The organism is Kineococcus sp. AC630, from assembly GCF_979255925.1.
The window spans coordinates 111,148-167,807 of sequence record NZ_CEEDMJ010000002.1; the positions used below are offsets into that span (position 1 = coordinate 111,148).

Annotated in this window: 57 protein-coding genes (2 of these 57 only partly in view); 31 read left to right on the forward strand and 26 right to left on the reverse strand. The window is 72.4% G+C overall.

Annotated elements, in window-relative coordinates:
- The 5 genes from shbA to AC0I8G_RS02490 all read left to right on the forward strand — a co-directional run.
- Window positions 1–572: the 3' portion of an RNA polymerase sigma factor ShbA gene (shbA, locus tag AC0I8G_RS02470; protein ID WP_380158378.1), read on the forward strand. Its footprint begins 13 nt before the window's first position; the window shows 572 of its 585 coding nt (coding positions 14–585); its start codon lies off the left edge, out of view; it ends in the stop codon at window positions 570–572.
- Window positions 569–2,065, forward strand: coding sequence for a hypothetical protein (locus AC0I8G_RS02475; RefSeq protein WP_471728513.1), 1,497 nt, complete (start codon window positions 569–571; stop codon window positions 2,063–2,065). Before shbA ends, AC0I8G_RS02475 begins: the two co-directional genes overlap by 4 nt.
- Window positions 2,066–2,143: 78 nt before the next feature.
- Window positions 2,144–3,613: an IMP dehydrogenase gene (guaB, locus tag AC0I8G_RS02480; RefSeq protein ID WP_471728701.1), complete on the forward strand. Its 1,470-nt coding sequence runs from the start codon at window positions 2,144–2,146 to the stop codon at window positions 3,611–3,613.
- Window positions 3,614–3,681: 68 nt separating this feature from the next.
- Entirely contained in the window at window positions 3,682–4,803 is a 1,122-nt protein-coding gene (locus tag AC0I8G_RS02485) for a GuaB3 family IMP dehydrogenase-related protein (protein ID WP_471728514.1), read from the forward strand.
- Between the two features lie 29 nt (window positions 4,804–4,832).
- Entirely contained in the window at window positions 4,833–5,792 is a 960-nt protein-coding gene (locus tag AC0I8G_RS02490; protein WP_380158373.1) for an oxidoreductase, read from the forward strand.
- Between the two features lie 83 nt (window positions 5,793–5,875).
- Here AC0I8G_RS02490 and AC0I8G_RS02495 read toward each other — a convergent pair whose 3' ends face one another.
- The 3 genes from AC0I8G_RS02495 to AC0I8G_RS02505 form a co-directional block, all read right to left on the reverse strand.
- Window positions 5,876–7,063: an MFS transporter gene (locus AC0I8G_RS02495; protein ID WP_471728515.1), complete on the reverse strand. Its 1,188-nt coding sequence runs from the start codon at window positions 7,061–7,063 to the stop codon at window positions 5,876–5,878.
- Window positions 7,064–7,153: 90 nt separating this feature from the next.
- Entirely contained in the window at window positions 7,154–8,938 is a 1,785-nt protein-coding gene (locus AC0I8G_RS02500; protein WP_471728516.1) for an ABC transporter ATP-binding protein, read from the reverse strand.
- Complete coding sequence (locus tag AC0I8G_RS02505) at window positions 8,935–10,677, reverse strand: ABC transporter transmembrane domain-containing protein (RefSeq protein WP_471728517.1); 1,743 nt, start codon at window positions 10,675–10,677, stop codon at window positions 8,935–8,937. Before AC0I8G_RS02505 ends, AC0I8G_RS02500 begins: the two co-directional genes overlap by 4 nt.
- Window positions 10,678–10,826: 149 nt before the next feature.
- Between AC0I8G_RS02505 and guaA the strand changes: the two genes are divergently transcribed.
- A complete protein-coding gene (guaA, locus tag AC0I8G_RS02510; protein WP_471728702.1) occupies window positions 10,827–12,422 on the forward strand; it encodes a glutamine-hydrolyzing GMP synthase in 1,596 nt (531 codons plus the stop codon).
- Between the two features lie 69 nt (window positions 12,423–12,491).
- Here the strand turns inward: guaA and AC0I8G_RS02515 are convergent, their stop codons facing one another.
- The 3 genes from AC0I8G_RS02515 to AC0I8G_RS02525 all read right to left on the reverse strand — a co-directional run bounded on the left by AC0I8G_RS02515 (window position 12,492) and on the right by AC0I8G_RS02525 (window position 14,101).
- Window positions 12,492–12,668 (reverse strand): CsbD family protein, encoded by a 177-nt coding sequence (locus tag AC0I8G_RS02515; protein ID WP_471728518.1) that lies wholly within the window; start codon window positions 12,666–12,668, stop codon window positions 12,492–12,494.
- Window positions 12,669–12,765: 97 nt separating this feature from the next.
- The gene (locus AC0I8G_RS02520) at window positions 12,766–13,560 is read right to left on the reverse strand and encodes an alpha/beta fold hydrolase (protein WP_471728519.1); all 795 of its coding nucleotides are present in this window, start codon (window positions 13,558–13,560) and stop codon (window positions 12,766–12,768) included.
- A gap of 1 nt (window position 13,561) precedes the next feature.
- Window positions 13,562–14,101 carry a phenolic acid decarboxylase gene (locus AC0I8G_RS02525; protein WP_471728520.1) on the reverse strand — a complete coding sequence of 180 codons (540 nt, stop codon included), beginning with the start codon at window positions 14,099–14,101 and terminating at the stop codon, window positions 13,562–13,564.
- Between the two features lie 61 nt (window positions 14,102–14,162).
- On the opposite strand from AC0I8G_RS02525, the gene AC0I8G_RS02530 reads away from it, so the two are divergent.
- The gene (locus AC0I8G_RS02530; protein WP_471728521.1) at window positions 14,163–14,657 is read left to right on the forward strand and encodes a MarR family winged helix-turn-helix transcriptional regulator; all 495 of its coding nucleotides are present in this window, start codon (window positions 14,163–14,165) and stop codon (window positions 14,655–14,657) included.
- On the opposite strand, the gene AC0I8G_RS02535 is transcribed toward AC0I8G_RS02530, so the two are convergent.
- A complete protein-coding gene (locus tag AC0I8G_RS02535) occupies window positions 14,654–16,264 on the reverse strand; it encodes a methyl-accepting chemotaxis protein (protein ID WP_471728522.1) in 1,611 nt (536 codons plus the stop codon). The two genes, AC0I8G_RS02530 and AC0I8G_RS02535, sit on opposite strands and share 4 nt — an antisense overlap.
- 83 nt (window positions 16,265–16,347) lie before the next feature.
- Here AC0I8G_RS02535 and AC0I8G_RS02540 point away from each other — a divergent pair, with 83 nt between their 5' ends.
- On the forward strand, window positions 16,348–17,199 hold the full coding sequence (locus tag AC0I8G_RS02540) for a transglutaminase domain-containing protein (protein ID WP_471728523.1): 852 nt from the start codon (window positions 16,348–16,350) through the stop codon (window positions 17,197–17,199).
- A 107-nt stretch (window positions 17,200–17,306) separates the two neighbouring features.
- Here AC0I8G_RS02540 and AC0I8G_RS02545 read toward each other — a convergent pair whose 3' ends face one another.
- The 4 genes from AC0I8G_RS02545 to AC0I8G_RS02560 all read right to left on the reverse strand — a co-directional run bounded on the left by AC0I8G_RS02545 (window position 17,307) and on the right by AC0I8G_RS02560 (window position 19,932).
- The gene (locus AC0I8G_RS02545) at window positions 17,307–17,714 is read right to left on the reverse strand and encodes a GNAT family N-acetyltransferase (protein ID WP_471728703.1); all 408 of its coding nucleotides are present in this window, start codon (window positions 17,712–17,714) and stop codon (window positions 17,307–17,309) included.
- Between the two features lie 80 nt (window positions 17,715–17,794).
- Window positions 17,795–18,298, reverse strand: coding sequence for a hypothetical protein (locus AC0I8G_RS02550; RefSeq protein ID WP_471728524.1), 504 nt, complete (start codon window positions 18,296–18,298; stop codon window positions 17,795–17,797).
- On the reverse strand, window positions 18,295–18,522 hold the full coding sequence (locus tag AC0I8G_RS02555) for a helix-turn-helix transcriptional regulator (RefSeq protein ID WP_380259883.1): 228 nt from the start codon (window positions 18,520–18,522) through the stop codon (window positions 18,295–18,297). The genes AC0I8G_RS02550 and AC0I8G_RS02555 overlap by 4 nt, the downstream gene beginning before the upstream one ends.
- A 54-nt stretch (window positions 18,523–18,576) precedes the next feature.
- The gene (locus tag AC0I8G_RS02560) at window positions 18,577–19,932 is read right to left on the reverse strand and encodes an aminotransferase-like domain-containing protein (protein WP_471728525.1); all 1,356 of its coding nucleotides are present in this window, start codon (window positions 19,930–19,932) and stop codon (window positions 18,577–18,579) included.
- 108 nt (window positions 19,933–20,040) lie between these two features.
- On the opposite strand from AC0I8G_RS02560, the gene AC0I8G_RS02565 reads away from it, so the two are divergent.
- From AC0I8G_RS02565 to AC0I8G_RS02585, 5 genes are all read left to right on the forward strand, one after another.
- Window positions 20,041–20,208 (forward strand): hypothetical protein, encoded by a 168-nt coding sequence (locus tag AC0I8G_RS02565; protein WP_471728526.1) that lies wholly within the window; start codon window positions 20,041–20,043, stop codon window positions 20,206–20,208.
- A gap of 34 nt (window positions 20,209–20,242) precedes the next feature.
- Window positions 20,243–21,043, forward strand: a complete 801-nt coding sequence (locus tag AC0I8G_RS02570) for an SURF1 family protein (RefSeq protein WP_471728527.1) — start codon at window positions 20,243–20,245, stop codon at window positions 21,041–21,043.
- A complete protein-coding gene (locus tag AC0I8G_RS02575) occupies window positions 21,040–21,432 on the forward strand; it encodes a DUF3817 domain-containing protein (protein WP_471728528.1) in 393 nt (130 codons plus the stop codon). Before AC0I8G_RS02570 ends, AC0I8G_RS02575 begins: the two co-directional genes overlap by 4 nt.
- Window positions 21,429–22,268 carry an NUDIX hydrolase gene (locus tag AC0I8G_RS02580; RefSeq protein WP_471728529.1) on the forward strand — a complete coding sequence of 280 codons (840 nt, stop codon included), beginning with the start codon at window positions 21,429–21,431 and terminating at the stop codon, window positions 22,266–22,268. The genes AC0I8G_RS02575 and AC0I8G_RS02580 overlap by 4 nt, the downstream gene beginning before the upstream one ends.
- Before the next feature lie 91 nt (window positions 22,269–22,359).
- Window positions 22,360–24,321 (forward strand): bifunctional metallophosphatase/5'-nucleotidase, encoded by a 1,962-nt coding sequence (locus AC0I8G_RS02585; protein WP_471728530.1) that lies wholly within the window; start codon window positions 22,360–22,362, stop codon window positions 24,319–24,321.
- A 67-nt stretch (window positions 24,322–24,388) separates the two neighbouring features.
- Here the strand turns inward: AC0I8G_RS02585 and AC0I8G_RS02590 are convergent, their stop codons facing one another.
- Together AC0I8G_RS02590 and AC0I8G_RS02595 are read right to left on the reverse strand one after the other, a co-directional pair.
- Window positions 24,389–26,428 (reverse strand): S53 family peptidase, encoded by a 2,040-nt coding sequence (locus AC0I8G_RS02590; RefSeq protein ID WP_471728531.1) that lies wholly within the window; start codon window positions 26,426–26,428, stop codon window positions 24,389–24,391.
- Window positions 26,429–26,762: 334 nt separating this feature from the next.
- Window positions 26,763–27,332: a TetR/AcrR family transcriptional regulator gene (locus AC0I8G_RS02595; RefSeq protein WP_471728532.1), complete on the reverse strand. Its 570-nt coding sequence runs from the start codon at window positions 27,330–27,332 to the stop codon at window positions 26,763–26,765.
- Window positions 27,333–27,455: 123 nt separating this feature from the next.
- On the opposite strand from AC0I8G_RS02595, the gene AC0I8G_RS02600 reads away from it, so the two are divergent.
- The gene (locus AC0I8G_RS02600) at window positions 27,456–28,460 is read left to right on the forward strand and encodes an amidohydrolase family protein (protein WP_471728533.1); all 1,005 of its coding nucleotides are present in this window, start codon (window positions 27,456–27,458) and stop codon (window positions 28,458–28,460) included.
- 358 nt (window positions 28,461–28,818) lie between these two features.
- Here the strand turns inward: AC0I8G_RS02600 and AC0I8G_RS02605 are convergent, their stop codons facing one another.
- Complete coding sequence (locus tag AC0I8G_RS02605; RefSeq protein WP_471728534.1) at window positions 28,819–29,265, reverse strand: hypothetical protein; 447 nt, start codon at window positions 29,263–29,265, stop codon at window positions 28,819–28,821.
- A 150-nt stretch (window positions 29,266–29,415) separates the two neighbouring features.
- Between AC0I8G_RS02605 and AC0I8G_RS02610 the strand changes: the two genes are divergently transcribed.
- Both AC0I8G_RS02610 and AC0I8G_RS02615 read left to right on the forward strand, forming a co-directional pair.
- Entirely contained in the window at window positions 29,416–29,679 is a 264-nt protein-coding gene (locus tag AC0I8G_RS02610; RefSeq protein WP_380158346.1) for a hypothetical protein, read from the forward strand.
- Window positions 29,680–29,696: 17 nt separating this feature from the next.
- The gene (locus AC0I8G_RS02615) at window positions 29,697–30,377 is read left to right on the forward strand and encodes a hypothetical protein (RefSeq protein WP_471728535.1); all 681 of its coding nucleotides are present in this window, start codon (window positions 29,697–29,699) and stop codon (window positions 30,375–30,377) included.
- Window positions 30,378–30,461: 84 nt separating this feature from the next.
- Here AC0I8G_RS02615 and AC0I8G_RS02620 read toward each other — a convergent pair whose 3' ends face one another.
- Window positions 30,462–30,854: a hypothetical protein gene (locus AC0I8G_RS02620; protein WP_471728536.1), complete on the reverse strand. Its 393-nt coding sequence runs from the start codon at window positions 30,852–30,854 to the stop codon at window positions 30,462–30,464.
- A 234-nt stretch (window positions 30,855–31,088) separates the two neighbouring features.
- Here AC0I8G_RS02620 and AC0I8G_RS02625 point away from each other — a divergent pair, with 234 nt between their 5' ends.
- From AC0I8G_RS02625 to AC0I8G_RS02635, 3 genes are all read left to right on the forward strand, one after another.
- Window positions 31,089–31,337, forward strand: coding sequence for a type II toxin-antitoxin system Phd/YefM family antitoxin (locus AC0I8G_RS02625; protein WP_328293773.1), 249 nt, complete (start codon window positions 31,089–31,091; stop codon window positions 31,335–31,337).
- Window positions 31,338–31,345: 8 nt separating this feature from the next.
- Window positions 31,346–31,714, forward strand: coding sequence for a PIN domain-containing protein (locus AC0I8G_RS02630; protein WP_380159735.1), 369 nt, complete (start codon window positions 31,346–31,348; stop codon window positions 31,712–31,714).
- A gap of 232 nt (window positions 31,715–31,946) precedes the next feature.
- The gene (locus AC0I8G_RS02635) at window positions 31,947–32,405 is read left to right on the forward strand and encodes a VOC family protein (protein WP_471728704.1); all 459 of its coding nucleotides are present in this window, start codon (window positions 31,947–31,949) and stop codon (window positions 32,403–32,405) included.
- Between the two features lie 204 nt (window positions 32,406–32,609).
- Here the strand turns inward: AC0I8G_RS02635 and AC0I8G_RS02640 are convergent, their stop codons facing one another.
- Window positions 32,610–33,119: a hypothetical protein gene (locus AC0I8G_RS02640; protein WP_471728537.1), complete on the reverse strand. Its 510-nt coding sequence runs from the start codon at window positions 33,117–33,119 to the stop codon at window positions 32,610–32,612.
- A gap of 695 nt (window positions 33,120–33,814) precedes the next feature.
- Window positions 33,815–34,447: a TetR/AcrR family transcriptional regulator gene (locus AC0I8G_RS02645; RefSeq protein ID WP_471728705.1), complete on the reverse strand. Its 633-nt coding sequence runs from the start codon at window positions 34,445–34,447 to the stop codon at window positions 33,815–33,817.
- 159 nt (window positions 34,448–34,606) lie between these two features.
- On the opposite strand from AC0I8G_RS02645, the gene AC0I8G_RS02650 reads away from it, so the two are divergent.
- The 4 genes from AC0I8G_RS02650 (at window position 34,607) to AC0I8G_RS02665 (ending at window position 39,790) form a co-directional block, all read left to right on the forward strand.
- On the forward strand, window positions 34,607–36,016 hold the full coding sequence (locus AC0I8G_RS02650; RefSeq protein ID WP_471728706.1) for an MFS transporter: 1,410 nt from the start codon (window positions 34,607–34,609) through the stop codon (window positions 36,014–36,016).
- Window positions 36,013–36,981, forward strand: a complete 969-nt coding sequence (locus AC0I8G_RS02655) for an alpha/beta hydrolase (RefSeq protein WP_471728538.1) — start codon at window positions 36,013–36,015, stop codon at window positions 36,979–36,981. The genes AC0I8G_RS02650 and AC0I8G_RS02655 overlap by 4 nt, the downstream gene beginning before the upstream one ends.
- A 165-nt stretch (window positions 36,982–37,146) precedes the next feature.
- Complete coding sequence (locus AC0I8G_RS02660; RefSeq protein WP_471728539.1) at window positions 37,147–38,268, forward strand: hypothetical protein; 1,122 nt, start codon at window positions 37,147–37,149, stop codon at window positions 38,266–38,268.
- Window positions 38,269–38,833: 565 nt separating this feature from the next.
- Entirely contained in the window at window positions 38,834–39,790 is a 957-nt protein-coding gene (locus AC0I8G_RS02665; protein WP_471728540.1) for an aminoglycoside phosphotransferase family protein, read from the forward strand.
- A 92-nt stretch (window positions 39,791–39,882) separates the two neighbouring features.
- On the opposite strand, the gene AC0I8G_RS02670 is transcribed toward AC0I8G_RS02665, so the two are convergent.
- On the reverse strand, window positions 39,883–42,075 hold the full coding sequence (locus AC0I8G_RS02670; protein ID WP_471728541.1) for an MMPL family transporter: 2,193 nt from the start codon (window positions 42,073–42,075) through the stop codon (window positions 39,883–39,885).
- 1 nt (window position 42,076) lies between these two features.
- Complete coding sequence (locus AC0I8G_RS02675) at window positions 42,077–42,658, reverse strand: TetR/AcrR family transcriptional regulator (protein ID WP_471728542.1); 582 nt, start codon at window positions 42,656–42,658, stop codon at window positions 42,077–42,079.
- A 105-nt stretch (window positions 42,659–42,763) separates the two neighbouring features.
- Here AC0I8G_RS02675 and pcrA point away from each other — a divergent pair, with 105 nt between their 5' ends.
- A complete protein-coding gene (gene pcrA, locus AC0I8G_RS02680) occupies window positions 42,764–45,094 on the forward strand; it encodes a DNA helicase PcrA (RefSeq protein WP_471728543.1) in 2,331 nt (776 codons plus the stop codon).
- Here pcrA and AC0I8G_RS02685 read toward each other — a convergent pair.
- The 3 genes from AC0I8G_RS02685 to AC0I8G_RS02695 are packed head-to-tail and all read right to left on the reverse strand — an operon-like array spanning window position 45,066 to window position 47,140.
- A complete protein-coding gene (locus AC0I8G_RS02685) occupies window positions 45,066–45,809 on the reverse strand; it encodes an alpha/beta fold hydrolase (RefSeq protein WP_471728544.1) in 744 nt (247 codons plus the stop codon). The genes pcrA and AC0I8G_RS02685 overlap by 29 nt on opposite strands.
- A 55-nt stretch (window positions 45,810–45,864) precedes the next feature.
- Complete coding sequence (locus AC0I8G_RS02690) at window positions 45,865–46,227, reverse strand: hypothetical protein (RefSeq protein ID WP_471728545.1); 363 nt, start codon at window positions 46,225–46,227, stop codon at window positions 45,865–45,867.
- A 4-nt stretch (window positions 46,228–46,231) separates the two neighbouring features.
- A complete protein-coding gene (locus tag AC0I8G_RS02695) occupies window positions 46,232–47,140 on the reverse strand; it encodes an acetamidase/formamidase family protein (protein WP_471728546.1) in 909 nt (302 codons plus the stop codon).
- A 2-nt stretch (window positions 47,141–47,142) separates the two neighbouring features.
- Here AC0I8G_RS02695 and AC0I8G_RS02700 point away from each other — a divergent pair, with 2 nt between their 5' ends.
- Complete coding sequence (locus AC0I8G_RS02700; RefSeq protein ID WP_471728547.1) at window positions 47,143–47,535, forward strand: PPOX class F420-dependent oxidoreductase; 393 nt, start codon at window positions 47,143–47,145, stop codon at window positions 47,533–47,535.
- A 9-nt stretch (window positions 47,536–47,544) separates the two neighbouring features.
- On the opposite strand, the gene AC0I8G_RS02705 is transcribed toward AC0I8G_RS02700, so the two are convergent.
- The 3 genes from AC0I8G_RS02705 to AC0I8G_RS02715 form a co-directional block, all read right to left on the reverse strand.
- Window positions 47,545–47,763: a hypothetical protein gene (locus AC0I8G_RS02705; protein ID WP_471728548.1), complete on the reverse strand. Its 219-nt coding sequence runs from the start codon at window positions 47,761–47,763 to the stop codon at window positions 47,545–47,547.
- 599 nt (window positions 47,764–48,362) lie between these two features.
- Entirely contained in the window at window positions 48,363–49,715 is a 1,353-nt protein-coding gene (locus AC0I8G_RS02710) for an alpha-L-fucosidase (RefSeq protein WP_471728549.1), read from the reverse strand.
- Complete coding sequence (locus AC0I8G_RS02715; protein WP_471728550.1) at window positions 49,712–50,623, reverse strand: MurR/RpiR family transcriptional regulator; 912 nt, start codon at window positions 50,621–50,623, stop codon at window positions 49,712–49,714. Before AC0I8G_RS02715 ends, AC0I8G_RS02710 begins: the two co-directional genes overlap by 4 nt.
- 226 nt (window positions 50,624–50,849) lie before the next feature.
- Here AC0I8G_RS02715 and AC0I8G_RS02720 point away from each other — a divergent pair, with 226 nt between their 5' ends.
- From AC0I8G_RS02720 to AC0I8G_RS02740, 5 genes are read left to right on the forward strand one after another with little or no spacing between them, the layout of a single operon-like run.
- On the forward strand, window positions 50,850–51,617 hold the full coding sequence (locus tag AC0I8G_RS02720; protein ID WP_471728551.1) for a sugar isomerase domain-containing protein: 768 nt from the start codon (window positions 50,850–50,852) through the stop codon (window positions 51,615–51,617).
- Window positions 51,618–51,648: 31 nt separating this feature from the next.
- Complete coding sequence (gene ngcE / locus AC0I8G_RS02725) at window positions 51,649–53,055, forward strand: N-acetylglucosamine/diacetylchitobiose ABC transporter substrate-binding protein (protein WP_471728552.1); 1,407 nt, start codon at window positions 51,649–51,651, stop codon at window positions 53,053–53,055.
- Window positions 53,052–53,981: a carbohydrate ABC transporter permease gene (locus AC0I8G_RS02730; RefSeq protein WP_471728553.1), complete on the forward strand. Its 930-nt coding sequence runs from the start codon at window positions 53,052–53,054 to the stop codon at window positions 53,979–53,981. Before ngcE ends, AC0I8G_RS02730 begins: the two co-directional genes overlap by 4 nt.
- Before the next feature lie 5 nt (window positions 53,982–53,986).
- A complete protein-coding gene (locus tag AC0I8G_RS02735; protein WP_471728707.1) occupies window positions 53,987–54,874 on the forward strand; it encodes a carbohydrate ABC transporter permease in 888 nt (295 codons plus the stop codon).
- Window positions 54,871–55,833: an N-acetylglucosamine kinase gene (locus AC0I8G_RS02740; protein WP_471728554.1), complete on the forward strand. Its 963-nt coding sequence runs from the start codon at window positions 54,871–54,873 to the stop codon at window positions 55,831–55,833. The genes AC0I8G_RS02735 and AC0I8G_RS02740 overlap by 4 nt, the downstream gene beginning before the upstream one ends.
- Here AC0I8G_RS02740 and AC0I8G_RS02745 read toward each other — a convergent pair.
- Window positions 55,811–56,413: a LysE/ArgO family amino acid transporter gene (locus AC0I8G_RS02745; protein WP_471728555.1), complete on the reverse strand. Its 603-nt coding sequence runs from the start codon at window positions 56,411–56,413 to the stop codon at window positions 55,811–55,813. The genes AC0I8G_RS02740 and AC0I8G_RS02745 overlap by 23 nt on opposite strands.
- A 71-nt stretch (window positions 56,414–56,484) precedes the next feature.
- Here AC0I8G_RS02745 and AC0I8G_RS02750 point away from each other — a divergent pair, with 71 nt between their 5' ends.
- Window positions 56,485–56,660 carry the 5' portion of a LysR family transcriptional regulator ArgP gene (locus tag AC0I8G_RS02750; RefSeq protein ID WP_471728556.1) on the forward strand. It continues 679 nt past the right edge of the window, so 176 of the gene's 855 nt are visible here — the first part of the coding sequence; the start codon lies at window positions 56,485–56,487; the stop codon falls past the right edge of the window.

A 56,660-nucleotide genomic window follows, 5' to 3' on the forward strand; every position in this document is an offset into this window, starting at 1 on the left:
ATGCCGGGGGGCTCCAGGAACTGGCGACGCGCGCGTTGACGGGGGAGCAGGGCGCCGTCGCCGATCTCCTGGCAGCGGTGCGCCGCCTCGTCCACCGTTACTGCCGGGCCAAGCTCGGGCGACTGCCCGGAGCTGATCACGCCGCAGAAGATGCGGCACAGGAGGTCTGCATCGCCGTGTTGACGGCCCTGCCCCGCTACAAGGACACCGGACGTCCCTTCGAGGCGTTCGTGTACCGGATCGCGGCCAACAAGGTTGCGGACGCCCAGCGGGCCTCCTACCGCTCCCCGGTCCCGACCGAGGACGTCCCGGACGGCGCCAGCGCCGAACCGGGTCCCGAGCAACTCGCTCTCGACGCCTTCGACGCCGAGACCGTCGGCAAGCTGCTCGACACCCTGCCGCCCAAGCTGCGCGAGATCATCACGCTGCGCGTGGGGGCCGGGATGTCGGCCGAGGAGACCGGACGTGCGTTGGACATGACCGCCGGCGCCGTGCGCGTCGCCCAGCACCGCGCGATGCAGAAGCTGCGCAAGATCGCCAGCGAGGACCTCACGCTGCGGGTCGCCCCGTGAGCGACGACGACCGCCCGGGCCACGGGCCCGACGACGAGACCACCGCCGGCACCGGCGGACGGGGACACCTGCGCGACGGCCACCTGCGGGCCGGACACCTCCGCGGCGTCCGCGGCTCCGCCACGAACGACACGAACGACGCGAACGACACGAACGACGTGGACGACCCGGTCGGCCGGGGAGGGGGGGACGTGGACGACGCCTTCGTCTCCGTGCCCGACCTGCTGGCCACGGACGCCCTGCTGGACCGCCTCGGCAGCCACGACACCACCGACGCCGACCTGCGCGACGCCGTCGCGCGGCTGCTGGACTCCTACGCGCTGCACGCCGACCCCCTGACCGCCGGGGTGCGGCCGGTGCAGGTGCCCGACCTCGCCCTCGAGGTCGAGGGCCTCCCGGCCCCGGTGCCCGCCCCACGGGTGCTGCTCGCCTCCCGTCGCACGCTGCGCCGGATCGGTCACGGCGGTGCCGCCGCGGCCGCCGTCCTCGCCCTGCTCGGCGGTACCGCCGCCGCCGCGGCGACCGGCGCGGGCTCGATCGCGGGCCAGGACGGCCGGACCGGCAGCTCCGCGGCCGTGCAGCTGCCGGGCTGGTTCCCCGACACGGTGTTCCGTGCCTTCGGCGGCACCCCGACGGACCGGGTCAAGCGCGAACTGGCGCAGGCGGACATCGAGGTGCAGGCCGGCGACAGCGAGTCGGCCCTGGCCCGGGTCCGGAACCTGTCCCGGCAGATCGACGCCTCCGACGACATCGACGCCACGCTGGCCGCGACGGTCACCGCGAAGCTCGACGACCTGCAGTCCGACGTCGACGGCACCGCGGTGGGTCCGACGAGCGCACCCACGCCCTCGTCCGCCGCGCCCACGCCGACGCCGTCGGGGACGTCCCTGACGGACGTCGTGAACGCCGCGTCGCCGACGGCGTCGCCGAGCTCCACGCCCTGGGTCCCGACCCAGACCCCGGTGCCCACCACCGCGCCCACCGGCGCCACCGGGACGGCGACGGGGACCTCGGGCGGCGCTCCCGGGGGCTCCACGTCCTCGCCGGGCCGGGGTTCCGGTTCGTCGTCGTCGTCGTCCTCGTCGTCCTCGAACCCCGTGGTCCCGCCCTACGTCCCACCCGTGGTCACCGAGGTGCCGTCGGGCAGCGTCACCACGCCGCCGACGGTCACGCAGCCCCCGACGGACACCCCGACGCAGAGCCCGAGCGATCCCTCGACGGGCTCGCCGAGCGACCCGGGGACGTCGACGGCCCCCACGGAGACCACCACCAGCCCGGAGGCACCGCCGTCCACGACGACGGACCCGGTGGTCCCGCCGCCCTCGGCCCCGGTGACCGACACCGCCCCGCCGGTGGTGCCCGATCCGGTCGAGGTCGTGACCCCGACGCTGCCCGTCGTGGTGGAGCCCTCGCCCAGCGCGGGAGCCGAGCCGAGCCCCGACGTCGTCGATCCGTCCGAGACGGCGTCCGGGACGGCGTCCGCCGGGTCGTAGCATCGGGGGGTGAGCGTGCGGTCCGAGGACAAACCTTCCGTCGAATCCCCTGCCGAGCACCACGACCCCTTCGGGTTCGTGGGCCTGACCTACGACGACGTCCTGCTGCTGCCGGGCGAGTCGGACGTCATCCCGTCCGAGGTCGAGACCTCGACCAAGGTGTCCAAGCGCGTCAGCCTGCGGATCCCGCTGCTGAGTTCCGCCATGGACACCGTCACCGAGTCCCGGATGGCCATCGCGATGGCCCGTCAGGGTGGTCTCGGCGTCCTGCACCGCAACCTCTCCGCCGAGGAGCAGGCCGCCCAGGTCGACCTCGTGAAGCGGTCGGAGTCGGGCATGGTCACCCAGCCCGTCACGACCACCCCGGACGCGACCCTCGCCGACGTGGACGCCCTCTGCGGGCGCTACCGCATCTCCGGCGTGCCGGTCGTGGACGCCGACGGCCGCCTCGTCGGCATCGTCACCAACCGCGACCTGCGCTTCGAGAGCGACTTCTCGCGCCCCGTGCACGAGGTCATGACGAAGCCCCCGCTGGTCACCGCGCCCGTCGGCATCTCCACCGACGACGCGATGCAGCTGCTGCGTCAGCACAAGATCGAGAAGCTCCCGATCGTCGACTCCCGCAACCGCCTGACCGGCCTGATCACGGTCAAGGACTACGTGAAGTCGGAGCAGTACCCGCTGGCCACGAAGGACGACGACGGCCGGCTGCGGGTCGCCGCCGCGATCGGCATCTTCGAGGACGCCTGGAAGCGCGCGATGGGCCTCGTCGACGCGGGCGTGGACGTGCTCGTGGTCGACATGGCGCACGGGCACTCCAAGGCCGTGCTCGAGATGATCTCCCGGCTCAAGAACGACAGCGCCGCCGCGCACGTCGACGTCGTCGGCGGCAACGTCGCGACCCGCACGGCCGCGCAGGCGCTCGTGGACGCCGGGGTCGACGGCATCAAGGTCGGTGTCGGGCCCGGGTCGATCTGCACCACCCGCGTCGTCGCCGGGGTCGGCGTTCCGCAGGTGACCGCGATCTACGAGGCCTCGCGCGCCGCGAAGCCCGTCGGGGTGCCGGTCATCGGCGACGGTGGCCTGCAGTACTCCGGCGACATCGCCAAGGCCCTCGTCGCCGGCGCCGACACCGTCATGCTCGGCTCGCTGCTCGCCGGGTGCGACGAGAGCCCGGGCGACCTGGTGTTCATCAACGGCAAGCAGTTCAAGAGCTACCGCGGCATGGGCTCCCTCGGGGCCCAGCAGACCCGGCAGGGCGGGCGTTCCTTCTCCAAGGACCGCTACTTCCAGAACGACGTCGCCTCCGACAGCCTCTTCGTCCCCGAGGGTGTCGAGGGCCAGGTCCCCTACCGCGGCCCGCTCTCGGCCGTGGCGCACCAGCTCGTCGGCGGGCTGCGCCAGTCGATGTTCTACGCCGGTGCGCGCACCGTCCCGGAGCTCCAGCAGGTCGGGACCTTCGTCCGGATCACCCCGGCCGGGTTGAAGGAGTCGCACCCGCACGACATCCAGATGACCGTCGAGGCACCGAACTACGGCGGTCGCTGACCCGCCCGCCCGGCAGGGGGCCCCGCGGCGCGGATCGTCGCGGGGTCTCCAGCGGGTAGCCTTGCCGGGTGTCTGAGATCGAGATCGGCCGCGGTAAGCGGGGGCGTCGCGCCTACAGCTTCGACGACATCGCTGTCGTCCCCAGCCGCCGTACCCGCGACCCCGAAGACGTCTCCACGACGTGGCAGATCGACGCGTACCACTTCGACATCCCCGTGATGAGCGCGCCGATGGACTCCGTGGCCTCGCCGGCGACGGCCGTCGCCCTCGGCAAGCTCGGGGGCCTCGGCGTCCTCGACCTCGAGGGCCTCTGGACCCGCTACGAGGATCCGGAACCGCTGCTCGCCGAGATCGCCGCCCTCGACCCCGCCGTCGCGACCCCGCGCATGCAGGAGATCTACGCGGAACCGGTGAAGCCGGAACTCATCACCAGCCGCCTCGCCGAGATCCGCGCCGCCGGGGTCACCGTCGCCGGCGCGCTCTCCCCGCAGCGGACGCAGGAGTTCTGGAAGGTCGTCGTGGACGCCGGGGTCGACCTCTTCGTCATCCGCGGCACGACGGTCTCGGCCGAGCACGTCTCGGGCAGCAGCGAACCGCTGAACCTCAAGCGCTTCATCTACGAGCTCGACGTCCCCGTCGTCGTCGGCGGTGCCGCCGGGTACACCGCGGCGCTGCACCTCATGCGCACCGGTGCGGCCGGGGTCCTCGTCGGGTTCGGCGGGGGAGCGGCCCACACCACGCGCAAGGCGCTGGGCATCCACGCGCCGATGGCCTCGGCCGTCGCCGACGTCGCCGCGGCCCGCCGCGACTACATGGACGAGTCCGGTGGACGCTACGTCCACGTCATCGCCGACGGCGGCGTCGGGACCTCCGGAGACATCGTCAAGGCCATCGCCTGCGGTGCGGACGCCGTCATGCTCGGCGCGTCGCTGGCCCGGGCCACCGAGGCTCCCGGCCGCGGCTGGCACTGGGGCCCCGAGGCCCACCACGCGGTGCTGCCCCGCGGTGAGCGCGTCCACGTCGGCACCTCCGCGCCCCTGGCCGAGATCCTCAACGGTCCGGGTCGCGTCGCCGACGGCACGACGAACCTCATGGGTGCGCTGCGCCGCTCGATGGCCACGACGGGGTACTCCGACCTCAAGGAGTTCCAGCGCATCGAGGTCGTCGTCTCGCCCTACCAGCCTGCCTGAACCGACCTCCTGACCGAACGGAACTCACTGTGCCGCAGCAGGACACCGCCCCCTGGACGCCCGACGCCATCGGCCGGCAGGAGGGGCGGACGGTCCTGGTCACCGGCGCGAACAGCGGGCTCGGTCTGCAGGTCGCGACGGAGTTCGCCCGCCGCGGCGCCGACGTCCTGCTGGCGTGCCGCAACGCCGAACGTGGCCGGGCGGCGCTCGCGCAGCTGACCGCCGAGGTCCGCGACTCCGGCGTGGAGCCGACCGTCGAGGTCATCCCGCTCGACGTCGCCGACCTCGCCAGCGTCCGCCGGGCCGCCAGCGACGTCCTGCACCGCCGGTCCAGCATCGACGTCCTGGTCAACAACGCCGGGGTCATGGCGCCGCCGTTCGGGCGGACGGTGGACGGTTTCGAGACCCAGGTGGGCACGAACCACCTGGGGCACTTCGCCTTCACCGGCCTGCTGCTGCCCGCGCTGCTCGCGGGCGGCGGGGCCCGGGTCGTCTCCGTCGCGAGCGTCGCCCACAAGTTCGGCCGGCTGAACCGGAAGAACTACCAGAGCGAACGCAGCTACCAGAAGTGGTTCGCCTACGGGCAGTCCAAGCTCTCGAACCTGCTGTTCGGGTTCGAGCTGCAGCGTCGGGCGCTCGCCGTCGACGCCGGCATCGTCTCGGTGGCCGCGCACCCGGGGTTGTCCGACACCAGCCTGTGGAAGAACACCCCGCTGGGCGGCAACCGGTTCGGCGAGGCCCTGGGCTCCGTCTTCGGCCGGGCGATCGGGCAGCCGCCGGCGCAGGGGGCGTGGCCGTTGCTGCGCGCCGCGACCGATCCCGACGTCCTCGGCGGGGAGTACTTCGGCCCCGACGGACGCAACGAGTGGCGCGGTTTCCCCGTGCTGGTGGCGGCGAGCGCCGCGGCCTACGACACCGCGGACGCCGCCTGGTTGTGGGCCCGGTCGGTGGAGTGGACCGGCGTCGACTACGCCGAGCTCACCGCCTGACGCGATCCCCCACTTCCCCGCGGAAACAACACTTTCCGCCCTCGAACGCGCTCTGAGAGGGCGGAGAGTGTTGTTTCCGCCGGTCAGCGGCGGGTCGGGGCGAGCGGGGCCAGCACGAGCAGCAGCACGGCGGCCGCGGCGACGACGGTGAACCCCCACGCGGGGCCGAACCCCTCGGCGAGCGCGCCGCCCAGCGCTGCGCCGGTGGCGATGCCGAGCACCACCCCGGAACTCAGCAGGGCCATGAGGAACGCTCCGCGTTCGGCGTCGACGAGCGTGGCGGCGATGGTGTTGACCGTGACCAGCGTCGGCCCGACGAAGACGCCCATCACGAGGACGGCGAGGGACAGTGCGCCGAGCGAGTCCGCGGCCAGGGCCATGAGGCCCGCCCCGAGCAGCAGTCCCGCCCCGCAGACGGTCCAGCGCGCGCGCAGGCCGAAGGTCCTGGGCAGCAGGACGAGGCAGACCGTCGTCGCCGTCGACCCGATCGCGGAGAGGGCGTAGACCAGCGAGCCGGTCGAGGGGGAGCCGACCGCCTCCGCGGCGGCCGTGACCCCGGTCTGGGTCGCGCCGAAGACGGCGCCCATCGCGAGCATCGCGAGCACCGGGACGAGCACGACGCCGGGGACCCGCGCGGGTCGGGGACGTCCTGCGCGGCGCGCGGGGGCGGTGATCCGGTGGCTGCGGTGGCAGGCGAAGGCCGACACGAAGACGGCGCTCAGCCCGGCGGTGGCGAGCAGGGCGGCCGTCGGGTTGATCAGCACCCCGATGACCCCGACGAGGGCGGGACCGAGGATGAACGCCGCCTCGTCGACGGTGCCCTCGAAGGCGAACGCGGTGGAGCGCTCGTCGCCGTCGGCGGTCATCCGCAGCCAGCGGGCGCGGGAGAAACCGCTCACCGAGGGCAGGGTGAGACCGACGCCGGCCGCGGCCAGGGGCGTCCAGGGGCCGCCGGAGGCGAGGGCGGCGAACAGGCCGCCGAGCGCGAGGAGGTGCAGGGCGACGACGCTCAGCAGCACGGCCCGCTGCCCGCGCCGGTCGGCGAGCGCGCCGACGACGGGCACGCCGAGGGCTTCACCGAGGGCGGAGCAGGCGCTGGCGATGCCGCCGACGGCGACGGAGCCGCTGGTGGAGGTGACCAGCGCGAGGATCGCGAGCGGGGCCATCGCGACGGGGAGTCGTCCGAGGGCGGTGGTCGCGAGGTAGGTGCGACCGGCGATCTCGGGCAGTCGCGAGTAGCGCGAGCGCAGGGAGACGGGTGGGCTCGTCACAGGGCAGGCTCCAGTGGTGCGGGTGCGCCTCCCCACCTCTGACGCACCGGAGCCCTGAGAGTGAACGTCCCCGATCGTAACGCGGCGGGGTCAGGCCTCGCCGTGCCAGGAACGCCACAGGTCGGCGTAGGGACCGCCGGCGTCGACCAGTTCGTGGTGGGTGCCGAGCTCGGTGATCCGGCCGCCTTCGACCACGGCGATCCGGTCGGCGTCGTGGGCGGTGTGCAGGCGGTGGGCGATGGCGACGGTCGTCCGGCCCTCGAGCACCGCGGCGAGGGAGCGTTCGAGGTGGCGGGCGGCGTTGGGGTCGAGCAGCGACGTCGCCTCGTCGAGGACGAGGGTGTGCGGGTCGGCCAGCACCAACCGGGCGAGGGCGACCTGCTGGGCCTGCGCGGCCGACAACGTGAGGCCGTTCTCGCCGACGGGGGTGTCGAGCCCCTCGGGCAGGGCCTCGACCCAGCCGAGGGCGTCGACCGCCGCGAGCGCCTCGCGGACGACGGCGTCGGAGGACCCCGGGGCGGCGAGGGCGGTGTTGTCGCGCAGGGTCGCGGCGAACACGTGCCGTTCCTGGGTGACCAGGGCGATCCGCGAGCGCAGTTCGTCCAGCGGCAACCCGGTGACCTCCGCGCCGCCGACCTGCACCGAACCGTGGGTGGGCGGGTTGATCCCGGCCAGCAGCCGGCCCAGCGTCGACTTGCCCGCGCCGGTCGGGCCGACGATGGCGAGCCGTTCGCCCGGTTCCAGGGCCAGCGAGACCCCGTGCAGGACAGGGCGTCCGGGGCTGTACTCGAACCCGACGGCGTCCGCGGCGATCTCGTCGTGGACGGGACGGTCGGAGCTCTCGACCCGGTCGGCGTCGACGGCGCTGAGCCCGACGACCCGGGCGAAGGAGGCCTGCCCGACCTGCAGTTCGTCCCACCAGGCGAGGAGTTCGTTGACGGGGCCGACGAGCTGGCGCAGGTAGAGCACGACGGTGGTGACCTGACCGACGCTCTGCAGGTCGTGCCGGACGAGGAGGCCGCCCCAGAGCAACGCGACGACGACGGGCAGCAGGTAGGACATCTCGATGCTGGGGAACCACACGGTGCGCAGCGACAGGGTGTAGCGCTCGCGCCGCACGGTGGCGCCGATGACGTCGTCGACGAGGTGCACGCGGTGGTCGGCGAGGTTCAGCGCCTCCACGGTGCGGACGTTCTCGACGTTCTCGCCGAGCGTCGTGGAGATCCGGCCCCACTCGGCCCGTTCGGCGGCGTAGCCCTGCGGGGCGCGCTTCAGGTACCAGCGGGTGGCGAACCACAACCCGGGGAGGCCGGCGACGATCGCCAGGGCCACCAGCGGTCCGGAGAACACGGCGGCGATCACGGTGAGCACCGAGGTCACCGACGCGACGAGGATCGCCGGGGCGCCGTAGCGGACGGTGTAGCTCAACGCGTCGACGTCGTTGGTGGTGCGCGACACCAGGTCCCCGGTGCCGGCCTGTTCCACCACGGACAGCGGCAGCGCCGTGGCGCGGGTCAGGAACTCCTCGCGCAGTTGCGCGAAGACCCCTTCGGCCAGGACGAGCGAGCGCTTCCGGGCCAGCCGCGCGAGCACGGCCTGCACGACGACGGCACCGACGAGGACGGCCACGGCGGTGTCGATCTTGGAGGTGACGTCGGCCAGCGGTGTCCGCGCGCCCAGGGCGGTGACGACGTCGTCGACGAGGCGGCCCAGCAGGAACGGCCCGGCGAGGCCGGCCAGCGCGGCGAGGGCGTGCAGGCCGAGCATCCGCAGGCCCGGCCCGCGGTTCTGGGTCATCAGGCGCTTCACGTCGCGCAGCACCTGCGCGCGGTCGGCGACGGGCAGTGTCGTCGGCTCGGTGGTCCGTTCGCTCATGCCATTCCCTCCACGTCGGACTTCGCGCCCCGCGGCACGGGGACACCCGCGTCGCGGGTGACGAAACGCCGGTACCGGGCGTCGCGGTCGAGCAGTTCGGCGTGCGTCCCGCGGGCGACGACGTGGCCGTCGCGCACCCAGCAGACGCTGTCGACCTGCGGCAGGACGAGCGGGCTGGCCGTCGCGACGACGGTCGTCCGTCCGGCGCGGGCGGTGCGCAACCGCCCGGCGATCCGGGCCTCGGTGTGCGCGTCGACGGCACTGGTGGGTTCCACCAGGACCAGGGCCTCCGGCTCGCGCAGCAGCACCCGGGCCAGGGCGAGGCGCTGGCGCTGTCCCCCGGACAGCGAGCGGCCGCGTTCGGTGACGGTCCCGGCGAGACCGCCGTCGACGAGGTCCAGGATCTCGACGGCGTCGGCGATCTGCAGGGCGTCGAGCACTTCGGTGTCGGCGTGGGCGGCCTCGGGGTCGACCTGCTCGCGGATCGTCCCGCTGAAGAGCTGCGCGTCGTCCTCGGCCAGCAGCACGCGCCGGCGGACGTCGGTGACGGGCATGTCGAGCAGGGCCGTCCCGCCGAAGGTGGCGCGGGTGTCGTCGTCGAAGCGGGTGAGGCGGCGGGCCAGGACCGCGGCGTCCTCCGGCGGGTCGCAGACGACGGCGGTGAGGTGACCGGCGTCGGCGACGACCCCGGACTCCGGGTCGGCGAGGTCCCCGCCGGGGCTGACGGCGTGCCCGGTGTCGTGCACCGCGGGCGGGACCTCGAGCAGCGTGATGAGGCGCCGGGCCGCGACGAGCGCGCGGGCGTACTTGTCGGCGGCCTCCACCAGCATGCGCAGCGGTGAGGTGAGGAACGCGGCGTAGCCGTAGAGGGCGATGAGGTCACCGGGGGTGATCTCGCCCCGCACGGTGGCCCGCGCCCCGGCCCACACGAGCGCGGCGACGAGGAGGCCGGGCACGAGGATCTGCAGCGCCTCCAGCGCCGACTCCCAGGTCGCGACGCGCACGCCCGCCGCGCGGACCTGCTGGCTCTTGGCCCGGTAGCGGCCGAGGAAGACCTCCTCGCCGCCGATCCCGCGCAGGATCCGCAGACCCCGCACGGTGTCGGTGCCGATCGACGTCAGTTCACCGGACAGCTTGCGGTGCAGGCGCTGACGGTCCTGCAGCGGCCGCAGGAGGAGGAGCAGGAACGCCATGATGACGGGCACCCCGACGAGGACGACGAGCCCGAGCGGCACCGAGGTGCGCAGCACCAGGACGGCGACGACGGCGACGGCCGCGAGCGAGGCGACGGCGCGCTGGGTGACGTCGAAGGCGTCGGCGAGGCGGGGCCCGTCGGAGGCGATGGAGGCGAGCACCTCGCCCTGGGGGAGCTTCTCCGTGACGGCGGTCCCCGCGTGGGCGGTGTGCCGCCCGACCTGCTGCAGCGTGCGGAAGCAGGCGGTCAGCCAGTTGGTGACGCCGTAGCGGTGGCGCACGATCGCGGCCGTCGCGGTGATCACGGCGAGGCCCAGGACGACCAGCGCCCACCGGGTGAGCGCGGTGGGGTCACCGGCGACCACGCCCTCGTCGATCGCCTTGCCGATGGCGGCGGGGAGGACGGCCTGGGAGAGGAGCCACACGGTCCCGACGCCCGAGCCGATCACCATCGGAGCCCACTGCAGCGCCGCGGTGTGCAGCAGGAAGCGCAGGGGGGAGGTGACGTCGGGGGTTCCGGGATCGCTCAGCGGGAGGGAGCGCACGAGCAACGACGGTAATCGCATTCCCGTACCCGTGCCCACACGTTAAACCGGCGTCCACGATCGCGGGGGAGGAACGGGGTCCCGCACGCGGCTACCCTTGGGTCGTGACGCCGGATGCGCCCGAGAGCCAGCCCCAGGACCAGCCTGAGATCGAACTCGCCGAGGTGGGTGCGGAACGCGCGCACCGCCCCGTGCTCGTCGTCGACTACGGAGCCCAGTACGCGCAGCTCATCGCGCGTCGGGTCCGTGAGGCGGACACCTACTCCGAGATCGTCCCCAGTTCCATGCCGGTGGCCGAGATCCTCGCCAAGAACCCCGCGGCGGTGATCCTCTCCGGCGGCCCGTCCAGCGTGTACGCCGAGGGCGCCCCGCAGGTCGACGCCTCCCTCTTCGAGGCCGGGGTCCCCGTCCTGGGGATCTGCTACGGCTTCCAGGCCATGGCCAAGGCGTTGGGCGGCGAGGTCGCCCAGACCGGTCAGCGCGAGTACGGCGGCACCGTCGCCAACCTGAGCGACGCCGACGACTCGACGCTGCTGCACGACCAGCCGACCGAGCAGTCGGTGTGGATGTCCCACGGGGACAGCGTGTCCCGCGCACCCGAGGGTTTCCGGGTGACCGCGTCCTCGGCCGGTACCCCCGTCGCGGCCTTCGAGGACGACGAGCGCCGCCTCTACGGCGTGCAGTGGCACCCGGAGGTCAAGCACTCCACGCACGGCCAGGACGTCCTGGTGAACTTCCTGCGCAACGGTGCCCGCATCGACCCGGACTGGACGACCGGCAACGTCATCGAGGAGCAGGTCGCGCGGATCAGGGCGCAGATCGGTGACGGCAAGGTCATCTGCGCCCTCTCCGGCGGCGTCGACTCCGCCGTCGCCGGGGCCCTGGTGCAGCGCGCCGTGGGCGACCAGCTGACCTGCGTCTTCGTCGACCACGGTCTGCTGCGCGCGGGGGAGTCGGAGCAGGTCGAGAAGGACTTCGTCGCCTCCACCGGCGTGAAGCTGCACGTCGTCGACGCGGTCCAGCGCTTCGCGGAGGCGCTGGACGGGGTCAGCGACCCCGAGCAGAAGCGGAAGATCATCGGCCGCGAGTTCATCCGCGTCTTCGAGCAGGCCGCCCGCGACGTCGTCGAGGCTGAAGGTGCGGCCGGCGGCGAGGTCAAGTTCCTCGTGCAGGGCACCCTGTACCCCGACGTCGTCGAGTCCGGTGGCGGCACCGGCGCGGCGACGATCAAGAGCCACCACAACGTCGGCGGGCTGCCGGACGACCTCGCCTTCGAACTCGTCGAGCCGCTGCGGGCGCTGTTCAAGGACGAGGTGCGTGCGGTCGGTGTGCAGCTCGGTCTGCCCGAGGCGATGGTCTACCGCCAGCCGTTCCCCGGTCCGGGACTCGCGATCCGCATCGTCGGGGCGGTGACCCCGGAACGCCTCGAGATCCTGCGTTCCGCGGACGCCATCGCCCGGGCGGAGCTCACCGCGGCCGGTCTCGACCGCGACATCTGGCAGTGCCCCGTCGTGCTCCTCGCCGACGTCCGCTCCGTCGGGGTCCAGGGCGACGGCCGGACCTACGGCCACCCGATCGTGCTGCGTCCGGTGTCCTCGGAGGACGCCATGACGGCGGACTGGACGCGGCTGCCCTACGACGTGCTTGCGAAGATCTCGACCCGGATCACCAACGAGGTGCCCGAGGTGAACCGCGTGGTGCTCGACGTCACGAGCAAGCCGCCGGGCACCATCGAGTGGGAGTGAGCTTCGTGCGGTCCCGGACGTGAGGAGGGGCTGACCCCGGGAGGAGTCAGCCCCTGCCGTTCTCGACCGTCACTTCTCGTCGAGGGCGTCCTTGGTCTTCTCGACGCTCTGACGTGCGGAACCCATCGTCTGGTCCTTCTCGCCCTGCGCCGTCAGCTCCGCGTCGTCGGTCTTCTTCCCGACGGCTTCCTCGGCCTTGCCGACGGTCTGCTGCACGACGTTCTTGGCCTTGTCCGCGATGGACATGTCCCGCTCCTTCTCCACGGTGGTCACCGGTGGTCCCGGTACCCCGAACGGTAGGAAGTCCGGCGCCTTCCTGCCCGCTGAAACCGTCAGTCGGCCGTCACGGGGTCAGGAACCCGGCGATCCCGGCGGCGAACCGGGGGTCGGTGAGGGCTGCGCCGTGGTCACCCCGGACCAGCTGGAGCCGGGCTCCCGGGACGGCGGCGACGAGCACCTCCGGGCGCTGCGCGAGGGGGTCGGCGTCGCCGGCCAGGACCAGCGTGGGTGCGGTGATCCGGCCCAGCGCGAGGGGGGAGGCGTGCACGGCGTCGGCCTGGGCGGCCAGGGCCGGCAGGTCGTTGCCGGCCTGCTCGGCGAACTCGCGGAACCCCCGGACCATCGGGTCGGTGATCGTGGCAGGGTCGGGTGATCGCAGCGCCTCGGCGAGGCGGGCGGAGGAGAGGGCACGGGTGTCCACCCCGCCGACCTCGACGATCCCCGCGCCGACACCGCCCACGGCGAGGCGGTGGACGCGGTCCGGGTGGGTCGAGGCCACCAGCAGCGAGACGACCGACCCCATCGAGTACCCGACGAGGTCGACCTGCGCCAGGTCCAGGGCGTCGAGGACGTCGATCACGTCGGCGGCCATCCGGGCCTCGCCGTAGCGTGCCGCGTCGTGGGGCTTGTCCGACGCCCCGTGACCGCGGGCGTCCACCGCGACGACCCGGCGCCCGGTGGCGAGCAGGGCGTCCAGGAGCCCGGAGCGCGGCCACTCCACGGACGTGCTGGAACTGAAACCGTGGTGCAGCAGGACCGGGTGGGCCTGCGCCCCGGCGCCGGAACCGTCCCAGCCGTGGACGGCGAGCGTGAGCCCGTCGCCGGTGGTGATCCGCCGGGTGTGCCCGGTCGGGGCCACCTCAGTTCTCCTGCGCGGTGAAGTCGGCGGGCAGGTCGCCGGGGGCGACGGAGACGACGGTGTCGTCGTCGGTGCCGACGTGCTCGAAGAACGTGATCCGGGCGAACTCGGGGACGACGAGGATCGGGTAGGTGGGCCCGGCGTCGCGGTAGCGCCGCATCAGGGGCAGGTGGTCGTTCTGGAACAGCACGGTCCTGGACCCGTCCTCCTCCACCCAGCGGGGGAAGAAGATGGTGCCGTGCAGGCGGCGTCGTCCCGGCATGACGTTGACCACGACCGACGTCCCGGTCGGTTCGTTCCAGGAGAGCTTGAAGCTGTCCTCGTCGAGCTGGACGAGGTCGACCTCCTGGTCCTTGACCCACCTCCCGCCGACCATCCCGGAGTGGATGCGGTAGTCGATGGTGCGCTCGTTCTTGACGTACATCTCGTACTGCCAGCCGTTGGCGTAGGTGTAGACGAACCGGTGCCCGACCAGTCCGTCGAGGTCCTGCGGGGGTGTGGGGTCGCTGGGCGTGGGCGTCGGCACGCGGTGGTTCGTCACGCGATGATTTTGCGCGCAAAACCATTTGGGGTCAAGCGGACCCCCGGGGCAGGATGAGGGTGTGCGCGACGACACCTCCACCGCGGCTGATCTCTCGGTCCTGCTGGGACCGTTGCGCCGCAGGGTGTTGCGGCGCAGCCGCGAGCTGGCCGACCTGCCGGACCTCCCCGAGGCCCAGGTCGAGCTGCTGCGCGTCCTGACCGACCGTGGCCCGCTGACCCCGAGCCAGTTGGCCGAGACCCTGCACCTGGCGCGGTCCACCGTCAGCAACCTGTTGCGCGTCACGGGGGTCGCCGGTCTCACCGAGCGGTCCTCCGCCGGCGGTGACCTGCGGGTGGTCAACGTCAGCGCGACGGGTTCCGCGCGGTCGCTGCTGGCCCGCTACGACCGGGCGAGCGCGACGACCCTGGCCACCGCGGCGGACCGCCTGAGTCCGCAGGACCAGGCGGCGCTGCCCGGGGTCGTCGCCGTGCTGGGACGGCTGCTGGCGGCCCTCCAGGACGAGGGCCAGGGTGAGGGCGACGAGGCAGTGGCCTCGCCGCCGGTCGCCGACTAGACCCGGAAGGTCGCGACGAGCGCGGTGAGGTCCCCGGCCGCCCGGGAGACCTCCGCCGCCGCCGTCGCCGTCGCCCCCGCGCTGTCGGTGGTGCGCGACGCGGCCGCGGCGATGCCGGAGATGTTCGTGGAGATCTCCTGCGACCCGGTCGCGACCTCGTTGACGTTGCGGACCATCTCCGACGTGGTCGCGGACTGCTCCTCCACGGCGGCGGCGATGGTCGCCTGCAGGCCGTCGATGCGGGCGATGACCTCGGCGATCTGCCCGATGACGACCGACGCGGCCTCCGCGTCGGTCTGCGTCGCACCCACCCGGGACACGATCTCCTCCGTCGCCCGCGCCGTCTGCTGCGCGAGTTCCTTGACCTCGCCGGCGACCACGGCGAAACCCTTGCCCATCTCACCGGCCCGGGCGGCCTCGATGGTCGCGTTGAGGGCGAGGAGGTTCGTCTGCTCGGCGATCGAGGTGATGAGCTTGACGACGTCACCGATCTCCCGGCTGGAGGTGCCGAGGCGCTGGATGGTCGCGTTGGCCTCGTCGGCGGAGGCCACGGCGGTGCTCGCGGTGGAGGACGCCTCGGCGGTGGCGCTGGAGATCTCCCGGATCGCGGACGTCATCTCCTCCCCGGCGGCGGCCACCGTGGCGATGTTGGCGGAGATCTCCCCGGTGGCGGCGGAGACGACCTGGGCCTGCGCGGCGGACTCCTGCGCCCCGTGGGACAGCTCGCCGGCCACGGACGTCAGCTGCTGCGAGGACCCGGCCAGGTCGGCCGCCGAGGCGGCCATCCGGGAGACCACGGAGCGGATGCCGTCGCGGGCGCGGTTGACCGCCCCGGCCATCGCCCCGAGCTCGTCGGCGGAGTGGACCTCGGCGGCGACGGTGAGATCGCCCTCGGCGACGGCGTCGAGGGCGGTCGCGACGCTGTCGAGCTGGCGGCGGATCAGCCGCAGGACGGCCAGGCCGATGGCTCCGGACAGCAGGAGCCCGCCGACCAGCACGGCGAGGACGATCGTCCCGGCCCGGCGGACGGCCTGCTCGGCGGCGGCCCGGCCGGCCGCGGCCTGACGCGTCTCGTCCGCCTGCAGGGTGACGATGGCCGCGTTGAAGCCGTCCTCGGCCGCACCGAAGCGGGCCCCGATCTGATCACCCGCGGGCATCTGGAAACCGCTGGGCGGCGCCTGCCGCAGCACCATGACGTCGCGCAGCGCGGCGTAGTCGCCGTAGGAGGTGCGCAGGTCCCGCACGGCGGCCGACGACGCGCCGGCCGAGCCGTGGGCCTCGTAGCTGTCGAGGGCCTTCGTGAGGGCCGCGTCCGCCTCGTGGGCCGACTGGACGGAGGCCGGGACGTCCGCCCCGGGGATGAGGGCCAGGAACTCCGCGCGGTACTGGGCGGTGATCGCGCCGCGCGCGGTGGAGATGTCCGCCATCCCCGCCACGTGCTGGTCGCTGATCTTCACCACCTCGGCCTGGGCGCGCTGCATGCCGACCAGACCCACGGCGCCGACACCGACCGCGACGGTCGACGCGGCCAGGACGGCGGCGGCGATCTTGGTCGTCATCGAACGGTCGGCGAGCAGCCGTCGGGTTCCGGGGTTCTGAGCGGGCACGGGTTCCTCCTCGGGGGTGAACCCTCCGCATCGACGGCCGAACGGGTGACCTTGAGCGCGACCGGACGGGCCATGCTGGGACCGTGACGACGCGCCTGAGCACCCCGTGGTGGCTGCCCTGGGATCCGGACCCCGCCCGGGAGGCGGCGGGGAGTCGTGAGCCCACCGCCGTCCTCGACCACTCCGCCGAGGCGGTGCGGAACCTCGCGGCGCGGACCCGCGGCGGGGACGAGCGGGAGCGCCTGCGCTCGGCCCACGCTCTGGTCTCGGCGGCCGTGCGCCCGGTCTACGCCCTCGACGAACTGCAGCCCGCGTCGGTGACCCTGCGTAGGGGCAGGGGGTCGTGCAGCCAGCGGATGGCCGTGCTCGAGGCCACGGCGCGCTCGCTCGACGTCGCGACCCGGTGCCGTGGGCTGCTCGTCGACGGGCGGTTCTGGTACCCGAGGTTCCCGCGCCTGCACCGGTTCGTGCCGGACGTCGTCGTCCTGGCCTGGCCGGAGTTCCGGGTGGAGGGTTCCTGGGTGCCGGCCTCGCACCTCTTCGCACCCCCGGACGCCGGGGTTGCGGCCTTCACGAACCGGGACGGCGAGACGCTCTTCGAGGCCCTCGCCCGCGGGGCCGTCTCGCTGGAGGACTGCGCCGGGGGGTGCGCGCGCGGCGGCCACGACGGGGCCGCCGGGTTGGCCGACCGGGTCGTCGCCGACCTCGGCCGGTTCGACTCCCGCGACGAGTTGTTCGCCACCCACGGCCAGACGCTCTGCCTCCTGGCCAGGACGGTCGTGGACCCCGTCACGAGCCGGTTCTCGGCCGGGTGGGTCCGCCCCAGGACTCCTCGCGCGGGATGGAGCGGACCGACCCGGGGTCGGGTCGGTCATGAGCACGGAGTTCCGCGCCGCCGCCCGGGCCGGTCTCGTCGGGGCGCTGGGGCGTGGTGAGTCGTCCCTGCCCGTCGCGCGGACGTTCCCGCCGGCCCAGGCCCGCGCGGCCCTGGAGTTCGTCCGGGAAGGTCACGCCGGCGGCGAGGTCGTGCTGCTCCCGCAGGTCAGAGCTCGCGCTTCATCCCGACGTGCGACGCGACGAAACCCAGCCGTTCGTAGAACCGGCGGGCGTCGACGCGGCGCGCGTCGCTGGTCAGCTGGACGTGCCCGCACCCGCGTCGGCGGGCCTCCTCGATCGCCCAGCCGATGAACTGCGACCCGAGACCACCGCCCCGCCGTGCGGAGTCGATGCGCACCGCCTCGAGTTGCGCGCGGTCCGACCCGCGCCGGGACAACCCCGGCAGGACGTTGAACTGCAGCGTCCCGACGAGCGTGCCGTCGGCGTCGGTCAGGACGAACAGTTCCGAGGACGGGTCGGCCTCGATCCGCGCGAACGCGGCCAGGTAGACCGCCTCGTCCTCCGCGTCGCGCACCGAGTCGCGGTCCGCGGCGATCTGGTCGTCGTGCAGCATCGCCACGATCCCCAGGACGTCGCCCGCCCGCGCGTGGCGCAGCTCGACCGGGCCCGTCGGGGTCTCGAAGGTCGCGAGGCTCACGCCTGCGCCGTCCGGCGGGAGCGGCGCAGTCCGAGCACGCCCGCGACAACACCGACGAGGACGCCGAACGTCGCGCCCCAGCCCGTGCTCGCGCTCACGACGCCGGAGTGGAGGACTCCCGCGAAGAACGCGAGCAGCAGCACGAGGTACGGGACCACGCGCCACCGCGCGAGCCGGGTCCCGCTGCCGGCGTGCACCCCCAACCGTGCGGCGTAGAGGAGGACCACCCAGCTGATCGCGCCGAGCAGCAGCATCAGGGTGAGGGCGTAGGGGAAACCCTGCGCCCCACCGACCCACACCATGACGGTGGCGGCGGCCATCCCCGCCCACAACGTCAACTGCATCCCGACGGCCGAGGCCTCGTTCCACACGTCCCGTTGCCGTTCCTCGCGGTAGAACGGGTTCCCCAGGTCCCCGACACCGGCGGCCAGCCGGACGAACACGCTGTCGCGCGGATCCCTCTCGTCGTGCTCGTGGTTCACGCCGTGCTCGTGGTTCACGTCGTCGCCTCCTCCGCGTCGAAGAGTTCCTCGACGCTCCGTCCCAGGTGCCGTGCGATGTCGAGGGCCAGGTAGACCGACGGGGCGTAGTTCCCCGCCTCGATCGCGACCACCGTCTGCCGCGTCACGTCGGCCGCCGTCGCGAGTTCCGCCTGCGTCAGTCCGCGAGCCGTCCTCGCCGCCCGGACGCGGTTCCCGCGGCCCTGTGCCGATGTCCTGCCCATGACCACGAGTGTCAAGTAGACCTGACACGATGTCAAGGGAACCGGACACGAACCTCAGAGCGAGTCGGCGAGGATCCGCACCGCGGCGTCGATGTGCTGCTCGGGGATCGCGGCGAAGCAGAGCCGGAGGTACGCGGCGTCCTCCTCGGCCACGACGAAGTGCCGTCCCGGCCCGACGGCGAGGCCCCGGGTCAGGGCGCGGCGGGCGAGTTCGACGTCGTCGGTGCCGCGCGGCAGGCGCACCCAGGTGGAGAACCCGCCGCGCGGGCGGACGAAGCTCCAGTCGGGCAGTTCGCGGGACAGGGCGGTCGAGAGCCTCGTGGCCCGCGCGCCGAGGGCGGCCGACAGCGAGCGCAGGTGCGCGTTCCAGCCCGCCCCGGTCACGAGTTCCACCGCGGCCTCCTGCAGCGGCCGGGACACGATGAGGTGGTCCACCACGGCCAGGCCGGTGATGCGTTGCGCCACCGGGCCTCGCGCGACGATGCACCCCACCCGCAGGCTGGGTCCGGCGGCCTTGCTGAGCGAGTTCACCGTGATGACCCGGCCGTCGGTGTCGTCGCGCAGCAGGGACGGCGGCGGTGTCGGTCCATGGCTCAGCCACCGGGCGAAGTCGTCCTCGACGATGAACGCCCCGGCGCGGGCGGCGATCTCCAGGACGGGGCGGCGGCGTTCCGCGGCCAAGACGTGGCCGTCCGGGTTGGCGTAGGTGGGCTGCAGGTACAGCACCCGGGAGCCGGTCTGCTCGAAGGCGCGTTCCAGCAGTTCGGGGCGGACGCCGTCGGTGTCCGTGGGGACGGGGATCGGGACGAGACCGGCGCTGCGCAGCAACGCGATCGCCCCCGGGTAGCTCGGGACGGCGACGAGGACGGGACTGCCGGCCGGCACGATCGAGCGCAGCACCGTCGAGAGCGCGCCCTGCCCGCCGGGGCTGACGAGGACGTCGTCGCGGTCGGCGCCGAGCTGCTGGGCGAACCAGGTCCGCAGTTCCGGCATGCCCTGCAGCGGTGGGGTCGTCCACGCCTCCGGCCGCCGAGCCGCGCGGGCCATGGCCGCCGACAACCTGGACGACGGTTGCAGCGACAGGTCGAGGTAGCCGCGGGACATGTCCAGGACGTCCTGGGAGGGGATCGCCAGCGAGGCGAGCACCCCCTCGGTCCGGACGGGGGAGGCGCCGAGGGCCACTCGCTGCCAGTCCGTGTCGACGGTCTGGGTCCGGCTCGCGCGCGCGACGAAGGTGCCCGCGCCCGGCCGGGTGGCGACGGTCCCGTCCGCGACGAGCACGTCGATCGCCCGCTGGACGGTGACCGGCCCGACGCCGAGGTCGCTCACCAGCCGGCGACTGCTGGGCAGTTTCGTGCCGGCGGGCAGGGTCGCCGCGAGGTCACGCAGGCTGGCGGTGACGCGCTGCACACTGCTACCGTGGTCCATGAGAAGAGAGAATAGCGCTTTCGTCAGCCAGTCCGGTAGCGGTTCACAGGGCGAGTGGTGATCCCGATGGGCGTCCTGATCGTCCTCTGCGTGCTCCTCGCACTCGCTCTGACCGCTCCGTTCCTCGGCGCGGACACCCGCTTCGACGGATCCGGTACGCAGCCCGACCGTCCCCGTCGGGGAAAGCGCTACCAACGTCTCTGGGATTCCGCTATCGCCGAGGAGGTCCACCGGGACCAGTTCGAGCGGACGAGCTGAGGAACCTCCCAGGTCCGCCACGTAGCCTGAGCGGGTGTCAGATCCCCGTCGCGGCCTCAACGGCCGGCTCGCCGGACTCGGCCTGGTGGCCCTGCTCGTCGTGGTCGTCTGCAGCGGCCTCGGGGTCTGGCAGTGGCACCGCGGGAACGTGGTCGTCACCGAACCCCCTGCGGCCCAGCCGGTCGTCCCGATCTCGGCGGTCGTCGACGCCGGGGCCTCGGGTGCCGCGGCCGTGCTCTCCGGTGACGAGGTCGGCCGCCGCGTCGAGGTCCGCGGCACCTTCGACCCGGCCCTGGACCTGCTGGTCCCCGGGCGTGAGCTCGGGGGGACCGTCGGGTCCTGGGTCCTCGGTGTCGTCGTGCTGGCGGACGGGTCCGGAGTCCCCGTCGTGCGGGGCTGGGTCCCGCAGGGGCAGGCCGCGCCGCCCCTGCCGACCGGCGTCGTCGACCTGACCGGGACGCTGCAACCCCCCGAGAGTTCCGACCTCGCGCCCTCGACCGCCGTCCTGCCCGAGGGGCAGACGTGGATCGTCAGCGCCGCGGACCTGATCAACCGCGTCGACTACGGGGTCGCCAACGCCTACGTCACCGACGCCGCGCCGCCCCCCGGGTTGAGCGCCGTCCCGCCCGCCGATCCCGGGCAGGCCTCGCACCGCCTGGACTGGCGCAACCTCGCCTACGCCGCGCAGTGGTGGGTGTTCGGGTTGTTCGCGATCGTGATCTGGGTGCGGGTCGTGCGCGACGAGCATGCCGCCGCAGGAGAGGATGACGGCGACGCGAGCTCGGACGAGCACGTCGACGGTCACGGAGGACGAGACATGAGTGGTGCCCGGTGAGTGCTGAGCAAGGTGCGCGAGGTGCGCGAGGTCTGCGTTCGGTCCCGAAGGTCCGGTCCGCGCTGACGCGCTACCGCGTCATGGCCTGGCTGACCGGCATCGGCCTGGTCGTCCTGGTGCTGGTCGGCATGCCGCAGAAGTACTTCGGTGCCTTCGGCGGTGGGGACCGCGTGGTCGAGGTCGTCGGGGTCGCCCACGGCTGGCTCTACGTCGTCCTGCTCATCACGACCTTCGACCTCGGCAACCGGCTCCGGTGGTCCTGGCAGCGGATGGTCCTGACCGCCCTGGCCGGGACGATCCCGTTCCTGTCCTTCTACGCCGAGCGCAAGAACGCCCGGTTCGCGCGGACCCACCTCGACGCCCGCCAGGCGCCGCGCGCCACCGCGTGAGGGCGCTGCAACGCGTCGCGGTCCACGCCGCGGTCGTCGAGGAGGGCGGCGCGGACGACCGGCTGCTGACCCTCGACGGTTCGCTGCCCTGGACGGTCCTCGCCCACGGTGAGACGCCGACCGCGGCGTTGCGCCGCGTCCTGGGGGAGCACGCCCAGGTCGGGCGGCTCCTGGCCGTCCACGACGGTCGCCGCACCCAGGGCGACGTCGACCTGCACACCGTGCACCTCGTCCTGGCCGTCTCGGTCGCCGAACCCCCGGCGGGGGAGTGGCGGCCGGTCGGGGCGGAGTGGCCGCTCGTCGCCGACGCCCTCGTCGCGCTCGAGGAGGCGGAACTGCGGCGCACGGCACCCGCGGAGGACCCCGACGTCCCCGTCGTCCGGCAACGCCTCGCCTGCTACGCCGTCGTCGTCGCGGACGGTTCCCTGCTGCTGACCCGGCTCAGCACCACGACCCCGAGCCCGGGGCGCTGGACGTTGCCCGGAGGTGGCGTCGACCACGGCGAACACCCCGTCGCCGCCGTCGTCCGCGAGGTGCACGAGGAGACCGGCATGGACGTCGTCGTGACCGGTCTGGCCGAGATCGGTGCCGAGCACTTCACCGGGCGCTCGCCGCGGGGGGTCCTGGAGGACTTCCACGCCGTGCGCATCCTGGTGACGGCCACGCCGGTCGAGGTGAAGGTTCCGGAGGTCCTCGACGTCGGCGGCAGCACCGATCTCGCGCAGTGGATCCCGTTGTCCGAGGCGGAAGGCGTCGGCCTCGTTGGAGTTGCGCAACGTGGGCTCGCGATCGCTCTCAGTGAGAACTCGCCGGGGACGTCGCCCGCCGAAACCTGATGTTCACGTGTGGAGTGACCCAGGGGTTCCCTGGACGTCACCGTGACTGGCAGACTCCGGCGCCAGTCACCCACCTCGTGGAAGCGAGCTCATGCGCACAGGTCGTCCCCTCGTCCGGTTCCTCAGTTCGGGAGCCGTGCTCACGGTCCTGGCGACCCCGCTGCTCGCGGCCCCCGCCGAGGCGGCCACCCCCGGGCAGATCCCGACGCTGCTGCCCGCCCCCGCACCCGGCCAGACGCAGATCCAGATCGGCGCGTTCAACGACTTCCACGGTCGCCTCGAGGCCCCCGACGAGACCGACGACGGGCAACCCGTCGGTGGAGCGGCCCAGCTGGCCGGTGCGCTGGACGTCATGCGCGCGCAGAACCCCAACACCATCGTCGTCTCCGCCGGCGACAACGTCGGAGCCTCGACGTTCACCTCCTTCATCCAGGAGGACGCCCCGACGATCGCCGCGCTGAACCAGATGGGCGTCGCCGTCTCCGCGGTCGGCAACCACGAGTTCGACCAGGGCTACGCCGACCTCACCGACCGCATCGGGGTGACGGGCCGTCAGGGTGCGAACGGCGCCGACCCGCTGGCGGCGTTCCCCTACCTCGGCGCGAACGTCGTGAAGGCCGACGGGACCCCGGCCCTGCCCGCCTACGCCACCACCGAGGTCGGTGGGATCCGCGTCGGGTTCATCGGGGTCGTGACCCAGCAGACGTCGAGCCTCGTCGCCCCGGCCGGCATCGCCGGGTTGCGCTTCACCGACCCCGTCGCCGCCGCGAACCGGGTCGCCGCGCAGTTGTCGGACGGGAACACCGCCAACGACGAGGCGCAGGTCATCGTCCTGCTCGCCCACGAGGGTTCGTCCGGGACCGACTGCGCCACGGTCGGTTCCGAGGGCGCGTTCGGGCAGATCGTGCAGAACTCCTCCCCGCAGATCGACGCCATCGTCTCCGGGCACACGCACATGCTCTACGACTGCGAGTTCCCGGTCGCGGGCAAGGCCGTCGCCCGTCCGGTCGTCTCCGCCGAGAGCTACTCCGTCGCCGTCGACAACCTCGTGCTGAACGTCGACGACGCCACCGGTGACGTCGTCGCCCAGGCCCACCAGGTCGTCCCGGTGGAGGGTTTCGCCCCCGACCCGGCCGTCCAGAAGATCGTCGACGACGCGGTGGCCTTCGCGGACCAGGTCGGCACGACGCCCGTCGGTTCGGTCACGGCCGACATCACCCGCGCGTTCTCCGGCGCCGACGACGACCGCGGGACGCAGTCCCCGCTCGGGAACCTCATCGCCGACGCGCAGTTGCAGCAGACCGAGGGCGCCGGTGCCCAGATCGCGTTCGAGAACCCCGGCGGCATCCGCGACGACCTCGAGTACGCGGCCTCGGGCAGCGAGGGCGACGGTGTCGTCACCTACGCCGAAGCCGCTGCGGTGCAGCCGTTCGCGAACTCCGTCGTGACCCTGACCCTCACGGGTGCGCAGGTCCGCGAGGTGCTCGAGCAGCAGTGGCAGCCCGCGGGTTCCTCACGGCCGTTCCTGGCCCTCGGGGTGCCGAAGGGGTTCTTCTTCACCTACGACGACGCGGCTCCGGCCGGGCAGCACGTGAAGTCGGTGACCCTCGACGGCGCGGAGCTCGACGCCGCCGCGCAGTACCGGGTGACCGTCAACAGCTTCCTGGCCTCCGGCGGCGACAACTTCACGACGTTGGCGGAGGGGACCGACAGGGTCGAACTCGGGAAGACCGACCTCGAGGCGTTCACGGCCTACCTGGGGCTGCCCGAGAACGCGCGGCTCGCTCCGGACCAGGAACCCCGTTCCGCCGTCGCGACCGAGATCCCGCCCCCGGTCGTGGAGTCCCCGGCGCCGACGGCGACGCCCACGATCCCCGCCGTGGCCGTCCCGACCCCGTCGGCCACGACCTCGAAGCCGGCCGCCGCGGCCGTCGCCGAGGAGGACCTGGCGACCACCGGCGCGGACATCGCGCCCTGGATCACCGTCGGTGCGGCGCTCGTCCTGGCCGGAGGTCTGCTGATCACCGCGGCGGCGCGCCGCCGCCACGCCTGAACTTCCCCCCACAACGGAGAACGCGCCCACCGGGAGACCCGGTGGGCGCGTTCTCGTTCGTGGGGTCCTACTTCCCCAGGGTGCTCGCCAGGGTCCTGGCGAACGTCGCGCCGGGACGCCCGAGACCCGTCACGGGGTCCCAGCCCTTCGCGAGTCCGAGGGTGGAGTCCCGGCCCCAGGTGCGGACGGTGTACGACGTCCCGCCGCTGGGGTCCAGGCCGTTGGCGTAGTTCGCGCGGACCACGCCCTTGACCGTGGAGGTCTGGACGTCGGTGTAGGCGCCGCGGGCGATCGAGTACAACGCGGGGTTCGCGAGTCCGGCCCGCTTGCCCTTGCGCTGCACGGCTTCTGCGATGGCCCCCGCCGCCAGGGGCGAGGCCAGGCTCGTCCCCCCGATGCGGTACTCGCCGTAGCGGACCCCGTCCGGGAAGGTCTGGGTCTGGCCGACGAGCATCCCCGTCTGCGGGTCCGCGACGCTGGCGATGTCCGGCACGGCGCGCCCGGTGGGGGCCGTGTTCGCCACGGTGCCCGCCTGCCAGGCGGGCCGCGGGAAGAGGGTGGAGTACCCGCCGCCGGCGCCGTAGAGGAACCCGCCGTCGACCCAGTCGGTGCCCTTGTCGTTCAGGGCGTAGACGCCGGTTCCCCAGCCGGTCTCGGCGACGACGTTGCGCACGCCGTTGCCGAGGCCCGTCGAGGTCCCGCCGACGGAGGTGACGTAGGGGTCGCTGGTCGGGTAGTCGACCTGCTTGGTGCCGGTCGAGGCGATCTCGTCGCCGTTGTCACCGGAGCTGAAGAGGAACGTCTGTCCCTGCAACGCGCCCTGCAGGAAGATCTGCTCGTAGGCGAAGACGTCGTCCGCGCCGGTGTCGGTCTCCAGACCGCCCCAGGAGTTCGTGACGACGTCGGCGCGGTTCTCGTCCACGACGGCCGCGAGGGCGTCGATGAGCCCACCGGCGCAGTTCGAGGCCGCGTAGTAGCGGATGCGGGCCGCGGGGCGCATGGCGTGCACGGCCTGCACGTCGAGGGTCTGCTCACCCGTCCACCCCGAGGCGTCGCACGCCTCCTGGTCGGTGAACTTCCCGGCGCTCCAGGTGGAGTACTGGTTGCGGGCGAGGGTGGGCCAGCCGTAGGCGCTGGAGTAGGTGTTCGTGTCCGCCACGATCGTCGAGGAGTTGTACGCGTCGACGACTCCGACGGTGACACCGCCACCGGAGGTTCCGGTGTCCCCGCCGATCCCGTTGAACAACTGCGGGGCGGTGTACCCGCAGAGGGCGTAGGACGGCGTCTGCCCGTGGAAGGCGGGCAGGGGGGTCTGGTAGTCCGCCTGGTACTTCGCCAGGAGGCCGCCGTAGAACTGGCTGCACGGTCGACCGACGACCGAGGCGGCCGGCGGCGCGACGACCGGCTGGGCGACCCCGGCGGCGGACGCGGCGGCCGCGGTGCGGTTCGCCGTGGTGTCCGCGGCCGTGGTGCCCGCGGTCTCGGTGATCCGCTGCGACGTCATGCGTTGCACGCTGGTGTCGAGGCCGCTGATGGTCATCACGTCGGCCGCCACGTCGGTCGGCAGCGACGCGGCGGTGGTGGGAGCCACGACGTCCGCGCCGTCGTGGGTGAAGGAGGCCAGCGTGACGCCGAAGGCCCGCTGGAGCTGTTGCCGGGTTCCGGTGGCGGCCACGTAGCGCCGGCTCGCCTCGACGGAGTCGACGTGCAGACCGGCGGAGGCCAGGTAGTTCGAGACCGTCGTGGCGGCGGCCTCGGTCGGACCGAAGGAGGCGGCGTACTGCGCTCCGTCGAGGTAGTGCCCGTAGGTGGGGGAGCCGGGCGTGGAGACGCCGGCGACCGCGGACTGCAGGGCGCTCAGGCCCCCGCGCGGCGCGAGGTAGACGCGGACGGACTGCGGGGTGTCGGCCGGGGCCGAGCGGAGGGCGAGGCGTGCGGTGCTGCTCGGGAGCCACCGCGGCAGCGTGCCCGCGATCGTCGTCGTCCGGGCCGGGGCGGCGTGGGCCGCACCGCCGGTCGCGACGAGGGCAGTGGCGCCGACAGCGGCGGTGAGGAGCCTGAATGAGAGTCGTGCGGAAGAATGCTGGGAATTGCTTGAACGCGGCATTCGTGGTCCTTTCCACGGGGTGGTGCCGCGAACATAGACCTCCGCAAAACCCCCGTGAAAGCACCCCCCCAACTCGGTGTCACGAGTCGTCACAGGAAGGGTTGGTGGTCGCCCCGAGCGTCGCCTCACGGCGAGTGGCCGCTCGTAGCGGCAGGGTTGAGGCCCGGGGACACGTACCGGGGCGACCAGCCATCACAACCATCGGCTGCCCCCGCCCATTCCTGGAGGGGTGGACCCGTCACAGCCTTCCTCCGTGCCCGACCCGTCCGGCCCCCGAGGTCTTCCGCGGTGGTGACGACTCCGGCGCCGGGAACGACACCCACGGGCTGCCGGCTCAGGAGCTCAGGCTCGCTGCGGCCTCGTGGAGGTCGGCGAAGGCGGTGCGCAGGTGCCGGCTCAGCGACTGCGACGGGTCGCCCACCCAGCGGGCGGTGGCCTGCTGGTAGGCGGCCCAGCCCATCGCCGCGAGGAGGATCGCGAGGTGGGACGGCACGCCGCGCTGGTGCAGACCCGAGGCCAGGGTCTGCGTGAGGGCGGCGCCCTTGGCCAGGTCGCGTTCCTGCAGCGCGGGGTTGGCGGCGATGATGCGCAGCCGGGACACCGCGGCGTCGGCTTCCCCGTCCAGGGTCCGCGCCGCCTGCTCGAAGGCGTGCAGCAGCACCTCAGCGGGTCGCGCCTGCACCGGGGCGTTCGCGACGTCCTCGGTCAGGGACCGGTGCGCCTGCGCCTCACCGCCGAAGAGCACCTCGCGCTTGTCGGCGAAGTGGCGGAAGAACGTCCGGTGGTTCACGCCGGCCCGGGCGGCGATCTGGGCGGTCGTCGTCCCGTCGTACCCCTGCAGCGCGTACAGCTCCAGGGCTGCCGCGCGCAGCTTGTCGCGGGCTTCCACTCCGCTCCGGGGCACGTTCGCAGGGTAGGTCGCGCACAGACCGTTGCGCCACTTGCTGGCGCATCGTAGTGTCATCATGTGGCGCTACGACGGAGCTCACGCGCGCTGCGTGAGCCGCCGCGCCCTCGAGGAGTTCTCATGACCACCACCTCCCGTGCGGGAGCACCCCCTGCGGATCCGTCCGTCGGCCCGATCGTCGACGTGCACGCGCACTTCACCCCGCCGACCACCCAGGCCGCGCGGGAGGCGGCGTGGCGGGCCATGCGCACCGACCACTTCATGGCCCCGGCGCCGCACGTGTGGAGCCCGGCGATCGCCCTGGAAGCTATGCAGGCCAACGGCATCGCGATGCAGCTGCTCAGCACCGTCCCGGTCGGGCACCAGGCCCTGGTCGAGGCCAACACCTACGGCGCCGACGTCGTGGCGGCCCATCCCCACCGCTTCGGGCTCCTGGCGGCGCTGCCCACCGACGTTCCCACCGCGGCTCTGGACGAGGTCCGGCGCGCGCACGAGGTGCTGAACGCGGACGGGTTCGCGGTGAGCACCACCTACGACGGGGTCAGCCTGGGTGACTCGCGCCTGGATCCGGTGTGGGAGAGGCTCGACGCCCTCGGCGCCACCGTCTTCGTGCACCCCGACACGACGATCGCCTCCCGCCTCGGGCTGGGCACCCCACTGCTGGAGGTGACCTTCGAGACCGCCCGCGTCGTCACGCAGATGCTCTACGCCCGCGTCTTCTCCCGCTTCCCCGGCATCACCTTCGTCCTGGCTCACTGCGGCGGGGCGCTGCCCGGCCTCTCGGGCCGTCTCGCCCTCCTCGGGACCGCGCCCTGGGTGGCCAACCCCGGCGGGGTCACCACGCACGAACTGCGGTCGCAGATGGGGCGGCTCTTCCTGGACACCGCGGCGTCGGGCACCGACGCCAACCTGGCCGCCGCGCTCCAGATGGTTCCCGTCGAGCACATCGTCTACGGCGGTGATTCCGGTGTGCCGTGCACCGACGACGACTCCATCGCGGCCAACCTCGCCTCCCTGCGGGGCACGGCCGTCCTGCACCGCGACGACCTGCCGGGAATCCTCACCCGCGCCCTGACGCTGTTCCCGCGCCTGCGCGAGCGGATCGGTGCAGCCACGGGTGGATGACGGAGGGCGCCGGACCCAGCACCGGGTGGTCGACCTGAGCGCTGATCGTCGTGCTCAGGGTGAAGCCGCGGCGGGAGAGGCAGCGAGCCCGTCAGACGGAGACGACCTCGACGAGTCGTCCGCCCCTCTGAGGTCCATCGTGCGCCCGCGCGATCGCCGTCCTGCGGCGACGGCTTCGTCCAGGGGGAGGGCGTCGAACCGGCGTTGCCGGAGGGCGAGTCGGCGCAGGCGTTCGGCGCGGACTGCCGCGTCGGTCGTCACGAGGACCAGAGGTCCCCGTCCCGCGCGACACTGGATGACCGCGGGCTGCGCACCGCGGGGACGACCGAGCGGTCGAGAGTGCCAGGTCCACCCCGGACTACGTCTCGGGCAGCTGGTACCGGGCTCGGCGCTGCTGGCCCCACGCGAAGGCCGTCTCGCAGACCCAGTCCTCCAAGCGGTTGCCCAGGTGAGCGGCGATCTGGGCAGCACTGGTGGGGACCTCGACGTCCCAGGGGTCCGGCACCCACCACGGCGACAGCAGCAGCTCCTCGTGCCGCTGGTCGGGGACGTCGAGGCGCACCCACACGTCCCCCTCACGACCGTCCACGCCCCAGTGCACGCTCAGGTGCTCGATCTCCTCGGCCGTCAGGACGCTGGTCACCACCGGTTCGACGACCCGCCGGCGCAGCCGGGCCAGCCGTTCGTCGTCGGCGTCGCTGACCGGCCCTGGTCGCGGTGCCCGCTCACCGGGGAGCGCGGTGGTGTTGACCTGGGTCCGCGCGGACGGGTGAGCACGGGGGCGGTAGCGGCGGTGTCCTTCCACGGGTTCAGGGTGCCTGACGGCGGAAACCGACGAGGGCGCGTCGGACCCGTGGTCCCGCGGTGCAGGTGCCCGCGGACGGCGGGACGACCGTGAAGTGGGCGATCGCGGCGAAGGACGTCCGAGGAGGGGGCTCGCGGCCATGATGGTGCGGTGAGCTCACCAAGCAGAACCATCCTGCCGCTGCGCCTGCGCGACCTGGTCGCCGACGCCGGCGGCGGCAACCCGTACCTGCAGATCATGCGGTTCGCGGCGGTGGCCGGTCTGGTGGCCGCCCTCCTGTTGCTGGTCTCGGGGATGACGACGGGCAGCACGCCCCTGCTGGTCCTGGCGGTGGTGGCGTTCCTGTGGACGGCGATGGTGCAGGTGGGGTGGTGGGTCGTCGCCGCGTTGGTGTGGGAGCGGACTCAGGACTGACCCTCCCCGATCGAGTCATGGCCGATGAGTGCGTCCTGACGCTGGCGCAGCACCGCCACGACCGCACCAGGGACTGGAGCAGGGGCAGGGTTGGGCGAGTTGAGCACCTGCGCGGGTGGTGGCCGCTGGTGCACGATCGCGGCACGGTCGAGGTTCCCGAACGGGTGCGGGCGCGGGTGCGGCACGAGCCGGACCGTTCCTGCACGGTCCTGGTGAGCGGGCCGCAGGGAGAGGTGGTGGTGGGCACCACCACACGCACGGAGCAGGTGTTGACCGTGGCTCGGGAGGGCGCCGCCCGCGTGTTCGGGGTGTCGGAGCTGGGCCTGGACCGTCTGCACCTGTCGATGCCGCAGCCGCCCTACGGGCGCGACGGGCAGACGGTGCGCATCACCTCGGTGTCGAACCCGGACGATCCCAGCGAGCGGGAACTGCTCGGCGCGGTGGGGCAGGCGCACTGGTTCTCTCACGAGGGTGCCTGGTTCGTCATCGTGCCCGGTTCTGGTGCCGGCATCCACCCCGGCGAGGAACTCGACTTCGAGCCGGTGGTCAGTGCTGAGGAGGCCGGCGAGTTGGAGGCCTACCTCCACCTGGCTCGCCGGCGGGACCTCCCTACCGGAGACGGTGGCGCCCCAGGGGTAGGGCCTTCCCGCTGCCAGGCTGGGCAAGACCCGCCCCAGGGCCTGTCCTGCGGATCATGACGGGTGCTTGCAACGTCCGCTCATGGCCGCGGCCAGCCCCAGGGAGCCCACTCAAGACCAAGCGGTCGTGCAGGCTGAGCGAGCTCAGACAGGCTGCTGCTCGACCACGCAGTCGACGTCATCAGTCCGGTTGGCGTCGTCGCCCTCCACGATGCGTACTTGCACCGGTACGCCAGCTCGCGGTTGCAGGGACGCCGAGCAGTTCCACACCGGCGCTGGATCGAAATCCGAGGAGTCGGGATCATCAGGACAGTCACGGCCGAACATGCCGCACCCCACCTGGGAGGCACGCAGCTCGTAGCTGCCCGGCGGGAGCGCCTCGTCCAAGAGCACCAGGCCTGCGGGATCCACGGTGACCGCTTCGGTCGCCGATCCGGTGATCAGCTTCTGGGTGCCGGCGGTAGTGACCCGCACCATGAAGGAGCTCGGAGAATCGGTGAGCCCGCGTTCCCACATGAGCCGAACCGTCACCGGCACGCCACCCTCTTCACCACCAGGCGCAGGGACCGTGGACTCTGAGGTGCAGCCTGCTGCCAAGGCTGCGGCCAGTACTACGGTCCCGATCGGACCTCGTCGACGCCACGGCATGCCTCAGGCACTGCTCCCTCGATGGGGCGTCAGTCAGAACGTTGACCCATCCGCACATCCCGCGTGGCTGCGCGCTACGACGGATCGAGGCCTGTCAGGTAGCACAAGTGCTACTCTCAGTTCATGACAGTCGTCGGTCTTCGCGAACTGCGCCAGCAAGCCTCCGACCTCGTCCGTCGCGTCGAAGCAGGCGAGGAGGTCACCATCACCGTGGCCGGCCGAGCCAGCGCCCGACTCGTACCCGCCAGCAACAGGTCCTGGCGCACCTGGACCGATGTCGAGGAACTGTTCTCCGGCCCCGCCGACCCGACCTGGGAGCAGGACCGCGACCTCATCGACTCCGAGGTCCGCGACCCCTGGGAACCGCGGTGAGGGCGGTCATGGACACCAGCGTCGTCATCGCCGGGGACATCGGCCCACTCCCAGGGGAACTGGCGATCAGCTCTGCGACCTTGGCCGAACTGCACTTCGGAGTCCTGGTCACGACCGACCCGGCAGTCCGCGCCGAACGCCTTCGCCGGCTGTCCCTCCTGCAGCGACGGTTCGACGCCCTCCCCCTGGACGAGGCCGTCGCCGCCAGCTACGGGCAACTGGCTGCCGCAGTCGCCGCCGCAGGACGGCAACCGCGCGGTCGCACGATGGACCTGCTCATCGCCGCCACCGCCCACGCGCACGACGCTCGCCTCTACACCCGCAACGCAGCGGACCTCAAAGGGGCAGACGAACTCGTCGAGGTCATCGCCGTCTGACGGGCTCGTCACTGCGGCTGCGATGTCACGCACATCCCGCGTTGTGCGTGCTCTCGGCCAGCGACAACCTGACATGGCGAGAAGCGGGCGGTGACTCCACTGTCATGCCTCTGCCAGGGTGGTCGGATGCGACTGCTGTCCGTCCTGCAGAGGCACCCTCTGAGACGGGTCGCGCGCTTTGGGGTCACCTGACCATGCAGCAGACCCGTTCCCAGGATGGATCGTGAGATCCATGCCCCACGCTTTGAGCATTGCCCACACCGGCATCACTGTTCGCGACCTCGACGCTTCACTGGCGTTCTGGACTCAGGTGTTGGGCGCTCAGCTCGAGCGTCGTTTCGAGCTCAGCGGCGACTTCGCCGCCGATGTCACCGGCGTACCTGACGCACACATCTCCGCCGCCGTCGCAACTCTGGGCGAGAACCACCTGGAACTTCTGCAGTACCTCCGACCTGCCGAGCGCGATCATCTGCGCCCACGCCCCTGCGACCTGGGGTCCTGGCACATGGCTCTGACTGTGGAGAACACCGACGACATCACCGACGTGGTTGCGAGCTGCGCACAGCACGGTTGGCGTTTGGCCGGGACCGTGCGAACCATGACCGATGGCCCGCGGGCCGGCGCCCGCTTCGCCTACCTGCACGACACCGACGGCGCGACGCTGGAGCTCATCCAAGAGGCCAGACGATGAGGTCTCGCCGGTAGTGGTGTGAGGGGGCTCGGGGTGTGCGGGCTACTGCGCCGACGCGAGGTGGCGGCCTGCGGCTACCGCCCAGTCGCAGGCCGGTCCAGTCCTCCTCGCGTGCCGCCATCCATCATGCCGAGGACCTGCATCACGCACCTCGGACTTCACGGTCATCCCGCGTTCCGCGGGCTCCAGCGGCGTCGACGTCTCTCAGACGATGACGTCGTCCGCCAACACCGTCAGAATGGCCTCGCGTTCGCCATCCAGGCCCATCAGGTCCGCGGCAGGCTCGAACCGGTACTCCTCCAGCCAGAACAAGTCAGCCAAGCCCACCAGCGCGTTCACCGGTCCTGACTCCTGCCCAGCCCGCAGCAGGCACTCGCTCAACCTCGCGGCGCTGATCTCACCCAGGCGCCAACGCGCCAACTCCACCGGCAGCACCCGCAGCCACGCCGCATCCTCATCCAGCAGGTCGCCGGCGCCCAGGCCTTCCCGGACGTTCTGAGCCAGCTCGTGAGCGGCTCGAATCCACGAGCACTCAATGCCCCACGCATCACCTCGGGGATGCCCGGCCAACTCCCGCAGCGCCGGGGTGTCCAGCCCGGCCGCCAACCACCGCGCAGCCAGGTCAGGCAGGTCACTGGTCAAGACCGTGCCCACCAAGCGTCCCGCCGCCACCTGAGCTGGACTCATCAGCACCCCCCGCTCATCGCGCACCACCCGCCGCTGGTCTGGGCTGAGCACCTCAGCCAGGCGAGGACCCGAAGCAGTGCTGGACTGCGGGTGGGGACCGTGGTTCGGGCGCACGTCCCCTCGGCGCTCAGAGGCCCGCAGTCGGCGAGCCTCTCGCCACGACCTCCAGCCTCGCCACACACCACGATCGTGACACCCGCTCACCACGCAGACGGACGATGTCAGTCCTCTGGAGCAGACCACCAGATCGCACGGTCATCCCGCGATCCGGCACAACCGTCAACGTCACTGCAGCGTCAGCCACTGACCTCAACAGGGATCTCCACGCCGCCGGCGCTCACCACCGCTGGCAGGCGCCCGTCCGTGGCCACTGTCACCGGTGCCGGGCTCTCCCCACCACCCAGCGACGCTGCCTCCGGGCCGGTGCCGATCACCAATCGCGGGCCCACGCAGCTGGCTGCTGCTGGAGTCACCGGCAGCACGCCCAGCGCGGCGCAGACGAAGGCCAGTACCCCGGTGGCTGCGAAGAGTTGGCGTGCTCGCACGCCTCGTGGGACGCACCCGGCAGTCGCGCCGTTCCCCAGCCAGGAAAGGGCTCGCTCGAACATGCGGTCATCCCGCAATGCGTGCGCTGTCGCTGGTGGCCGACGACCTCTCCCGCCGATCTGCGTGAACTTCAGTGCACTGTCGAGGTGAGCCGCGCTGTGATCCCCTGACGCGATTCAGCTGACCCTGTGGTCCCCACCGCCACCTCCCAGCCCGCTCCGCAACGCGCCGAACACCTCATCCAGACGCGCACGGTGGTCCCCACCCACCGCCTCCACCGACTCACCCGCCAGCCGGCGACGGGCGTTGCCCACCAGCACGGTGGAGTAGCCGGCGACGAAGAGGGCGGCGAACAGCGTCGCGTTCCCCGCGAACCCCTCATCACGCTCCAACTCCTCGACGAGGGTGTCCTGCAGGTCCGCGGAGATCTCACGGGCCCGGGCGATCAACGCGGGCGAGGACGCCACCGTCCCGAAGAAGGGCGCGGACCGCTCGTCCAAGCCGGCGAGGACGTGGCGGCCCGCGAGCAGTCCGAGGCTCACCTCGTGCAGGGAGGTCAGCACGTCGGTCCCCGAAGCCCGTTCGCGCACCGCGGTGCGCAGGAGCTCGACCGCGTCGTCGGCACGGTCGAGGTAGAGGTCCTCCTTGCGCGGGAAGTGCTTGAACACCGTGACGCTGGAGACCCCCGCCTCCCGGGCGACCTCAGCGACCGTGACCGCGTCGAAACCGCGTTCGGCGAAGAGCCGGGCAGCGACCTCGGCGATCCTGGCGCGGGTCTGCGGCCCGCCGCGCTCACCTGTTCGGGGCATCACGGCCTCACTCTCTTGTGTGACTCTGCTTAGTCAGTTAACTTAGTCGATGTGACCACCCCTCAGACTGCCATCCGCAGCGAGCCCCGCCCCGCGCCCCGCTCGCTGCGCGAGGCGTGGATCGCCCTCGCCGGTCTCTCCGCCGTCTTCCTCTTCGAGATGCTCGACAACTCCATCCTCAACGTCGCCCTCCCCACGATCGGGCGCGACCTGCACGCCACGACGAGCTCGCTGCAGTGGGTCAGCGGGGCCTACTCCGTCCTCTTCGGCGGCGCCATGCTGCTCTTCGGAGCCATCGCCGACCGCTTCGGGCGGCGCCGAGTAATGCTGACCGGACTGGTCCTGCTCGCCGCGGCGAGCCTGGCCACCGCGTTCGTCTCGACCACCGGTGAGCTGATCGCCGTGCGGGCGGTGATGGGCGTGGCCGCGGCCATGACCACGCCCGGCTCGATGGCCCTGGCCTTCCGGCTCTTCTCCACCGACGACCTGCGCGTGCGCGCCCTCACCGTCATCTCCACCGCCGGCCTGGTCGGACTCGCCGTCGGCCCCACTGCAGGTGGTCTCGTCCTGGCCGTCGCGCCCTGGCAGGTGCTGCTGCTGGCCAACGTCCCCATCGCCGTGCTCGCCCTCGCCGGCATCCGCCTCGGCGTCGCCGCCGACACCGGCGCGGGAGTCGGCGGGGGAGTAGGCGGGGACCTGCACGCCGACCCCATCGACGTCGCCGGTGCCGTGCTGGGCACCGCGACGATCGTCGCGGCCCTGCTCACCCCCACCCTCTTCGTCGCCGACGGCACCGACTCGTGGGTGCCGTGGGTGGCCAGCGTCCTCACGGTCCTGGCCGCGACCGCCTTCGTCCTGCGTGAACGGACCGCTGCTCACCCGCTGCTGGACCTGGCCCTGATCGCCCGCCCGCTCGTGGCCAGCGGACTGGCCTACAAGGCCGCCGCCGGCCTCGCCGTCGCCGGCCTGAGCTACCTGGTGACGCTGCAGTTGCAGTTCGCCTGGGGCTGGTCCCCCACGGCCGCGGCGCTGGGGATGCTGCCCCAGGTCGCGGTACTGCTGACCGGTGGCCGCTTCGTCGGACCCTTCGTCGCCCGCGTCGGACTCGAGCGAGCCGCCTGGCTCAGCGCCACCGCCGTCGTCGCGGGCCTGGCCGTCTTCGCCCTCGCCGGCAGCTACGGCTACCCCGTCGTCGTCGCCGCCCTCGTGCTCGTGGCCGCCGGGATGCGCGTGGTCGGGGTCGTGGCCGGCAACAACGTCCTGCGCGGTCTACCCGCCGATCGGACCTCCGTCGGCGCGGCCCTGGTCGACACCTCCAGCGAACTCGCCACCGGCATCGGCATCGCCGCCACGGGCACGATCCTCGCTGCGCTGTTCACCGGCTCCCTCACCGCAGCGACCTGGAGCTCGACCCAGGTCGGGCAGTTCCAGCAGGCCCTCGAGATCGCCGGGCTCACCCTCACTCTCGTCGCTGCCGCCCTGGTCGCCCTCGGCGTCCACCGCGCCCGAGCCAGCATCACCGACGAAACCCCCACCACCCCCACCCTCGAGAAGAGCGTCCAGTCGTGACCGCACCCAGCACCCACCCGCCGTTCGACCCGGAGCTGGCGGTCTTCCTCACCGCGGTGCAGGCTCGCGGCCCGTTCACCCTCACCACCGAGATGCTCCCCCGCATGCGGGCTCTGGAGATCAGCCAGGACCAGCTCGACGCGGACCTGCGCGCGAAGGGCCTGGAGCGGCGCAGCGTCACCGTCCCCGGCCACCTCGGCGAACCCATCGACCTCGCGATCATCCAGCGCGCCGGGCGCACCGGAACCGCCCCGTGCTTCTACGCCATCCACGGCGGCGGCATGATGTTCGGCCACCACCTCGGCAACCTCGACTCCTACGACGACTGGCTGCTCACCCACGACGTCGTCCTGATCAGCGTCGACTACCGCCTCGCCCCCGAACACCCCGACCCCTACCCCGTCGAGGACTGCTACGCCGGACTCGCCTGGACCGCAGCCCACGCCGAGGAGCTGGGGATCGACCCCGACAGCATCGTGCTCGTCGGGCAGAGCGCCGGCGGCGGCCTCGCCGCGGGAACCGCCCTGCTGGCCCGCGACCGCGGCGGCCCCGCGGTCCTGGCCCAGGTCCTGATCTCCCCGATGCTCGACGACAGCGACTCCACCGTCTCCACCCACCAGATCGACGGCGTCGGCGTCGCCGACCGCGCGATGACCCGCTTCGGGTGGAACGCCTACCTCGGAGAGCGCCGCGGCGGGAACGACGTGTCGATCTACGCCGCCCCCGCCCGCGCCGGAAACCTGTCCGGCCTGCCCCCCGCCTACCTCGACTGCGCCAGCGCAGAGGTGTTCCGCGACGAGACGGTCGCCTACGCGAGCAAGTTGTGGGCCGCGGGGATCCAAGCCGAGCTGCACGTCTGGCCCGGCGCCTTCCACGGTTTCACCAGCATGCAGCCGCGTGCCGCGTTGTCCCGGACCGCGGTTGCGGCACTGGCCACCTGGACCACCCGGCTCCTCGAACGTTGACGACGCCCGAGAACCTCACGGTCATCCCGCGATGTGCGCGGTGCTGAGCTGCCGGCGGCGTCGCGGTCTTGACGATGGTCGCGATGTCGCCTTCATCCCGAAAGACTGAGCCAGCACGCTGAAACTCGCCTGCGCTCGAAGCCACGACCCGGGCAGGATCACCAAGTGCTGTCCCACTCAGACCTGCCCGGTCGAACCGTCCACGTCATCGCACCACGACAGGTGAACCCGAGCTGGCCCGACCCCATCGACCGGGCCCGGGCCGTCGTGGCGACCCTGGACGTCCTGCGCCCGGTCACCGCCAGCCTGGTCATCGACCTCGCTGCCGACCGCTGGGTCGAGCACGGCTCCTCCCTGTCCACCATCGACCTGTACGACCAGCAACGGTGGGCCGAGAACGACCTACGCGAACTCCCCACCCTCACCCGCACCGGCCGCTGGCCTGGAGCGGTGTGGATCGACGCGCACGATGAGGACCTCTGGACCACGGCCCGCACCTACGCCACCGCCAGCCTCGGCGTCCACGTCCTGGACGAGACCGAGAACACCCTCGCCGAGGTCGAGGACGGCGGAGCCGTCATCACCGCCGCCCTCACCACGACCGAAGCGGACTTGCTGCGAAGCAGCCACCCCGACGTCGCCGTCACCCCGCTGAACGGCCTCACCAGGCGCAGGCTGCAGGCGCGCCTGGCCGCCGAAGACGACCGCCGCGAACGTGGCCGTCCAGAGTGGTTCGACCGCCACAACGCCTACCTGGCCTACCAACGCCGCGACCGGGAGAACCCGTGGGAACCCGCCCCGCCGGACCCCCACCCCGCCGACGCCTTCACCGTCGACCTCTTCGTCACGACCGAGGTGCACGAAGGACACGCACCGGCGCAGGTCGTGGCCCACTTCGGGATCGGGGGCGATGATCGCCCCCGAACCACCGCCCACCTCGACCGCATCCGCGAAGGCGTCTTCGCGGTCCACCTCGCAGCGCTGACAGCGGGCTCCTTCCCCGACGGTGGACGCCGCGTCGCGTGCCGGGTGCTGTCCCCTTCCCGCCGCGTTACCGGCGCCGCCGCCTCCCTCCTGGTCGACCGGACCGAAGGCGACCTGATCGACCCGAACGCACGTCCCCCGCTGAGCGACGGGTGGGGCATGTGGATGCCCTGGGACGGGTGGTCGATCTACGTCGAACGCGCCGGAGAGGACGAACTCACGTTCTCCACCCCAGTCAGTTGGGCCCACCCGACACGCGCCGACGGGAACACCGCGGTGACGCTGCGGATCTCTCGACGCTAGGAGCCAGCCGAAGCCGAACTCCGTCTCTGAGCATTCAGCCGCGCTACCACTCATCCCGCGCTGCGCGCGACGTCACCGTCATGCCGCGATCTGGACGTAGCACAGGCGCGATCTGCCAGTCGGCGCCAGATTCGCAGAACAGACCCGACATCGTGATCACCGTCGGTACCTTCGGTCCATGTTTCAGCAACCCGGTCCCTGGCTCCTGGTGTCGGTGCTCGTTCCGATCGCCGTATGGGCCGTAGGCGTGGCCATCACCGCCTACGTCGCCTACCGCGTCGTGCGCGCTGGCGTCAGGGACGGCATCCGGGCGGCTCGCTCGGAAGGGGATCCAGGTCGCGACCGGTTGGAGTAACGGCAGGCGCTGAGGTATCCCCCGCCCCGATCGACCGTCCGGTCATCCCGATGCGGACGTTGTCGCTGACGCCCGTCGACTTCACCGATCTGTCGAGGAGCACAGAACGCGGGTGAGGGAAGCAACCCCGTCTGCCAGTCTGGTCACCATGATCCACAACGACGGAGCAGTCCGACCCGCGACCGCAGCGGTCGGCCCGGGGCCGCGTGGATGAGCACCGCCCACGACCTCGGTCCAGTACCGACCCGCCTCCGCGTCGAGACCGACCTGGTCCACCAGCTCATCGCCGAGCAGTTTCCCCACTGGGCCGACCTGCCGGTGCGCCCGGTGGCCGACGGCGGCTGGGACAACTTCACCTTCCACCTCGGTTCGGACATGTCGGTGCGCCTGCCCAGCGCCACCGAGTACGCCCTCGCCGTGGACAAGGAGCACCGCTGGTTGCCCCGCCTCGCAGCGCAGCTCCCGTTGCCCATCTCCACCCCGCTGGCACGAGGCCGACCTGGCCACGGCTACCCCTTCGCCTGGTCGGTGTACCGGTGGCTGCCCGGGGACCCGGCGACGGCCGCCCGCATCGCTGACGGCAGCATCGGCGGTGAGGTCGACCCGGTCCGCTTCGCCCTCGACCTCGCCGACTTCCTCAACGCCTTGCAGCAGATCGACCCCACCGACGGGCCGGCTCCCGGCACGCACAACTGGTTCCGCGGAGGCACGCTGCGCACCTACGACGCGACGACCCAGAACGCGCTGCAGACCCTCGAGGGTCGCCTCGACGTGGACATCGACGTCGAGTCGGCCCGCGCCGTGTGGGCCAGCGCGTTCGACGCGCGGTGGAACCGCGTGCCGGTCTGGTTCCACGGCGACATCGCTGCCGGCAACCTGCTGCTGCGTGAGGGCCGGCTGGGCGCGGTCATCGACTTCGGAACCTGCGGGGTCGGTGACCCCGCCTGCGACCTCGCCGGGGCCTGGACGTTGCTGGGCACCGCGGCCCGGGTGGCCTTCCGCGACCGGATGGACGTCGACGAAGGTACGTGGGCTCGAGGGCGCGGCTGGGCGCTGTGGAAGACCCTGGCCACCTACGTCGGAGTCCTCGACGAGGATGCAGGAGCAGCCGCCGGGGCTCAGCGCGTCCTCGAAGAGATCCTTGCTGAGTTCGGGATCACCAGCTGAGCCCCCGCAGGCGCGCGTGAGCTGACGACCTCACGGTCATCCCGCGATCCGCAGGAGAGGTCCCAGGCGCAAGAGGGGCCGTCAGCGACTGCTCACGCAGCCGACCTCGCCGTCAGGGCCGTGCCCTCGACGTCGAGGGTCGGCAACCACCGCAACCACCGCGGCATCCACCACGCCGCCCGGCCGAGCAACGACAACGCCGCCGGTACCGCGACCATCCGGACGACCACGGCGTCGGCGAGGATCCCGACGGCCAGCGCGAAGGCGATGGGTTTGATCGTCGAGTCGCCCTGCGGGACGAACCCCGCGAACACCGCGAACATGATCGCCGCGGCGGCCACCACGACGGGTGCCGCCTGCCGGAACCCGGTGCGGACGGCCTGCACGGGATCGGCGCCGTGGGCGTGCGCCTCGTGCATCCGGGAGACCAGGAACACCTGGTAGTCCATGGCGAGGCCGAAGAGGATCCCGACGACGATGATCGGCGCGAGGCTCAGCAGGGGACCGGTGCTCTCGGCCCGCACGACCTCCTTCAGCCAGCCCCACTGGAACACCGCGGTCGTCGCGCCGAGCGCGGCGCCGATGGTCAGCAGGAACCCCAGGACCCCGACGACGGGCACCAGGATCGAGCGGAAGACCAGCACCAGCAGGACGAACGCGAGCCCGACGACCAGCACGAGGTACACCGGCAGCGCGTCGGACAGCGTGCTGGAGACGTCGACGCTCACTGCGGTCTGTCCGGTGACGTAGGCGGTGGTCCCCGAGGGGTCCCCGGCGATGAGGTCGCGCATCCGGTGCACGAGGTCGGTCGTCGCCGTGTCGTCCGGGGCGGTGGTGGGGACGACGGTGACGAGGGCGGCGCTCCCGTCCCGGTTCGGGGTGGGCGGTGCGGCGAAGGCGACTCCCGGCAGCGCACGGAGTTCCGTGCTCAGCGCGGTCGCGCGGTCGACCACGCCGGCTCCCTCCCCGTCGCCGTGGACGAGGACGACGATCGGTCCGCTGACCCCCGCGCCGAAGCGGTCGGAGAGGATCTGCTGCGCCTTCGCCTGGGTGCTGCCGTCGGGCCACGCGGTGCTCAGCGTGGTCTGCATCGAGGTGACCGGGATCGCGACGACCCCGAGGGCCACGACGGCCAGCACCAGGCTGACCCAGCGCCGGGTCGTCACGGTCCGACCCCACGTCGCGAACAGCCCCGTGCGTTCGGTGCCGTCCGGGACGTGCGGCGGCGCCACGTGGCGGCCGCCGCTGTGTTCGAGGGCCTTGCGGGCCGAGCGCGGCAGCGCCCGCAGCCCGACGAACCCGAGCGCCGCGGGGACGAGGGTGAGGGCGATGAGCACGGCGACGACGACCGTCGCGGCGGCGGCGATCCCCATCTCGGTGAGGAACGGGATGCCGGCGACGGCGAGACCGGCGAGCGCGATGACCACGGTCACCCCGGCGGTCAGGACCGCCGACCCCGCGGTCCCCACGGCCAGCGGGACGGCCTCGGCCACGCTGCGCCCGTCGAGGAGTTCCTGCCGGAAGCGGGTGACGATGAACAGCGCGTAGTCGATGCCGACGGCGAGGCCCAGCATGATCGCGAGGATCGGCGTCGTGGACTGCAGGTCGACGAAACCCGTGAGGGTGGTGATCCCGAGCGCCCCGATCCCGACGCCGACGACGGCCGTCAGCAGGTTCATCCCCGCGGCGACGAGCGAGCCGTAGGTGATGGCGAGGACGACGAGCGCGACGACGACACCGATGACCTCGGCGGGTCCGCCGAGTTCGGAGACTCCCTGCGTCACCTCACCCGTCGCCTCCGCGTCCAGGCCCGCGGCCCGGGCGTGCGCGACGGCGGCGAACAGCTCCTCGCGTTCGGACGCGGTGACCTCCGACGCCTGCACCGGGTAGCTGACCGTGCTGTACGCGGCGCGCAGGTCGGGGGAGACGACGGGGTTCGCGGCGTCGAGCGGGTTGCTCGCGCCCGCGACCCCGTCGAGGCCGTTGAGCTCCTGGACGGCGGCGAGGACCTTCGCCGAGTTCTCCGCCGAGGTGATCTGCTGACCCTCGGGCACCTCGAAGACGACCTGGGCCGATCCGCCGTTCGCGGTGTCGCCGAACTCCTCCCCGATGAGGCGCAGCGCGGTCGTCGACTCCTGGCCGGGGATCTCGAAGGAGTTCACCGTCTTCCCCGACAGCGTGGCCGCGCCGACCCCGGTCAGGGCGAGGAGCAGGACCCAGACCGCCACGACGAGGCCGCGGCGGCGGAACGCGCCGGCTCCGATGCGGTGCAGGAAGGTCGCCATCTCAGTTCTCCTCGGCGGTGTGCCCGAGCGCGGCGAGCGCAGCGGTGATCAGGTGGGGGCGGACGGTCGCGGCGTCGAGGTCGCGGAAGGCGAGCGAGGTGACGGCGAGCCCGCTGACGGCGGTGGTGATCCGGACGCCGCGGTCCAGGACGGCGGCGCTGGGCGGTTCCTCGCTCTTGACGATCTCCGTGCCGAAGGAGCGGAACAGCACCTCGCCGAGGTGGTCCAGCCGGTCGGAGGACAGCGCCCCCTGGCTGATCGTCGTCAGCATGAAGGAGACGAGCCCGGGACGTCGCTCGGCGAGGGCGACGAGGGCTTCGACCACGGTACGGTCGCGCCCGGGGCCGGTCGGGAGGTCCGTCACCTGAGTGGCGATGCGCTCGAAGTGCCCGACCGTGTGCGCCACGGTCGCCTCCTCCAGCGCCTCCTTGCTCGGGAAGCGGTGCAGCAGACCGGTCTTGGAGTAGCCGACCGCGTCGGCCACCCGCTGCACCGAGGTCTGCTCGATCCCGTGGCGGGCGAACAGGGCCGCCGCCGCCTCGAGGATCTCCTCGTCGATCTGTTCCTTCGTCAACCGGGGCACCCGACCACTGTAGACCGGTGTGGACCGGATCGGTCGCACAAGGACCGGTTCGGTCCATCGCGGGCGGTGGGTCGTGTCGGAGGTGAGGCCTACCCTTGACCCACGATGAGCACTCTCTTCGACGACCTCCCGCTGGGCCCCTCCTCGAGCGGCGACCCGAGCGGCGGCAGGACCGCGCCGACCCCGCGCCGGGGGGCGGACCCGGCTGCCCTGCTCGAGGGGCTGAACCCGCAGCAGCACCAGGCCGTCGTGCACGCGGGGTCGCCGCTGCTGATCGTCGCGGGCGCCGGCTCGGGCAAGACGCGGGTCCTGACCCACCGCATCGCCTACCTGCTGGCCGAGGGACGCGCCACGGCCGGGCAGATCCTCGCGATCACCTTCACCAACAAGGCCGCCGCGGAGATGCGCGAACGGGTGGCGTCACTGGTGGGCGACGTCGTGGGGATGGGGGCCCGCAGCATGTGGGTCTCGACCTTCCACTCCGCCTGCGTGCGCATCCTGCGCCGCGAGGCCCAGCACCTCGGCGTGCGGACGTCGTTCTCGATCTACGACTCCGCCGACTCCCAGCGGCTCATGGCGATGGTCGGCCGCGAGCTGCAGCTGGACCCGAAGAAGCACGCGCCGCGGGCGATGTCGACGATGGTGTCGAACCTCAAGAACGAGCTCGTCGACGAGGAGACCTTCTTCGACCGGGCGAACTCCGAGAGCGGCAACGAGACCGAACGCGTCCTCGCGAAGGCCTACCGGATGTACCAGCAGCGGCTGCGCCAGGCCAACGCCATGGACTTCGACGACCTGATCATGTCCACGGTGCACCTCCTGCAGGCCTTCCCGGACGTCGCGGAGCACTACCGCCGACGCTTCCGCCACGTCCTGGTCGACGAGTACCAGGACACCAACCACGCGCAGTACATGCTGGTGAAGGAACTCGTCGGCACCGGCGAGGGCCCCGTCCCGCGCGGGGAGCTGACCGTCGTCGGTGACGCGGACCAGTCGATCTACGCCTTCCGCGGCGCGACGATCCGCAACATCGTCGAGTTCGAGCAGGACTACCCGGACGCGACGACGGTGCTGCTGGAGCAGAACTACCGCTCGACGCAGAACATCCTCACCGCGGCCAACGAGGTCATCAAGCTCAACGACGACCGCCGGCCGAAGAACCTCTGGACGGCCGCGGGCGCGGGGGAGCAGATCGTCGGTTACGTCGCCGACGACGAGCACGACGAAGCCGCTTTCGTCGCCGAGGAGGTCGACCGCCTCCACGACGCGGGATCGCTGAAGTACAAGGACGTCGCCGTCTTCTACCGGACGAACGCGCAGTCGCGTTCGCTGGAGGAGGTCTTCATCCGCACCGGCCTGCCCTACAAGGTGGTCGGCGGGACGCGCTTCTACGAGCGCCGGGAGGTCAAGGACGCCGTCGCCTACCTGCGCGTCCTCGACAACCCCGACGACACGGTGAACATGCGCCGCGTCCTCAACACCCCCAAGCGCGGGATCGGCGAACGGGCCGAGGCCGCGATCGCGGTGCTGGCCGAACGCGAACGGATCGGCTTCAACGCCGCGCTGGACCGCGCCGACGAGGCGATCGGTCTGGTGTCGCGCTCCCTGAACGCGATCCAGGGTTTCGCCCAGCTGATCCACGACCTGCGCACGCTGGCGGAGTCGGGCGCCGCCCCCTCCGTCGTGCTCGAGGCGGTCCTGGAGCAGAGCGGCTATCTCGCCGAACTCCGGGCGAGCTCGGACCCGCAGGACGAGTCCCGGGTGGAGAACCTCTCCGAACTCGTCGCGGTGGCCGAGGAGTTCTCCGAGGACAACCCCGAGGGCACCCTGTCGGACTTCCTGGAACGCGTCTCCCTCGTGGCCGACGCCGACCAGATCCCGGCCGGCGCCGAGGACGACGGTGTCGTGACGCTCATGACGCTGCACACGGCGAAGGGGCTGGAGTTCCCCGTCGTGTTCCTCACCGGGATGGAGGACGGGACCTTCCCGCACATGCGCTCCCTGGGGGACCCCGATCAGCTGGCCGAGGAACGTCGCCTCGCCTACGTGGGCCTGACCCGGGCGCGCGAACGGCTCTACCTGTCCCGCTCCGCCGTCCGGAGCGCCTGGGGCGCACCGCAGCAGTACCCGCCGTCGCGGTTCCTCGACGAGGTCCCGGCGACGCTGGTCGAGTGGAAGCGTGCGCAGTCGGCGTTCCAGAACGTCGCCTCCCCGAGCGCCGCGTCGCGGATCTCGCAACGCCCGGGGGTGCGTTCCGCCGGCAACCGGCCGGTCATCACCCTGAACCCCGGCGACCGGGTGACGCACGACTCCTTCGGCCTCGGCACCGTCGTGCGCATGGAGGGCGAGGGCGACAAGACCATCGCGCACATCGACTTCCGGTCCGAGGGGACGAAACGGCTGCTGCTCAGGTACGCGCCGGTCGAGAAGCTCTGACCACGGACGCCACCTCGCGGGGACGTTCCAGCGGCAGCAGGTGACCCGCCCCGGGCAACGTCACGAACGTCGCCCGGGGGTAGGCCACCCCGTTCAGCTCCCGCTGGGCGTTCTCGCCCAGGTCACCGTCCGCGCCGCCCGCGACGAGGACCGCGGGCAGGTCGAGGACCCCGACCCGCTCGGACCAGTCCTCCCGCGACCCGAACTCCAGCCAGTTCCGCCAGGCCAGCGGGGAGGAGCGGAGCAGGTCGGTGACGGCGCGTTCCGCGGCCGCGAGTTCCAGCGGCCCACCCACGTTCGCCGCGACGAACTCACTGGCGGCGGCGGCGTCCAGCGGGCCGTCCCGCACCCAGGACAGCATGAGCTCCCGGCGTTCCTCCGCCATCGGCTCGGGGACCGGCGGGGAGCCGGCGAGCAGGAGCACCCCCGAAGGGGGTGGGAGTTCCCCGGCGAGCGCCCGCGCCGCGACGACGGACGCGATCTTCCCGCCCATGCTGTGCCCCAGCAGGATCCAGTCGTCGTCCACCGCCGACAGCCGCTGCACGACGTGGTCGGCCATCGCCCGCACCGAGGTCCCGGGTTCCACCGGTGCGTCGCCGAAACCCGGCAGGTCGAGCGCGAGGAGCTCGAACTCCCGACCGAGCTCCGCGGCCAGCGCGTCGAAGGCGAGGCGGCTCGACCCGAGGGCGTGCAGACAGACGACAGTGGTGCTCACAGCGCCCATCCTCGGGGCGGAACGGGTGACCGGCGCGTCGGGGCGGCGCTGCGGGCTACTGCCCGAACGTGTACCGCAGGTTCGCGTTGATCAGCTGGTTGACCCGGCGACGCAGGTGCCCCAGCAGCGACGGCTCGGGGAGCTGGTCCTCGACCAGCAGGGTCCACCGCAGGTCCGTCCCCTGGTGAGCCGCGTCCCACGGCAGCTCGAAGCGGAGCCGCGCGTCGGGTCGGACGGGCCACAGCGACGACCACACGAGGAGGTGGGGCGCGTCGAGGGTCAGGACCTCGGGTCGCTGCTCGTCGTGGAGCAGCTCCAGCCAGGGGCGGTGCGGGTCGCGGTCCGGCGCCAGCAGCGCCTCGCAGACGACGTGCGGAGGCGCGGGCTGGTTCCTGCGGCGGGATCCGGCCTCGAGCACCCTCCTAGCTGGGGTGGGTGCGCCGGAGGGCATCGTGTCGCAGCGCCGCGTGCACGCCCCACGTCTCGTTCGCGACCTGGGTGATGCGCAGGTCCACGCAGGCGCTGAGCAGGGCGAACGTCGTCGAGCGGTCGAGGTCGAGTTCCGCGGCGACCCACGTCACCATGTCGTCGAGCGCCGCGTCCGTCGCGGCGTTGAGGTCCGCGTCGAACCCGAAGGTCAGCCGCTCGGTCGGGGTCGTGGCGTGCACGGAGGGGAGGGCGGGCACCGCGACGACGGAGACCGTGAGGTCGGTGGTCGTGCCGCACTCCACGGCCGTCCCGCAGACCTCGCCGTCGCCCTGGGCCGCGTGCCCGTCGCCGAGGCAGAGCAACGCGCCGGGGACGTGGACGGGCAGGAACAACGTCGAGCCGGCGACGAGGGAGCGGCAGTCGATGTTGCCGCCGTGCCCGGGGCGCGGCGGGGTCGTCGAGTGCTGGCCCGGTTCGGCCGGGGTCGTGCCGATGACGCCGAGGAACGGGGCGGTGTCCACCGTGAACCCCAGCTGGTTGGTCGCCGTGCACGCGGCGTCGTCGATGTCCCACAACAGGTCCGCGCGCTCCGTGATGCCCAGGCGCACGTTCAGCGGGCTGTCCACCGCGCCGGCGGACGTCCACCCCCACCCCGACGTGGTGATCGAGTGCAGGGTGACGGCCAGGACGTCCCCGGGGCGCGCGCCACGCACGGAGACCGGTCCGACGAGGCAGTGCCCGCGCGCGTCCTCGAGGCGGCGGGGCGTGGGAGCCCCGGGGTGTTCCGGTCGCCGGAGGTAGCCGCGGGCGTCGAGCGCCTCGACGGTGAAGCGTTCGCCGTCGTCGACGACGAGCGCCGGTTCGAGGGCAGGGTCGAAGACGTCGGTCGGGGTAGCGTCCACGCATGGATCTTCCCCCCGAACTGCTCGTCCTGCTGCGTGAACGCGCCACCTGCTACCTCGCGACGACGATGCCCGACGGCTCGCCCCAGCTCACCCAGACCTGGGTCGACACGGACGGGACGAACATCGTCATCAACACCGTGCAGGGCTTCCAGAAGCTGCGCAACGTCGAGCGGGACGGCCGGGTCGCGGTCACCGTGGCCGATCCGGCGAACCCCAGCCGCTACTTCTCCGTGCGCGGCCACGTCGTGGCGTCGACCACGGAGGGGGGAGTCGAGAGCATCGAGGCGCTGTCGCAGAAGTACCTGGGCGCCCCCTACCCGTGGTTCGGGGGCCGCGACCAGGTGCGCGTCGTCCTGACGATCGCCGCCGACCGGGTCCACGCCGTCGGCTGACGCCCGGGACTACGCGAGGTCCGCGCGGCCGCTCAGCGTGATCCGCAGTCGGGTCGCACCCGGCAGCACCTCGACGAGCTGGGTGAGATCGGTGGTGATCTGCAGACCTCGTTCGTGGGCCCGGCGGTGCAACGAGGTGGTGGCGGCTTCCAACCAGCCCGTGCTCCCCCGCTGCCACTCGACGGCGTCGACGACGGTGGCGACGAGGAAGTGCTGACTGCTGGACATGGCGGACCCCTGTGAGCGACGGCTTCGGGCTGGAGCGCTCGACGGGTCCGGGCCGAGCACCACGGCACAGCATGGCGCATCCGGCCCGGTCCCGCCCGGTCGTCGAGCGTGCTGCCGGCACGGAACTGCCAGGTCGGACCCGCCGTGCCGCACGTGTTCGAGGAGGTTCGGCCGGAGTTCCGTCGGGTCGCCGAGTCGCGCGGCGAACCGTTCCTGGTGAGCGGTGGTGGTTCGTCGACGTACTGGGCCCTGACGCGGTGGTGTCCTCGGCAGTGGGCGCGCAGGTTCTTCGCGGCGGTCTGACCTTTCGCCCGGGAGATGGCGTGGTCCGGGTCGTAGTCGACCGCGGGCACGTGACGGCCGGGTGCGGTGCAGTACTCGTCTCGCGTGGTGGTGGAGCGTCGCACCGGATCGGTGATGGTGCAGGCCTTGGCGCCGACCGGGGCGCAGCGCCGACCAGTGCCGGTCCGAGGAGCTCGGCGCGCAGCTGCACGCCCATCGTCACGTGGCCGGTCGGGCGCCGACGTGGGAGGCCCGCTCGGTGACCGCGGCACTCGGCGCGGAGTTCGACGTCCCGATCCGGAGGGAGGTCCGGGTGCTCAGGCGGACGTCGTCCGGATTCCCGCCAGGACCGGTCGCGCGCGGAACCGTTCGAGCACCACGTCGACCCGGTCGGCGAGCACGTCCGGGACGTCGAGGATCCGCAGGTGACCGACGACACCGGCGCCGCCCCGCCACACGACCCGCCCGGACAGCGACAGTTCCACCGTGAACTCCTCGATGCGCTGACCGTGGTCGAGGTCCTCGGCGAGGTCCACCGAACGGAACCGCAGCGGGGCGGCGAAGGTCAGCGTGGTCCGGGGCCTCCCGCCGGCGTCGGAGGTCGAGACCACGGCCTCACCGGAACGGTCGGCGGCCCGGTGGGCGCGGATCAGCTCACCCAGCCCGTGCAGGGACGCCACGTCGGGGGCCGCCAGCACGCCGTCGGCGCTCGGGGGGACGTTGAGCAGGAAACCCGCGTTCCCGCCGACCGCGGCCCGCCACAGGTCGAACAGTTCCGCCGCGCCGCGTACCTGCCCGTCCTCGCTCGGGTGGTGGAACCAGCCGGGCCGGATGGAGGTGTTCACCTCGGCGGGGTACCAGACGCACTCACCGGCGTAGCCCTCCAGCGCGGCGCGGCTGCCGAGGTCGACCTCGTCGGAACGGACCGCCCGGGAGAACCCGCCGTCGTCGGCCTGCTGCGAGCGGGACGCGACCCGTTCGGCGTCGCGGAGTTCGTGGGGGACGACGCTCCACTCGTCCGGACGGGTCTGCCCGGCCTCGTTGCCGCACCAGCGGACGTCGGGGCCGCAGACGCTGATGACCGCGTCCGGTTGCAGGGCACGGATCACCCGGTGGTAGCGGTCCCAGTCGTAGAACTGCCTCCGTCCGTCCGGACCCTCGCCGTTGGCGCCGTCGAGCCAGACGCAGAACACCTCGCCGTAGCCGGTGAGCAGTTCCGTGAGCTGCGCGACGAAGTAGTCGTCGTAGTCGGTGCCCGTGCCGTACCGGGCGTCGGTGCGGTCCCACGGGGAGAGGTAGACGCCGAACGCCAGACCGTGCGCGGCGCACGCGGAGGCGACCTCGGCGACGAGATCACCACCACCCCCGCGCCACGGGCTGGCGGCGACGGAGTGGGCGGTGTGGGCGCTGGGCCACAGGCAGAACCCGTCGTGGTGCTTGGCCGTCAGGACCACCCCGCGCATCCCGGCGGCCGCCATCGTCGTGACCCAGCCGTCCGCGTCGACGTGGGCGGGGTCGAACAGCGCCGGGTCCTCGTGGCCGAGCCCCCACTCGCGGTCGGTCACGGTGTTGATGCCGAAGTGGACGAAGCCGTAGAACTCCAGTTCCTGCCAGCGCCGCTGCCGGGCGGAGGGACGGACGCCGGCGAGGTAGCGCAGGTCGAGGCTCACCGCGTCCGCCGCCGGGGTCGCAGGGAGCGGACGGCGTGGTCCTCGGGGATGTGGTGGGTCAGCGCCCGGGCGGCGCTCGCCCGGTCGTAGGTGAGTTGCGCGACCCGCACGTAGAGGCAGTCGATCACGAACAACTGGGCGTGCCGGGCCGCGAAGGGACCCTCGCGGAACGTCGTCCCGCCCGGTGCGACGGTGAGCACCACGTCGGCGGAGCGGGCCAGGGGGGAACCGGGTTCACCGGTGACGGCGATCGTGGTGGCCCCGCGCCGGGCGGCCAGGGCGGCGGGTTCCACGACCTCCCGGGTGGCACCGGACACCGAGACGGCGATGACGACGTCGGCCGGGGTGAGCAGGGCCGCGGACGTGGTCGCTGCGTGCACCTCGGTCCAGTTCCGCACGGGAACGCCGATGCCGAACAACCGCGAGTCCGTCTCCGCGGCCATCGCCGCGCTGCCGCCCACGCCGTACACGTCGACGCGGCGTGCCCGGGCCACGGCCTGCGCCGCCCGTTCCAGCGCGACCAGGTCGAGGCGGCGGGCGGTGTCCTGCAGGCTGCGGACGTCCGCGGCCGCGACGACCGCGACGACCCGTTCGAGGTCGTCGTGGGGGAGGATGTCCGGCCCGACCTCGGCCCCGCCCCAGACGGGGTCGCCGGCGCGGCGCCCCTGTTCGCGGGCCAGCAGCAGGACCAGTCCCTGGTACCCCTCGAGCCCGATGGTCTGGCAGAAGCGGGTGACCGCGGCCTGCGAGGTCCCCGCACGACGCGCGAGTTCCGCCGCGGAGCAGCGCTCGACCGCCTCGGGTTCGGCGAGCACGAAGTCGGCGACCTTGCGCAACGAGGGCGGCAGTTCCGCGTGGACGGCGAGGATGCGCTGGGCCGGGTCGGGACCGTGGGTCGACACCGTCACCTCCGGTTCTCCACTGGTTGACCGATGCACCAGCACGATCGTGCGACGGAGAGTAGCAGCGGATCCCGGTGCGGCCCGGGATCTCCCGCATCCGACGACACAGCCTGCCACGCAACACGAACGTAACCAGGATGTGACGGGAAGCCCTTGACTTCACCACCGCCGTGGATGAAACATTCATCCACCCGATGTCGACTCGCTGAATCACCGACCCAGGAGTTCCGCTGTGGCAGCCTTCCCGCAACACGTCGACGAGTTCCAGCGGGAAGTGGTGTCCCGTCTCGAGACGCTCTCCGCGCTCGCCGGTTCCGGTGGTCTCGACGCAGCGGTCGACCTGCTCAGCACCTGCATCTCCACCGGCGGGGTGGTCCAGGCCTTCGGCACCGGGCACTCCGAGGGGTTCGCCATGGAGATCGCCGGCCGGGCGGGCGGACTGATCCCGACGAACAAGGTCGCCCTGCGCGACGCGGCGCTCGTCGGGGACCACGCGATCGCCGAACTCACGGGAGAACCCCCGCTGGAACGCGACCCGAACATCGCCCGGGACGTGTTCGCGACCGTGGTCCGCGACCCCCGCGACGTCTTCGTCATCGCCTCCAACTCCGGGGTCAACGGTTCCGTCGTCGGGCTCGCCCTGCTGGCCAAGGAGCACGGCCACCCGGTGATCGCGGTCACCAGCCTGGCCCACACCAACGCCGTGGAACCCCAGCACCCCAGCGGGAAGCGCCTCGCCGAGATCGCCGACGTCGTCATCGACAACCTCGCCCCCTTCGGCGACGCGACGCTCGACTCCGTCGGGGACGTGACCGTCGGTGCGGTGTCCTCGCTCACCTCCGGCTACATCGCCCAACTGCTGACCATCGGCACCGTCGCGACCCTCACCGCCCGCGGCGAGGAGGCCCCGCTCTACGTCTCGGCCAACGTCCCCGGTGGGCACGACCGCAACCTCACCTTCGAGGCGAGGTACGGAGACCGTCTGCGCCGCAGCGCTTGAACCCATCGTCCGCAGTCCGAGAGGAAGCACCGTGAGCGAGTCCCCGTTGTTCCAGCGTCGTCGGTTCCTGGGTCTGGTCCTGGCCGGCACCCTCGTGCCCGTCGGCCTGAGCGCCTGCGCCGCCGGTGGCGGCAGCGACACCCCCGCCGACTCCGCCCCCACCGGTGAGGTCAGCGACACGAACCCCTTCGGCGTCGGCGAGGGCGCCGCCGTCGAGGCCGTCATCTTCGACGGCGGGTACGGCACGGACTACGTCAGCGCCGTGGCCGCCGCGTACGCCGACCTGCACAAGGGGGGCAAGCTCACCGTCGCACCCTCCACCCAGATCTCCCAGCAGATGCAGCCGCGCTTCGTCGGCGGCAACCCCCCGGACCTCCTCGACAACTCCGGGGCCAACGCCATCGGGCTCGCCACGATCGCGAAGCAGCTCGAGGACCTCGCCCCGCTCACGAAGGCCAAGAACACCGAGGGTGACGTCATCGCCGACACCCTCTACCCGGGGATGCTCGACGACGGCTACTACGACGGTCGCCTCGTCCAGCTGAACTACGTCCTCACGGTCTACGGGCTCTGGTACTCCAAGTCCCTCTTCGACGCGAACGGCTGGAAGGCGCCCACCACGTGGGACGACGTCCTCGCCCTGGGCGCCTCGGCGAAGACGGCGGGCAAGTACCTGTTCTGCTGGGGCAAGGAGGCCGCGTCCTACTACCTCACCCTGGCCGTCGAGTCGGCGATCAAGGAGGGTGGTGACGAGGTCCGCGTCAAGCTGGGGAACCTCGACGCCGACGCCTGGAGCCATCCCGCGGTGCAGGCGGTCTTCGCCAAGATGGAACAGGCCGTGCAGGCCGGGTACTTCCTCCCGGGTGGCGCCGGCACCCAGTTCACCGCCGCGCAGGCGCAGTGGACCCAGGGGCAGCAGGCGGTCCTGTACCCCTCGGGTTCCTGGATCGAGAACGAGATGAAGAGCCAGACCGCCGCCGACTTCCAGATGACCGGTTGTCCCGCGCCCGCGGTGTCGAGTGGCGCGGCGATGCCGGCCGAGTCCTTCCACGCCAGCGCCGGGGAACCGTTCGTCGTCCCGAGCCAGGCGAAGAACAAGGCCGGCGGCATGGAGACGCTGCGGCTGATGCTGTCGAAGGAGGGCGCCACCAACTTCGCCAAGGCCAAGCTCTCCTCGACCATCGTCAAGGGCACCGTCCCCGCGGACGCGTTCGGTTCCACGGCCCTGGCGTCCCAGGTCGCCATGCTCGACGCGGCCGGTGAGAACACCTTCACGTTCAACTTCAACGACATCTACGGCTTCACCAGCCAGAACAACGTCCTCTGGAACAGCTTCCTCTCGGGTGAGCTCGACGCCGCCGGTCTCACCAGCGGTCTGCAGAAGCAGTTCGACGACACCCGCGCGGACGACTCCGTGGTCAAGGTCAAGGTCTCGTGAGGACCCGCCGCAGGCTGACGTTCGACCGCGTCAGCCTGATGGTGGTGTTCCTCGGGATCCCCGTCGCGCTCTACCTGGCCTTCGTGCTCTACCCGTTCACCCAGGCCGCCTGGTACTCGCTGACCTCGTGGTCGGGGTTCACCTCGACCCAGCAGTTCATCGGTCTCGACAACTACGTGCACCTGGCGCAGGACGACCTGTTCCTCAAGGCCGTCGGCAACAGCCTCGTGCTCCTCGTGGTGGTGCCGATCGTCACCCTGGTGCTGAGCTTCGCCCTCGCCTGCCTGCTGACGTTCGGCGGCTCCTCGACCGGGGCCGTGCGGGGACTGTCGGGCTCGTCGTTCTACCGGATCGTGTCCTTCTTCCCCTACGTCGTCCCCGCGATCGTCATCGCGATCATCTGGGGGCGCGTCTACGACCCCAGCGCCGGGTTGCTGAACGGTGTCCTCACCGGACTCGGCCTCGACCACTTCGAGAAGTTCGCCTGGCTGGGCCGTTCCTCGACGGCGATGGCGGCCACCGTCGTCGTCATCGTGTGGACGTTCGTCGGCTTCTACATGGTCCTCTTCGTCGCGGCGATCCGCGGGATCCCGGCGGAGACGTTCGAGGCCGCGCGCCTCGACGGCGCGGGCCGGTTGCGCACGGCGGTGTTCATCGCCGCACCGGGGATCACCGGCGCGCTGCGCACGGCCTACGTCTACCTGGGGATCTTCGCCCTCGACGCGTTCGTGTTCCTGGCCGGGCTCAACCCCGACGGCGGTCCGGCGAACTCGACCCTGGTCATCACCCAGCAGATCTTCAGCACCGCGTTCAAGGACGGCCGATTCGGCCTGGCCTGCGCGATGGGTGTCGTCCTGGCGCTGGTGACGTTCGCCTTCACCGGTCTGGTGTTCGGCGTCGCCCGGTGGCGGGAGAAGCGCGCGTGAGCGGGGTGACGCAGCGACCGCGGGTCCAGCCGGCGCCCACGGCCCGGCCGGTCCGCGGGACGGGGCGCGGGGAGCGCGCCGTCGCCGTCAGCTCGCACACCGTGCTGGGGATCTGGTCCCTGCTCGTCCTGGTACCGCTGCTCTGGACCATCGTCTCCAGCTTCAAGACGACGAACGAGATCTTCGCGTCACCGTTCTCACTGCCGCAGCAGTGGCAGTTCCAGAACTACGTGAACGCGTGGCGGACCGCGGGCATCGGGTCCTACTTCCTGAACTCCGTCATCGTCGTCTCGAGCGCGCTGGTGCTGACCATGGTCATGGGGTCCATGTCGGCCTACGTGCTGGCCCGGTTCCAGTTCCGCGGCCGCACGCTGATCCGCTACCTCGTCGTCGCGGGTCTCACCTTCCCGGTGTTCCTCGCGGTCGTCCCGCTGTTCTTCATCCTGCGGCAGCTGGGCGTCCTCAACACCCTGCCGGGGCTGATCATCAGCTACGCCACCTACGCCTACCCGTTCACGGTGTTCTTCCTCACCAGCTTCTTCGAGGAGCTCCCCGGCGAGATCGCCGAGGCGGCCTCGATCGACGGGGCGAGCGAGTGGCGCACGTTCTTCCAGGTCATGCTCCCGATGGCCGGGCCCGGCATGGCGTCGGTCGCGATCCTGAACTTCGTCGGCCTCTGGAACCAGTACCTGCTGCCGGTGGTGCTGAACTCGGACCGGGAGAACTACGTGCTGACCCAGGGGATGGCGTCGTTCGCCTCCGCGGCCGGCTACGACGTGGACTTCGGTCAGCTGTTCGCCGGGGCGGTCATGACCATCGTGCCGGTCCTGGTCGTCTACCTCATCTTCCAGCGACGGTTGCAGGGGGCCGCGTCCGCGGGCGGGCTCAAGTGACGCGATTCCTGCTCGCGCTCGACGCCGGCGGCAGTTCGACCCGCGCCCTCGTCGCCACCCTCGACGGACGTCCCTGCGGGCGGGCCGTGGCGGGGCCGGGGAACCCCACCGCGGTGGGCGCGGCGGCGGCGTCGGCCGCGGTGCGGACCGCCGCCGCCGCGGCTCTCGCGCAGGCGGGACCCGGCGAGGTCGTGTCGGCGGTGCTGGCCGCGGCCGGCTCCGACCGCGTGCTGACCCTCGAGGACCTGCGACGGGTCCTCGACCTCCCCCCGCACGCGCGGTTCCGCCGGGCCTCGGACCTGCTCGCGATGTACTACTCTGCCGCCGTCGAGGACTCCGGGGCGGGCCTGATCGCCGGGACGGGTTCCGTCGCGGCGCGGGTCGTCGACGGGGACCTCGACCGCGTCGTCGGCGGCAACGGCTGGCTGCTGGGGGACGCCGGGTCGGGGTTCTGGATCGGGCGGCGGGTGGCCCGGGCCGTCGCCGCCGCCCTCGACGGCACCGGACCCGCGACGGAACTGCTCGGCGCGACGCTGGAGACGTTCGGGCTCGAGGACGACCGCCGCCCGCGCGAGGGGCGCCCGTACGTGCTCGGCGAACTCGTGGACCTCGTCTACGCCCAGGACCCCGTCGGCCTGGCCCGCCTGGCCCCGGTCTGCTTCGCGGCCGCTGGGGCGGGGGACCGGGTGGCGGTGGGGATCGTGTCGGGCGCGCAGGACGAACTGGCCACGCTGCTCGACGCCGTCGCCGGGCCGGGCCCCCTCGTCGTCGGCGGCAGCGTCTGGCGGTTGGGCATCGAGCGCACCGGCCGGTCGGAGGCGTTGCAGCGTGCGCTGGCCGGGCGGCAGGTCGCCGGCGCCGACGACGGGCTGCTGGGCGCCGCCGTCCTCGCGCTGCGCGAACTCGGGCACCCCCCGACGCGGTTGCGCGAGCAGCTCACGGCGCTCGCAGCAGGCTGACCGCGAGGACCGTCATGATCAGCGCCACCCCGAGGTCCAGCACCCGCCAGGCGGCGGGACGGGCGAAGAGCGGGCGCAGAAGTCTCGCGCCGTGACCCAGGACGGTGAACCACACCAGGCTCGCGAGCATCGCGCCGGCGGCGAACCACCAGCGCGCCCCGCCGTGGGTGGCGGCGACCGACCCGAGCAGGACCACGGTGTCGAGGTAGACGTGCGGGTTCAGCCAGGTGAGGGCGGCGGTCGTGGCGAGCACGGTACCGAGGCGCGCGGGTTCCCCCGCGGTGTCGGCGCGCAGGGCGCCGGGGCGCCAGGCCCGGCGCAGCGCGAAGGCGGCGTAGGCGAGGAGGAACGCCGCGCCGACCCACCGCACGACCTGGAGGACGTCGGGGGAGCGGGTGAAGAGGGCCCCGGCGCCGCCGACGCCCGCGGCGATGAGGACGACGTCGCTGGCGACGCAGACCGCGACGACCGCCCCGACGTGCTCCCCGCGGACCCCCTGCTTGATCACGAGGGTGTTCTGGGCGCCGATGGCGACGATGAGGGAGAGGCCGAAGAGGGTCCCGGCCAGGAACGTGAGCACCCTCCGACGCTAGAGAGCCGAGCCCGACGACTCCAGCTCAGGATCCTTCACCGGCATTAGCATCGCTGTTCGTGGACCTCGACCTCGGACAGCTGCGGGCGCTGGCGGCGGCCGTCGCCGAGGGCACGTTCGAAGCCGCCGCCCGTGCGCTGCACGTGACCCCCTCGGCCGTGAGTCAGCGGATCCGGGCGCTGGAGTCCTCGGCCGGCCGGGTGCTGCTCGTGCGCTCGAAACCCGTCGTCCCGAC

Excerpts from the sequence above, each read along its gene's own strand:
- AC0I8G_RS02500 (WP_471728516.1), bottom strand. The coding sequence starts at position 8,938 with ATGAGCGAACGGACCACCGAGCCGACGACACTGCCCGTCGCCGACCGC.
- AC0I8G_RS02515 (WP_471728518.1), bottom strand. The coding sequence starts at position 12,668 with ATGTCCATCGCGGACAAGGCCAAGAACGTCGTGCAGCAGACCGTCGGC.
- AC0I8G_RS02545 (WP_471728703.1), bottom strand. The coding sequence starts at position 17,714 with ATGCTGCACGACGACCAGATCGCCGCGGACCGCGACTCGGTGCGCGAC.
- AC0I8G_RS02555 (WP_380259883.1), bottom strand. The coding sequence starts at position 18,522 with ATGGGCAGGACATCGGCACAGGGCCGCGGGAACCGCGTCCGGGCGGCG.
- AC0I8G_RS02585 (WP_471728530.1), top strand. The coding sequence starts at position 22,360 with ATGCGCACAGGTCGTCCCCTCGTCCGGTTCCTCAGTTCGGGAGCCGTG.
- AC0I8G_RS02590 (WP_471728531.1), bottom strand. The coding sequence starts at position 26,428 with ATGCCGCGTTCAAGCAATTCCCAGCATTCTTCCGCACGACTCTCATTC.
- AC0I8G_RS02600 (WP_471728533.1), top strand. The coding sequence starts at position 27,456 with ATGACCACCACCTCCCGTGCGGGAGCACCCCCTGCGGATCCGTCCGTC.
- AC0I8G_RS02615 (WP_471728535.1), top strand. The coding sequence starts at position 29,697 with ATGGCCGATGAGTGCGTCCTGACGCTGGCGCAGCACCGCCACGACCGC.
- AC0I8G_RS02625 (WP_328293773.1), top strand. The coding sequence starts at position 31,089 with ATGACAGTCGTCGGTCTTCGCGAACTGCGCCAGCAAGCCTCCGACCTC.
- AC0I8G_RS02630 (WP_380159735.1), top strand. The coding sequence starts at position 31,346 with ATGGACACCAGCGTCGTCATCGCCGGGGACATCGGCCCACTCCCAGGG.
- AC0I8G_RS02635 (WP_471728704.1), top strand. The coding sequence starts at position 31,947 with ATGCCCCACGCTTTGAGCATTGCCCACACCGGCATCACTGTTCGCGAC.
- AC0I8G_RS02645 (WP_471728705.1), bottom strand. The coding sequence starts at position 34,447 with ATGCCCCGAACAGGTGAGCGCGGCGGGCCGCAGACCCGCGCCAGGATC.
- AC0I8G_RS02650 (WP_471728706.1), top strand. The coding sequence starts at position 34,607 with ATGCTCGACAACTCCATCCTCAACGTCGCCCTCCCCACGATCGGGCGC.
- AC0I8G_RS02665 (WP_471728540.1), top strand. The coding sequence starts at position 38,834 with ATGAGCACCGCCCACGACCTCGGTCCAGTACCGACCCGCCTCCGCGTC.
- AC0I8G_RS02670 (WP_471728541.1), bottom strand. The coding sequence starts at position 42,075 with ATGGCGACCTTCCTGCACCGCATCGGAGCCGGCGCGTTCCGCCGCCGC.
- pcrA (WP_471728543.1), top strand. The coding sequence starts at position 42,764 with ATGAGCACTCTCTTCGACGACCTCCCGCTGGGCCCCTCCTCGAGCGGC.
- AC0I8G_RS02700 (WP_471728547.1), top strand. The coding sequence starts at position 47,143 with ATGGATCTTCCCCCCGAACTGCTCGTCCTGCTGCGTGAACGCGCCACC.
- AC0I8G_RS02705 (WP_471728548.1), bottom strand. The coding sequence starts at position 47,763 with ATGTCCAGCAGTCAGCACTTCCTCGTCGCCACCGTCGTCGACGCCGTC.